Raw genomic sequence first — 57,554 nt, 5'->3', positions numbered from 1 at the left:
CCCCACCGTGCGACCTCTCTCTCCCCCACGCGTGCGGAATTGCCTGCTCAGGATACGGTCCGCCGCGGTCGGCACGGAGTGAACGATTGTTAGCAGCGTGCGCGGGGCAGACGTTTTCCAAGGCGCCGGACTGTGCGACCCTCGCTTCCCTCCGTGCGCCTCCTCTCCGCCTCCCCGTCGATCAGCGCCGCTCGGCACTCTGGAGGCGGCAAGCGCCGCCCATCGCTCGCCGGTCCCCGTCAGCCGACCCGCACTCGACGACCGGCGGGCGGCCGCCTGATTCGGGGGTTGACATGGTCACACGGAGGAACATCACGGGGAGGTTCGGCGCCGTCGCGGCCGGCATGCTGCTGGCCGCGCGGCAGCGGCGGCTGGACAGGACCCGGCTGCACGAACGTCAGCTGCGGCTGGAGGAACTGGCGCTCCGGCGCGAGGCACTGCGGCACCAGCAGCGCATGCACTGGGAGTTGCTGAACAGGGCGCTCGACGACCCTTCACTGGCGGAGGTCATCGACACCTACGACAAGAGCATCCCGGCGCAGAAACGACGTCAGTTCTTCTACGCCAACGCCTGGTACGTCAACCTCTACCACCTCCACCAAGCGGGGATCCTGGACCAGGAGGAGTTGTTCGGGCACCTGCGCGAACTCTTCCAGACCCCCCTGATGCGGGAGTACTGGGAGGCATCGAGGGATCAACGGGCGTCGTTCAAGGTCACGTCCGTCGAGTCACGTGTCGGCACCATGGTGGACGGACTCCTCAAGGACCTGGACGAAGCCGACACGGACGAGTGGTGGGTGGTGGGCACCCCGCCGTCCGACTGAGGCTCCCGGACAGCTCACGCTTCCCGGGAGTGTCTTCGCCCTGTGGGGCACACCGGGCCCGCGGATCCCAGTAACGTGCTCCCAGCACAATGGCCAATCCAGAAGGACCGGTACCCCCTTGAAAATCGTGCGCCGCATCGGTGTGCCTCCAAGCTCGCGCGGCAGTACCTCGGGAGCCAGCTGTCCGGACCTCTTCGAGCTGAGTGACGGCAACTTCGCCGTCATCGGCACCGAGGCCACCGAGACCCTGGAGCGCGAACTCCCCGCCGATGCTTCCCGCGCCGACTACGAACGCATCGTGGTCGTCAGCCGGGAGACCCTCATCCGGGCCAAGGCGGACATCCCCGACGCCTGACGTCAACCGTGTCTCCGGCCGTACCCACCGACGACGGCGCGCACGGACCCACCACCGGCGAGCAATCCGGCACCCCGTCCTTGCTCGACGCTCCCCCGACCAGGCCTGGCGCCCGAACGGCACCAGGCCGCTCGTGCTTCTCAGGCCACCGCCGGCACGCCCACCGGGGCCCCCGGCCCCACGTACCGGGCCGCCGGCCGGATGATCTTCGAGTCGCGCGCCTGTTCCAGGATGTTCGCGCTCCAGCCCACCACCCGCGCCGCCGCGAACGTGGGCGTGAACATCTCGCGGGGCAGGCCGCACAGTTCCATGACCACGCCCGCGTAGAACTCGACGTTGGTGTGCAGTTCGCGCCCCGGCTTCAGCTCCGCGAGGATCGCCTCGACCTGCCGCTCCACCTCGACCGCGAACTCCACGCGCGGGCCGCCGAACCGCTGCGCCACCTCGCGCAGCATCCGTGAGCGCGGGTCCTCCGTGCGGTAGACCGCGTGGCCGAAGCCCATGATGCGGTCACCGGCGAGCACCCGTTCGCGGATCCACGCGTCGATGCGGTCGGGGGTGCCGATCGCGTCCAGGGTGTCCAGCGCCCGGCTGGGCGCGCCGCCGTGCAGCGGGCCGGACAGCGCCGACACCGCACCGGTCAGGCAGGCCGCGACATCCGCACCCGTCGACGCGATGACCCGCGCGGTGAAGGTCGACGCGTTGAACCCGTGGTCGATGGTGGAGATCAGGTACTGCTCGATCGCCCGTGTACGGGCCCGGTCCGGCTCCTCGCCGGTCAACATGTAGAGGTAGTTCGCGGCGTACGACAGGTCCTCGCGGGGCTCCACCGGCTCCAGCCCCCGCCCCAGCCGGTGCAGCGCGGTCAGCAGCGTCGGTACGGCCGCGGCGGCCACCAGGGTGTCCTGACGGCGCCGGCCGTCCGAGAGGTCGTACACCGGCCCGAAGCCCAGGGCCGCGCCCAGCAGGGACAGGCCCGTGCGCATCCCCGCGAGCGGGCCGGAGCGTCCACCGGCCTCGGCGATGGCGGGCAGGGCGGCGCGCACCGCGTCGGGGAGTCGCCGCAGCGCCGCGGTCTCGGCGGCGAAGGCGGCCCCGCGCCGTGCGTCGGGGAGTTCCCCGTGGACCAGGAGATGCCAGACGTCCTCGAAGCCGCGATTCTGCGCGAGTTCGACGGCCGAGTACTGGCGGTAGTGGTAGAAGCCCTCCAGCCCTCGCACATCACCGACCTCGGTGTCGGCCACCACGACACCGGCGAGCCCGCGCGGCACCTCGACAAGCGTTGCGGCCGCTGCGGTTCTGTTGACAGACATGATTACCTCCTCGAACGTGACTCCACTGTCCATACTTGACTGTAAGTCTGTCAATATTGACTGAGTCAATACATAGCCGTCCGAGGACTCAACACGAACCGCCTCCGATCGATACGGTGACCTCATGCGCGATCAAGAGCCCGACCACACCGCCGGCAGCGAGCGGCGCCTGACCACCAGGGAGGCGGCCGACCTGCTCGGGGTGAAGCCCGAGACCGTCTACGCGTACGTCAGCCGCGGCCAGCTCGGCAGCCGCCGCGCGCCCGGCTCCCGGGGCAGCACCTTCGACGCCGACGAGGTGCGGGCCCTCGCCCGGCGCAACCGGCGCGACGGCGGCACGAGCGCGGCCTCGGCCGCCGGGCAGGAGCTGACGGTGCGCACCCGCCTCACGCTCATCGAGAGCGACCGGTTCTACTACCGGGGCGTCGACGCGGTCGAACTCGCCGCCCGCCACACCTACGAGGAGGTGGCCGAGTGGCTCTGGACCGGGCAACCGCGTCCCGGCGCCGCCTTTCCGGTCCCCGAGTCCTCCGTGGCCGTGGCCCGCCGTGCCGTCGACGCCCTGCCCGAGCACGCCGGCCCCGCCGACCGGCTCCGCGTCGCGGCGATCGCCGCGGCGGTCACGGACCCGCTCCGCTTCGACCTGACCGAGGACGCGGTCCTGGGCACGGCGCGCGCCCTCATCCCCACCCTCGTCGCCGCGCTGCCACCCGTACTGCGCGACGGAGACGACCAGGACCCGATCGCCCGTCGGCTGTGGACCCGGCTCAGCGGGCAGGACGCCGACGAACCGACCCTGCGCGCCCTCGACACGGCACTCTGCCTCCTCGTCGACCACGACCTGGCGGCCTCCACGCTCGCCGTGCGCGTCGCCGCGTCGGCACGGGCGCACGCCTACGCGGCCGTGTCCGCCGGACTCGGCGTGATCGAGGGACCGCTGCACGGCGCCGCCGGAGGACTCGCGCACCGGATGCTGCTGGAAGTACTCGATCTGGGCAGCGCGGCGCCGGTGGTCGCGGAGGAGTTGCGGGCCGGCCGGCGCATCCCGGGGCTCGGCCACCGGCTCTACCCCGGCGAGGACCCACGCGCGCGTGCCCTGTTCGCGCTCCTGGAGGACATCCCCCGGGCGGCGCCCGCACTCGCGGCGGCCCGTGACGTACAGGCCACCGCCGCCCGCCACACCCCGCTGCACGCCAACGTCGACCTGGCGCTCGCCGTGCTCACCGTGTCCTCCGGCATGGCCCCCACCGCCGCCGAGACGATCTTCGCGGTGGCCCGTACGGCGGGCTGGATCGCGCACGCGCTGGAGGAGTACGGGGAGCGCCCGCTGCGGATGCGACCGAGTGGGCTGTACTCAGGTCCGAAGCCGCCGCGACCACTGCCGGAGTAGTGCTCAGGCGCGGCTGGAAGTCGTCACGGAGCAAGTCAGGTTAGGCTCACCTCTGTGAGTACGTGCTCAGCCGTCTCCCGGGACCTCGACGAGCCCGTTTCGGGCACCGCACCCGTCGCGAGGACCTGGTTGCTGCTCGAACAGCCCGGCCCGTGGGGCGCCAAGGCGCTCACCTCGAGCCACCTGGACACCGCGCTGGGGCGCGCCCTCGACGCAGCGGTGAAGGGGACCGGCGTACGCGTCGCGCTCGTACGCCGCCCCGGCCGCCACGCGGACCGGGGCATGCCCACCGAACGCACGGTGTACGCGGCCCACACCGTGCCGGGGAACGTGTGGCTGCACGGCACCACGATCAAGGACCCCGGCCGGCTGCTCGGCCTCGACTTCGCGGCACTCGGCCGGGGCGACCACCACACCTTCGACTCGGTGCTGGACGGCCGCCCCCACGCGGGCGATCCGCTCGCCCTCGTCTGCACCAACGGAAAGCGCGACCGGTGCTGCGCCCTGCTCGGCAGGCCCCTCGCGGCCGAACTCGCCGCCTCCGGAGCCGACGGCGTCTGGGAGGTCACCCACCTGGGCGGTCACCGCTTCTCACCGACCGTGCTCGTCCTGCCCCACGGATACGTCTACGGCCGGGTCCAGGCCCACGCCGTCAAGGAGATCCTGCACAGCGCGCGCGAGGACCGGATCGTCGTCGAGGGCTGCCGCGGGAACTCCGCGTGGGAGCGGCCGGGCCAGGCGGCCGAACTGGCCCTGCGGTCGGCCGTCGGCGAGGACACGGCCCAGGCCCTGACCGTCGTACGCACGGACGGCGCCGCACCGCGCTGGGAGGTGACGCTGGCGCACCGCGACGGCCGGCACTGGCGGGTCACCGTCGTACAGGGTGCGTCGGCGCCACCGCGGCCGGAGAGCTGCGGGGCGTCGGTGCTGGGCTCGCCGGCGCGGATGGAGGTCACCGCGGTACGCGCCCTGCCGGTGACGGCGGCACTGGCGAGCTGACACCCCACGGGAGGTACGCGCACCCACGGGAGATACACGCCACACCCCACTACGGCCGGCCACCGGCCCCACGTACCGTCATGGCCATGAGCTCCACTCCCCCCATACGCCGACTGCGCCTGGGCCTGCCGCGGCGGGTGTTCTCACAGGTGCTGCTGATGCAGCTGGCGATCGCCGCGGGCGTCGCCGTGCTCGCGACCGGGCTGTTCCTGGCGCCGCTCGGCGACCAGCTGGACGACCAGGCGATGCGCCGGGCCCTGGCGATCGCGCAGACCACCGCGCAGCAGCCGCAGGTCGTACGGGATCTGCGGACCACCCGGCCGACGGCGAACGGCCCGGTGCAGCAGGAGGCGGAGCGGGTCCGCGAGGCCACCAAGGCGGAGTACGTCGTCGTGATGGACCGCGAGGGCGTGCGCTGGTCGCACACCGACCCGCGGCGGATCGGCCAGGTCGTCTCCACCGACCCCGGCCAGGCCCTGTCCGGCCGGGAGGTCATGGAGATCGACAACGGCACCCTGGGCCGCTCCGCCCGCGGGAAGGTGCCGCTGCGCGACGGCGACGGCGAGATCGTCGGGGCGGTCTCGGTGGGCATCGCGTACGACAGCGTCCGGGCGCGGCTGATCCACGCCATCCCCGGCCTGTTCGCGTACGCCGGTGGCGCGCTGGCCGTCGGCGCCCTGGCGTCCTGGATCATCTCGCGCCGGGTGCAGCGGCAGACCCGGGACCTCGCCTTCTCGGACATCGCGGGGCTGCTGGCGGAGCGCGAGGCCATGCTGCACGGCATCCGGGAGGGCGTCGTCGCGCTCGACCGCGGCGGCCGGGTGCGTCTGCTCAACGACGAGGCGCAGCGCCTGCTGGGCCTCGGCGGCGAGGCCGTCGGCCGCTTGCCCGACGAGGCCCTCGGGGCGGGGCGCACGGCCGACGTCCTGGCCGGCCGGGTGACCGGCACCGACCTGCTGACCGTGCGCGGCCAGCGGGTCCTGGTCGCCAACCGGATGCCCACCGACGACGGCGGTGCCGTCGCCACGCTGCGCGACCGCACCGAGCTGGAGCAGCTCGGCCGGGAGCTGGACTCCACACGCGGCCTGATCGACGCGCTGCGCGCGCAGGACCACGAGCACGCCAACCGCATGCACACCCTGCTGGGCCTGCTCGAACTGGAGATGTACGACGACGCCGTGGAGTTCGTCGGCGAGGTGGTCGGCGACCACCGGGTCACCGCGGAACAGATCACGGAGCGGATCCAGGACCCGCTTCTCGCCGCCCTGCTGGTCGGCAAGGCCACCGTCGCGGCCGAACGCGGAGTCGCCCTGTGGGTCTCGGACCGGACGCGGCTGCCGGACCTGCTGGTCGATCCCCGGGGGCTCGTGACGATCGTCGGCAACCTGGTCGACAACGCCCTCGACGCCGCCGCGGGGACACCGCACGCGCGCGTGGAGGTCGAACTCCGTGCCGAGGGGCGCGCCGCCACGCTCACGGTGCGCGACACGGGTCCCGGGATTCCGGCGGACCACCGGGAGCTGGTGTTCACCGCGGGCTGGTCCACCAAGGAGTCACCGGCACACCGCGGGCGCGGCATCGGACTGTCGCTGGTGCGTCGCCTGGCCGAACGGCAGGGTGGCAGCGCGACCGTCGGGGAGGCGTACGGCGGCGGCGCGGAGTTCGTCGTCGTCCTCCCGGAGGCGCTGACCGAACCGTCCCCGCAACCCGCCCTCACCGCTCCTGCGCCCACCGCCGCCGAGGAGGAGTCCCGATGATCGAGGTCCTGGTCGTGGACGACGACACGCGGGTCGCGCGCGTCAACGCCGCGTACGTCGAGAAGGTGCCGGGCTTCCACGTCGCCGGTGCGGCGCACAGCGCGCTGGAGGCGCTGGCCGCGGTGGAGCGGCTGCCCCGCCTCGACCTGATCCTGCTGGACCACTACCTGCCCGACCGGACCGGTCTGGAGGTCGTCCGGGAGATGCGGCGGCGGGGGCGCCAGACCGACGTGATCATGGTGACGGCCGCCCGGGACGTGTCGACCGTGCAGGCGGCGATGCGTCAGGGGGCGCTCCAGTACCTGGTGAAACCGTTCGCCTTCGCCGGTCTGCGCGCCAAGCTGGAGGCGTACGCCGAACTGCGCCGCACCCTCGACGGGGGCGGCGAGGCGGAACAGGCCGAGGTCGACCGGATCTTCGGCGCCCTGTCGGCACCCTCCGAACCCGGGCTGCCCAAGGGCCACTCCCCCACCACCGCCGAGCTGGTACGCCAGTGCCTGCTGAAGGCCGACGGGCCGCTCTCCGCCCTGGAGATCGCCGAACGGACCGGCGTGAGCCGCCAGACCGCGCAGCGCTATCTGAAGCTGCTGGAACGCACCGGGCGGGCCGTCCTGACCCTCAAGTACGGCGAGGCGGGCCGCCCCGAGCACCGTTACGCCTGGGCGACCCGCACCTGAGACGACCGCTGGACACCTGGGCCGCGGGGGCCGGTGTGGCCGATCGGCCGTTCCTACACGGCCCCCGCCCCGGTCAGCGACCGCACCTCGGTCTCGGCGTGCCTGGCCTCGTCGGGTTCCTCCGGCGAGGTGACCGTGCCCAGCCAGCCGGCGACGAAGCCCAGCGGGATCGAGACGAGCCCCGGGTTCTGCAGCGGGAAGTACTGGAAGTCGAGGCCCGGGAAGAGCGACTGCGGGTTGCCGGAGACCACCGGGGACAGCAGCACGAGCACCACCGACGGCACCAGACCGCCGTAGACCGCCCACACCGCGCCGCGCGTGGTGAAGCCGCGCCAGAACAGCGAGTAGAGCAGCACCGGCAGGTTGGCCGAGGCGGCCACGGCGAAGGCGAGGCCCACCAGGAAGGCGACGTTGAGGTCGCGGGCGAGCAGTCCGAGCCCGATCGCGACGGCGCCGACACCGACGGCGGCGACCCGCGCCACGGCGACCTCGCTGCGCGGCTCGGAGTGGCGGCGCCGCAAGGACGCGTACAGGTCGTGGGCCACGGACGCCGAGGACGCCAGGGTGATGCCGGCCACCACCGCGAGGATGGTGGCGAACGCCACGGCGGCGACCACCGCGAACAGGACCGTCCCGCCGGTGGACTGCGCGCCGCCGCCCAGGTCGAGGGCGAGCAGCGGCACCGCCGTGTTCCCGGCGGCGTTGGACGCGCGTACGGCGTCCGGCCCGACCAGGGCGGCGGCACCGAACCCGAGCACGATCGTCATCAGGTAGAAGCCGCCGATGAGACCGATCGACCAGACCACGGACCGCCTCGCCGCCCGGGCGGTGGGCACGGTGTAGAAGCGGGACAGGATGTGCGGCAGCCCGGCCGTGCCCAGCACCAGGGCGAGCCCCAGGCTGATGAAGTCGAGGCGGGAGACCCAGTCCCCGCCGTACGCCAGGCCGGGCGCGAGGAACGCCTCACCGTGGCCGCTGCGCTCGGCCGCCGTGCGCAGCAGCCGGTCGACGTCGCCGTGGAAGCGCACCAGGACGAGCGTGGTCAGCGCCACGGTGCCACCGAGCAGCAGTACCGCCTTCACGATCTGGATCCAGGTGGTGGCGCGCATCCCGCCCAGCGACACGTAGATCACCATGAGGGCACCGACGCCGATGACGGTCCACGTCCGCGCCGCCTCGCTCGTCCCGCCCAGCAGCAGCGCGACCAGGCTGCCCGCGCCCACCATCTGCGCCACCAGGTACAGGACGGAGACGGTGACCGAGGAGGTCCCCGCCGCGATCCTCACCGGCCGCTCCCTCATCCGGGCGGCGACGACGTCGGCGAGGGTGAACCGCCCGCAGTTGCGGACCAGTTCGGCGACGAGGAACAGGACCACGAGCCACGCCACCAGGAAGCCCACCGAGTAGAGCATGCCGTCGTAGCCGTAGAGCGCGATGAGTCCCGAGATGCCGAGGAAGGACGCGGCCGACATGTAGTCGCCGGAGATGGCAAAACCATTCTCCATCGGTGAGAAGAGGCGGCCTCCCGCGTAGAACTCCTCCGCGGACCCCTGCCGGTGGCGGCCCACCCAGGTGGTGATCCCGAGCGTGACGGCGACGAACGTGCTGAACAGCAGCAGGGCCAGCGTCTGGTGGTCACCCGTCACGACGCACCGCCCCGTGCCCCGCGGGTCAGCTCCTGGGTGTCCCAGCGCAGTTCGAGCGCGGCCCGGTCCCTGCGCAGCCGGGCGTGCCGGGCATAGGCCCAGGTGAGCAGGAACGTGGTGAGGAACTGCCCGAGCCCGGCGACCATCGCCACGTTCACCGCGCCGGCCACCGGCCGGGCCATCAGGGAGGGCGCCGACGTGGCGGTCACCACGTAGGCGACGTACCAGAGGAAGAAGCCGGCGACGGCCGGTACCACGAACCTCCGGTACCGGCTGCGGACCTCCTGGAAGGCCGCGCTGCGCTGGACCTCCAGGTACACGTCGGCCGCGGCCCGGGGCTGCTGCGCCGGGGCGTCCCGACGCATCGGCGGCACCGCCGGCTCGGGAGCTGAGGGGCCGGCCGACTCGCCCCAGCCGGAGGCGAGCGCGTCGTACCACGGGTCGTCGTACGGCGGGCCGTCGTACGGCGGGCCGTCGTACGGCGGGCCGGGGGCCGTCTCGACGTAGGCCCTGCCCGGCACCGCGCGGTGGTCGGCCGCGCTCTCGGGACCGCCCCCGGCACCGCGGGACCGATCGTTGCTTGACTGCATGCCCAAGGATGGACAGAACGGGAAGATCCCCGACTCTTCTTCCCCAGGCACTTCACCCCATCAGGTGATTCATCCCGCTGGTGGCCGCACCAGCCCCTTCCCATAGGCGTAACGCACCGCCTGAGCACGGTCCTTGATGCCCGCCTTGGCGAACAGGTTGTTGATATGGGTCTTCACCGTCGCCGTGGAGACCTGCAACCGGCTCGCGATCTGGTGGTTGTTGAGCCCTTCGGCGATGAGAACCAGCACCTCGGTCTCCCGGGCGGTGAGCCCGTCGGGTGGCTCGGGCGGTCCCGCGCGCCGCGGCTCGGACTCGGACAGGCGCTCCAGCAGCCGCCGCTGGATGCTCGGCGCCAGTCCCGCGTCTCCGGACAGCACGCCGTGCACCGCCCGGACGATCTCGTCCCCGCCCGCGTCCTTGGTGAGGTAGCCGCGAGCCCCCGCCCGCAACGCGGGGAACACCGACTCGTCGTCCGCGTACGTCGTGAGCACGACGACCTGCGTCCCGGGGTGTTCGGACCGGATCCGGCGGGTGGCCTCCACCCCGTCGCATCTGGGCATGCGCAGGTCCATCAGCACCACGTCCGGCGCGAGTTCGGCGACGAGCCGGACCGCCTCCTCGCCGTCACCGGCGGCCCCGACGACTTCGACGCCGGGCAGGAGCCCGAGCAGCATCACGATCCCCTCCCGCACAACGGTCTGATCGTCCGCGACCACCACCCGCGCGGGCGTCTCCCCGGCCTCCCGCGTCATACGGGCACCTTCAACGTCACCACGAACCCTTCCTCGCCCGGACCTGCCCGCAACGAGCCGCCCAGCAACTCGGCACGCTCCCGCATGCCCAGCAGACCGTACCCACCTCCGGCGCCGGTGACTTCGCCGGGCGGGCCTCCCGAGTCCCGCACGTCCAGCGTCACTTCGCGGGCACCGTAGTCAAGCCGCACCCGCACGCCGGCGCCGGGAGCGTGCCTGCGGGCGTTCGTCAGCGCCTCCTGAGCCACTCTGCGCACCGCCTGTGACGCCTCGGCCGGTAGCGGCCTGCGTTCCCCCGTAATGGTGACCTCCGCGGAGCCCTCAGCCATTTCGACGAGCTGAGCCAGGAAGTCCTCCAGCGGCGTCAGGTCGCCCCGCAGCGCGGACAGCGCCTGCCGCGTCTCGGCGAGTCCGTCGCGGGCCATCCCCCTCGCCGCCACCACCCGGTCCAGGATCTGCTGCCGGTCCGCGTCCCGCTCGATCAGCAACCGGGCCGCCTCCAGGTGCACCATCTGAGCCGAGAGGCTGTGCGCCAGCACGTCGTGGATCTCCCGGGCGATACGGGCCCGCTCCGCGAGTGCTGCGGACTCCGCCTCGGCCGCCCGGGCGGCCCGCTCCTGGGCCAGCAGCCGCTGCGCGCTCCCCCGCGCCTCGGCGTCGAGGCGCAGGACGTATCCGGCCAGAGCCAGTCCGCCCGCCGTCGCGACCGCGGTCAGCCATGCGTCGTCGCTGACGACGGCGTAGGAGGCCAGCGCGACCGAGGTCACGGGCAGCGCGGCGGCGATGGGCATCCGCTCCAGGGCCACCACGGCGCAGCCGCACCAGATGACCAGTGCGGGGACCCCGAAGCCGACGGACTGGGCGGCGACCGCGATGGCGAGCAGCACGGCGACGAGTGCCAGGGACGGCCACAACCGGTGCGCGAGTGTGGTCCGGAAGAAGGCCCACGCCGCGCACACGGCGCCCACCAGGCCGACAGCCGCCGCGAGCGAGCCCCACCCGTGCAGACGGCTGCTGGTGAACGCTCCCCACAGCAGCATCCCGAAGACCAGCAGCCGCACCGCCAGGGCGAGCAGCCGGCGGGGCCGCGAGACGCTCTCGGGCAGGAGAGCCTCTTTGGAAGGCCACCTCGTCCAGACGTTCTCCGTCACGCGGGCTCCTTCCAGGCAGGCCGGGTCACGGCGTCACGGTACGCGGCACCCGGGGCTCCGGAAGGACGGGCGGCCTGAACGCGCCAGGCCAGGATGCCGGACCGGACCAGCAGGGTCGCCGCGAGGGCGAGCAGCAGGGCGGAGCTGTCCTGTCGCACCCCCAGGGCCGCACCGACCCCGTAGAGGCCGACGCGCAGCGCGATGCCGACGCCCCACACCGCGACGCTCGCCCGGGTGCCCCGGCTCCACACACCGCCGTCGGCCTCGACCCATATCCGGGTGGTCCAGGCCCAGCCGACCCCGGTGACCAGGCCGACGATCATCTCGGCGGCGAGCAGGAGCACGGCGGCCGTCTGATGATGGGCGTCGATCATGCCCGGTTCACGCAGCGCGACGACGGCCAGCGCCAGGGGAAGCACCCACCGGCGTCGGCCGGTGTCGATCCGACTGGCGCGGAACTGCCGGGTGATCACCAGGCCGACCACCGCCGTGACGGCCAACGCGTCGAGGAGCCCGGACATCATGCCTCCGTGAGCGGAAGAAGGGTGATGCCGACGGGGGTCCCGCCGACGCCTTCGACGTTACGGAAAGTACGAGGTCACGGGATCGGAGCCCGGGTGGATCATGGGTGGAGCAGCACCCGGCCCGGCGCTCCACCCGGGGGTGGAGACGGCGATGCGCCGGGACGGCGGCGTAGGACGCGGGCCGCACATACGTCGGACCGGGCCCGGTTGTCGCTCCCGGGCCCGGTCCGACGACTGAGCGTGGTCACGCGTCGATGCGCGACCGGTCCAGCGTTGCCGCCGAGCTGGAGATGAATTCCTTGCGGGGTGCGACGTCGTTGCCCATCAGCAGGTCGAAGACCTGCTCGGCGGAGTCCAGGTCGGTCAGGTTGATCCGGCGCAGGGTACGGCGGCGCGGGTCCATGGTGGTCTCCGCGAGCTGGTCGGCGTCCATCTCGCCGAGGCCCTTGTAGCGCTGGATGGAGTCCTTGTACCGGATGTTCTTGCTCTGGAACTCCATGAGCTTGTCGCGCAGCTCCCGGTCCGAGTACGTGTAGACGTACTTGTCCTGGCCCTTCTTCGGCTGGACCAGCTCGATGCGGTGCAGCGGCGGCACCGCGGCGAACACCCGGCCGGCCTCGACCATGGGCCGCATGTAGCGGTGGAAGAGGGTCAGCAGCAGGGTGCGGATGTGGGAGCCGTCCACATCGGCGTCGGTCATCATGATGATCTTGCCGTAACGGGCCGCGTCGATGTCGAAGGTACGGCCCGAGCCCGCCCCTATGACCTGGATGATCGCCCCGCACTCGGCGTTCTTCAGCATGTCCGTGACGGACGACTTCTGGACGTTGAGGATCTTGCCCCGGATCGGCAGCAGCGCCTGGAACTCGGAGTTGCGGGCGAGCTTGGCGGTGCCCAGCGCGGAGTCGCCCTCGACGATGAACAGCTCGCTGCGGTCGACGTCGTCGCTGCGGCAGTCCGCGAGCTTCGCGGGCAGCGACGACGACTCCAGGGCCGTCTTGCGGCGCTGGGCGTCCTTGTGCTGGCGCGCGGCGATACGGGTACGGGCCGCGGCGACGGCCTTCTCCATGACCACGCGCGCCTGCTGGGCGGCGTCGCGCTTGGTCGAGGTCAGGAACGCCTTCAGTTCCTTGGTGATCACGTTGTTCACGATCCGGCGGGCCGCCGAGGTGCCGAGGACCTCCTTGGTCTGCCCCTCGAACTGCGGCTCGGCGAGGCGGACGGTGACGACCGCCGTCAGGCCCTCCAGGGCGTCGTCCTTGACGATGTCGTCCTCGGCGACGCGCAGCATCTTCTTGGTGCGCAGCACCTCGTTCATCGTCTTCGCCACCGCCTGCTCGAAGCCGGCGACGTGGGTGCCGCCCTTGGGCGTGGCGATGATGTTGACGAACGACCTGATCGTGGTGTCGTACCCGGTGCCCCAGCGCATCGCGACGTCGACACCCAGGTCACGCGTGACCTCCGTCGGGGTCATCTGCCCGTCGTCGTCCAGCACGGGGACCGTCTCCTTGAAGCTGCCCTGCCCGCTGAAGCGGAGGGTGTCGCAGACGGGCCGGTCACTGGCCAGGTACTCGCAGAACTCACTGATGCCGCCGTCGAAGCGGAACGACTCCTCACCCTTGCTGCCGCCGTCGCCGAGACCGAACTCGTCCCGCACGACGATGGTCAGCCCGGGCACCAGGAACGCGGTCTGGCGGGCCCGCTGGTGCAGGGTGTCCAGGGAGAGCTTCGCGTCCCTGAGGAAGATCTGCCGGTCCGCCCAGTACCGCACGCGCGTGCCTCGGCGGCTTTTGGGGATCTTCTTGGTCTTGCGCAGCCCGCTCCCGGCGTCGAACTTGGCGTCCGGGCCCGCTCCCGCGAAGGCGCCCGGGACGCCGCGGCGGAAACTGATGGCGTGGGTGTGCCCGCCGAGGTCGACCTCGATGTCCAGGCGGGCGGACAGGGCGTTCACCACGGAGGCGCCGACACCGTGCAGACCGCCGGAGGCGGCGTAGGCGCCACCGCCGAACTTGCCGCCGGCGTGCAGCTTGGTCATGACGACCTCGACGCCGGACAGGCCGGTCTTGGGCTCGACGTCGACCGGGATGCCCCGGCCGTTGTCCCGGACCTCCACCGAGGCGTCGTCGTGGAGGATCACCTCGATGTGGTCGCAGTAACCACCCAGGGCCTCGTCGACGGAGTTGTCGATGATCTCCCACAGGCAGTGCATCAGACCGCGGCTGTCGGTGGATCCGATGTACATGCCCGGACGCTTGCGCACGGCCTCGAGCCCCTCGAGGACGAGCAGGTGCCGCGCGGTGTAGTTGGACCCGTCCCGGTCTGCTCCTGCCAGCAGCGCAGTGGACGGCACGGATGTCTCGGCGGTCACGCGGTTCGCTCCTCGCTGAATTTCAGATGGGGCCCCGCTGGGTAAGGGCGTGGCTCGGTTCACCGGTCAGAGGGTACCGAGCCCTGGTAGAGCCGCTGTAACGCCACCCTCGTCACGCACTCACCCTAGTCCAGGGTCGCATGCCTGTTCGATCCCTCGATGGGGTGAAGTACACATCACGTTCCCTTCGAGGCATGAACCATTTAGGCTCCGGGCACGTCCTCATGAACAAACCGGCAACCCAGCCGGCGGGACCGACCCTGACCGACCGCGCGAACCCGTACGACACAGAGACACGCAATACGGCACATTCGCCGCCAATCGGCAACAGCCGGCCCCTCGGAAAGTTTTTTCGAGGAAAAGCCACGAGCGGGAACGTTTTGGGGCTGGTTGGATGTTGACCCTGGTACGACAGCTCGTCGAGCTAGAGAAGAGGCGACGTGACTACTGTTCTGACTTCCGCAAGCCCGCTGACGGCCGCCGATCGCTGCGACCGCTGCGGCGCCCAGGCATATCTGCGCGTCGTCCTGCTGAGCGGCGGAGAACTGCTCTTCTGCGCCCACCACGGTCGCAAGTTCGAGCCGGAACTCAAGAAGATCGCCGCTGAGATACAGGACGAGACGGAGCGGCTGACGGCCGTTCCGGCATCTTCCGCCGAGGAAGAGCGCTGACTCGACGCGCCCGACGACGAGCCGAATCGGCACAGGCCGATGAACGGGCGGCCGCCTCCGGATTCCGGAGGCGGCCGCCCGTGCTCGTACTCTGAAGGCTCTCAGCGGCCGTCAGACGCCCCCGCGCTGCCGCACGGCCGTGCCGTCCCAGCCCAGCGTCCGCAGTATCGAGGAGACCCGCGTGTACACCCCGGGACTGCCCGGGCGCCCGCAGCCGCTCCCCCAGGACACCAGGCCGATGAGCCTCCCCTGGCCGACCAGTGGTCCTCCGCTGTCCCCCTGACAGGCGTCGCGGCCACCGGCCTCCTCCCCGGCGCAGAGCATGGTGCTCGGGAGGTACCGCCCGTCGTCGCTCCCCGGATACGCCCGCTCGCAGGACGCGTCGGGGAGCACGCGCACCCGGGTCGCGTGCAGGCCGTTCGCGTAGTCGCCCGCGCCGGAGGTGTCCCCCCAGCCGTAGACGAGGGCACCCGTGTCCGGTGTGTAGGCGGGGTCGCCTTCCGCGGCCATCCCTATGACGGAGCCGGCGGGCAGCGCTTCGGAGAGGGTGAGCACCGCGAAGTCGCCGGCGTTGCTCCCGTCGTCGTGCTCCGGATTCACCCACACGGAGCGGACGCGGATCTCCTGTCCCTGGTCCGACAGCAGGTCGGTCCGGCCGGCGATGACCTTCAGGTCGTCCACCTGCTCCGGTGGCGACCCGAGCACCCCCTCCCCCAGGCAGTGGGCCGCCGTGAGCACGGTGGTCCGGCCGACGGCCACTCCCCCGCAGAACTGCCCCGCCCGCGTACCCCCGAACCGGTCACGGCTGGACAGGGCGACGGTCCACGGGCTGTCGGACACTTCGACCGGGAATCCTCCGACGACGATGCTGTCGGCGGCCGCGGGGGCGGCGGACCCCAGCGGTATCGCGGTCGCCGCGGCCGCCAGCACCAGCGGCCGGGCCAGTGTCCGGGCAAAGAGACGACGCATGCGGGCTCCTCACTCCTAGGTGGTCATGAGACACCCAGAGTGATCCAGTACGCCGTGTCGCGCACCCGCTGCCCAGCGCGAAGGCCCGGTCCGCACCAGGCGGGACCGGGCCTCCGTCACTCGTACCGGCTTGTCGTACCGTCCGCTCGTACTGCCTGCCGCGACCTAGTCGAGGTAGTCGCGCAGCACCTGGGAGCGCGACGGGTGCCGCAGCTTCGACATGGTCTTCGACTCGATCTGGCGGATGCGCTCACGCGTGACGCCGTACACCTTGCCGATCTCGTCGAGGGTCTTCGGCTGACCGTCGGTGAGACCGAAGCGCATGGAGACGACGCCCGCCTCGCGCTCGGACAGGGTGTCGAGCACGGAGTGCAGCTGCTCCTGCAGGAGGGTGAAGCTGACCGCGTCGGCCGGGACGACCGCCTCGGAGTCCTCGATCAGGTCACCGAACTCGCTGTCGCCGTCCTCGCCCAGCGGGGTGTGCAGCGAGATGGGCTCGCGGCCGTACTTCTGGACCTCGATGACCTTCTCCGGGGTCATGTCGAGCTCCTTGGCCAGCTCCTCCGGGGTGGGCTCGCGGCCCAGGTCCTGGAGCATCTGGCGCTGCACGCGCGCGAGCTTGTTGATGACCTCGACCATGTGCACCGGGATACGGATGGTGCGGGCCTGGTCGGCCATCGCGCGGGTGATCGCCTGGCGGATCCACCAGGTGGCGTACGTGGAGAACTTGTAGCCCTTGGTGTAGTCGAACTTCTCCACGGCGCGGATCAGACCGAGGTTGCCCTCCTGGATGAGGTCCAGGAAGAGCATGCCGCGGCCGGTGTAGCGCTTGGCCAGGGAGACCACCAGGCGGAGGTTGGCCTCCAGCAGGTGGTTCTTGGCGCGGCGGCCGTCCTCGGCGATGATCTCCAGTTCGCGCTTGAGCTTGGGCGCGAGCTTGTCGGAGTTCGCCAGCTTGTCCTCGGCGAACAGACCGGCCTCGATGCGCTTGGCGAGTTCGACCTCCTGCTCGGCGTTGAGCAGCGGGACCTTGCCGATCTGCTTGAGGTAGTCCTTGACCGGGTCGGCGGTGGCGCCGGCCGCGGCGACCTGCTGGGCCGGAGCGTCGTCCTCGTCCTCGTCGGACAGCACGAAGCCCGCGTTCTCGGTGCCCTCGGGCTCCTCCGTCGCGGCCTTCGGCTCCTCGGTCGCCTCGTCCTCGAGAAGCTCGCCGTCTTCCTTCTTGGCGGTCGTCTTCTTCGCCGCCGCCTTCTTGGCGGTCGTCTTCTTCGCCGTCGCCTTCTTGGCGGTCGTCTTCTTGGCCGCCGCCTTCTTGGCGGGCGCCTCTTCGTCGATGGCGGGCTCGGCGGCGGGCGCCGCCGGGGCGGCGGGAGCGGCCGCCTTCCTGCTGGTCACCGTCTTGGCCGCGACCGCCTTCGTGGCGGTGCGCTTGGCGGGACTCTTCGCTGCGACGCTCTTTCGGGTGCGCTTGGGCTCTGCGGCACTGACCATCAGCGTCACACCCTCTTCCTCGAGGATCTGGTTGAGGCTGCGCAGTACGTTCTTCCACTGAGTGGCCGGAATCTGGTCAGCTTCGAAGGCCCGACGCACGTCATCGCCGGCGATCTGCCCCTCAGCCTTTCCCCGCTCGATGAGCGCCATGACAGAGACGGACTCGGCGATCTCCGGCGGGAGCGTACGGGATGTGCTGGCCGACACGAACAACCTCTCGGAACGTTGAAAAACGGCTTCCAGCCCCGTCCACGGCGGACAGGGGCCGACCACCGGCTTGGGATGGGCCGACGGTGCGGGCGGGCCGGGGAGATGCACAGCGCCGTGAACGGCGTCCGTATTCCTCCGCGGCTGTCACCTCTTAGGTCATCGTGTTGTTCCCAAGAGCGTTACGCCCAATCCGCGTGGCCCGAGTCACACCCCATAAGCGATCAAAACCGGTCAGATGTGGATGAACAAGGTCATCGACTCATGCGTTCCGGCCACACCGGGAAGGCTCAGTCTTTCATCAGACCGTCGGACCCCGCGGAACCATCAGCGGTTCCGCGGGGTCCGACGGTGACGGCGGCGGCCGGCCACTGCCACAGGAGGGGTTTGGCGTGTCCGGACCGCGCCGTTCGGCGGAAGCGGTCAGTGCTCGCGAGGGGCGGGCACCACGCGTTCCACCTCGGGGTGGACGGTCAGAACCTGACGCATGGCCGCCTCGGCCGCCGCGCCGTCGCCGGTGGCGAGGGCGTCGACGATCCTGCCGTGCTGCGCGAGCGACACGTCGTTCGGCCGGTCACAGCCCGTGACCGGGCCGCCGGAGACATGGAGTGCCGCGGAGACGATCCCGGAGAGATGGTCCAGCATCCGGTTGCCCGCGACCTGGATCAGCAGGCTGTGGAACTCGGCGTCCGCGCGCGAGAAGGTGAGCGCGTCGCCCTGCCCCATGGCGTGGCCCATGATCCCGACCATGTCGGAGAGCCGCTGCTGGACGTCCTCACGCCCGTGCCCGGCGGCCAGGCGCGCGGCCAGCGGCTCGATCGTCCAGCGCAGCTCGCTCAGCTCGCGACGCTGGTCGTCGCGCTGCGGGCCGAAGGCACGCCATTCGATGATGTCCGGATCCAGGAGGTTCCAGTCACTGACGGGGCGCACCCGGGTGCCGACGTTGGGACGGGCGCTGACCAGCCCCTTCGCCTCCAGCACGCGAAGGGACTCCCGTACCACGGTGCGGGAGACCTCGAAACGCTGCCCGATCTCCTCGGGCACCAGCGGGCGGTCGGCGCCCAGGTCGCCCGAAACGATCATCTGGCCAAGCTGCTGGACGAGTTGCCCGTGCAGTCCGCGGCCACGGTTGCCCGCGGTGCGCCGGCCCACGCGGCCCAGCTCGGGCTCCACCCCTTCCCAGGAGGGCGCCCCGACGCGGTCGACGGAAGGCGTCTCCGCGTACGGGTAGCGGTCGAGTTCGCCCGGGTTCGCGAGGCCGGAGTCGGCGGAACGGGCGGCGGTCATCATGGTGTGCGCAAGGGTACTCACGCATCCTTTGTCGGCGCTGATCCCAACTCCCTTGAGGTCTTTGGTGAAAAGCACACGAAAGGGTGATCGCTCACCCCGTCGCAATTGACGCCTTATCGGAAAGAAATGGGCTTTCCCCGGGGAGTTGCGCACACGGTCGGAACGGAAGGGTGGGACAAGGGCGTCAAACCCTGCTGCGCAAGGTCGTGAGCAGATAGGCGCAGAGCAGAGCGGTCAGCGACAACGTCATTGCGCCGCTCACCGGTTGGGCGATCAGGCGCAGGATCTCGGCCACATACCGCTCCCCGCCGAACGGCCACTGGGTCAGCAGGACTTCGCGCACCCGCATCGGGAACCCGGCAGCCGTCCGCACGGACGGGCCCGTCCAGACCTTCTGTACGAGCGGTACGACGACGACCGGGACGGCGACCACTGCCGCCAGCCCGGCGGTGGTGGACCGGAAGACACCCGCGGCGAGCACTCCGGACCAGGCGCACCCGACGACGAGTCCGAGCCAACCGGCGCTCAGCGCGGGCCAGTCGGCGGGGACCTCCGCGAGCTCCGGGCCGTAGAAGAGACGGAGCAGCTCGGCGTCGCACCCCACCGTCAGGGCGGCCAGCAGCAGTGCGGTCGCGGCGGAGACGAGGAGTTTGGCGGTCAGCAGGCCCATGCGGCGGGGCACGGTGCCGCGGTCCGCCGCCAGGGCGGGATGGCGGAACTCGTCGCCGAAGGCGAGGGCGCCGAGCAGCCCCGCGCCGAGTGCGGCGGGCGGCAGCGGGAGCTCCCGCGGCCACGCGGCCAGGAGCCGCGGCTGCGGGGTGTGTCCGACACGGGCCAGGATCACGGCGGTGACGGCGGACACGAGGAGCACGACCGCACCGGTGACGAACCCGGTACGAACCCCCGCCGCACGACGGAGTTCGTAGCGCAGCGGACGGAGGGGGCTGGGGGCGGAGCGGACGGAGATGGGGGGCGGAAGCGTGGCGTCCGTATCCCGGGCCGTCGCGCTGCCGGGGATCAGGCTGCTGGAGTGGCGCGGGGCGCGGGGCGGGGCGGCGTCGGGTGCGGAGGGCCCGGGGGATCCCGGGGGTCCGGGGGGTCCGGAGGGTCCGGGGGGTCCGGGAGGTCCGGAGGGTCCGGGAGGTCCGGGGCGGTCGCCGGGGGCGAGGGCTTGGCGGGGGCCAGGGGCTCTGTGCAGGACGGTACCGGGTGCGGAGCCGTCAGGGTCTCCGGCCGTGTCCGCGGCTGCGTCTTCCTCCGTGGCGGGTGACGGGCGCGGCGTGCCGGACGTCTCGGCGTCCTGCGCACGATCGGCGTCCGCCGCCCGTCGCTCCTGCTGCCGGGCTGCCGGGATCCCACCGGCCCCGGGGCCCATGTCACCTACCTCGTCGGCCAGTTGGTGTACGAGGATCCCGTGCCGGAAAGCCGTCTCACCGATGTCGGCGCACGTACTGCCGTAGACCGCGAGCCGGTTGCCGCCCTCGCGGACCACCTCGACGGAACGGCGTGCCGTGCGGGCCTCCTTCGTCACCAGGGCGGCGAGGCGGGCGGCGTACGGGCTGCGTACGGCGACACGGGGTCGCAGCCGGGTACGGGAGAACTCCGCCGCCTCCTGGTCGGCGACGACCCTGCCCCGCTCCAGCGTGACGACGTGGTCGGCACTGCGCGCGGCCTCCTTGGGGTCCGCCGTGCTGAACAGGACCGTGCCGCCCTGGGCGGCGTGGGCACGCAGTGCGCCGTGCAACCGTCGGGCATCCTGGGCGGAGAGTGCGCCGGCGGGGTCGTCGAGGACCAGGGTGTGCGGGTCGGGGACCAGCGCGCAGGCCAGTCCGAGGCGTCGGTCCATGCCGCGGGAGAGGGTGCCGAGGCGTTCGTCGCGCAGGTTCTGGAGACCGGCCGACTCCAGGACCTCGTCCGCCCGGCTGACGGGCACGCCCGCCGCCGCGCACAGCATGCGGAGATGGCCGCGCACCGTACGGGCGGGGTGGCCCGGAACGTCCCCCAGCAGCACGCCCACCTCGCGCGAGGGGTGGGCGATGCGGTGCAGGGGGCGGCCTCTGAAGTAGGTGAGACCGCGGCCCTGTTGGAGCCCGAGCATGAGTCTGAGTGCCGTCGTCTTGCCGGCGCCCGATGCTCCGAGCAATGCGGTGACGCGGCCCGCCCGCGCCTCGAACGAGACGTCGTCGACGGCGGGCGGAAGCTCCTTGCGAGGGTTGCTGGTCAGTCCGAAGGCCTGGATCACCTGTAGCAGAATAGCGTGTGATATCCGGTTTTTCGGGCATCGTGCGGGCCCGGCGTCACACCTCGGGGCGGAGCATCGGGGGGTTGAGGAGGGTCGCGCCGCCCGCGCGGAAGAGCTGAGCGGGACGGCCGCCCTGGCGGGTGGTCGTACCGCCGGTGGGGACGAGGAAGCCCGGAGTGCCCGTCACCTTGCGGTGGAAGTTGCGCGGGTCGAGCGCCACGCTCCACACCGCCTCGTAGACACGGCGCAACTCGCCCACGGTGAACTCGGGCGGGCAGAAGGCGGTGGCCAGTGACGAGTACTCGATCTTGGAGCGGGCCCGCTCCACCCCGTCCGCCAGGATCCGGGCGTGGTCGAAGGCGAGCGGCGCCACCGCCTCGCCGGCCCGGCCGTAGCCGCTCTGTTCCAGCAGTTCCTCGACCGGTGCCCAGCGGGCGTTGCTGGCGTCGCCGCCCGCTCGCGGTGCGGGCAGGTCGGGGGCGAGTGCGAGGTGGGCGACGCTGACCACCCGCATGCGGGGATCGCGCTCGGGGTCACCGTAGGTCGCGAGCTGCTCCAGGTGGGCGCCGTGGTCCTGGTTGGGCGCGGCCGGGTCGTGGACGCACAGCCCGGTCTCCTCGGCCAGCTCCCGCGCCGCCGCCTGCGCCAGGTCCTCGTCCGCCCGTACGAACCCGCCGGGCAGGGCCCACCGGCCCTGGAACGGAGGCTCCCCCCGGCGCACCGCCAGCGCGCACAGGGAGTGACGACGCACGGTCAGCACGACCAGGTCCACAGTGACGGCGAAGGGCGGAAAGGCTGACGGGTCGTAGGGCATGCGGCGATCATAGTCGTCTGCCTGACGATAAACACTCCCTGCGCCAACCGCTTCGGGTACTGATCCACTTCCTTCCGGCCTGCGCCTCACCGCCCGTTCCCGCGCGCTGCGCGAGGACGCGTCGCACCAGCTCAGGACCACGACGCCGGCGAGCAGGGCGACCCGCGGCACCCGCGCAGGTCCCCGAGGCCGCGGCCACCCGTGTCAGGGGCACTCGCCGTTGTCTTGGCTTCCGCGCCCCGCCGTACCCGCCCCGTCCGGGCGAGCCGCCTTCCGGCCTGTGACCGGCGTTCCCGAGGCGGGCGGCGGCGGACGGCATGGGGCGGCGGGGAGAGGGAGCGGTTGCGACGCCGACCGCCGGGCGGTGAGGCCGCCGAGGACCGGACGGGCTCCCGCGCCCCGGACGGACCGCCGTGTGCGTCGTCGTCCGCGGTGGCGGCTCCCGCGCCCTCGCCGCCTTCCCTGCCCTCGCGCAGGCAGCGGCGGATCGACTCGGGGTCGAGACCCTCGTTGCACGCCTGGTGCAGGAGTCGGGCGAAGAGGTAGTCGGGATCCGCGCCGAGGGCCATGGCCAGCGCCTCCCGAGCCTCCAGTTCGTCACCGGTGGACCATGCGACCCAGCCCGCGAGGGTGAGGGGCGCGGCCGCGTGCTCGCCGTACGGCCCGACGCAGCGCCGGGCCAGGGCCCGCCAGAGGCGCATCGCGGGGGCCGCCTCGTCGCCCTCCATCCATGCGGCCGCGCGGTCGCGTGTCGTACGGTCCTGGAGTCCCAGGATCAACGCCGCCGCCTCGTCGTGCCCCAGCAGCTGGTCGTCACGCAGGTCCTCGGCCGGCACGCCGGACACGGGCGGGGCCTCGGTGAGGCGTCGCATGAGCCGCTCCGCCGCCTCCAGCGTCTCCTCGGCCACCTCCGCGCGGCCGTCGGCGTCGAGGATCCGGGAGACCAGCACCGCGGCGGCCGCGTCGAGGGCCGCCGTCTGCTCGACCGCCACCGCGTCCTCCCTGGGCAGCATCCTGGCCCGCAGCTCACTGAGCGAGCCGCGCACCTGGATACCGGCGTAGGTGGCCGCGGCGGCCAGCACGGACGTGCCCGGCAGTCCCATGGGGAGGCCCTCGGCCGGGCAGCAGGCCGCTTCGTCGCAGCAGTACGACCAGAAGCGTCCGTCCGAGATGCACAGTGCTTCGACGACGGGAATGTCCAGGGCGCCGCACTCGACGCGCAGCTTCTGGGCCAGCGGTCGCAGTCGCTCCATCACGTCCCTGCCGGTCTCGCCCCGGCCCGGTTCCTGGCAGAGGTAGGCGACCATCTGCTCGGGCCGCACCCCGCGCCGCTCGCTTCCGGTCACCAGACCGTGGACCAGTTGCCCGGCCGCGCCCGCCCAGTCGTCCGGGCTCGCCGGGATGCCGAGCCGTGCGCGGCCGCCGAACCGGCCCCGCCCGTCCCTGTCGCGCAGGGCGGCCAGGACGATGCTGTCCTCGGGGCGGTATCCGAGCAGGTAGGGCAGGGCGTCGGCGAGTTCGGCGGGGGTGCGCAGGGTGACCTGGCGTTCGTCTCCGGGGCCCTCGTGCGGGGCGCGGTGCGTCCGACCCGGCTGTGCGGCCTGCGAGATGTCACCGTTCTCGGAGGATCCAGTCGTTTCGCTGTGGTTCGTCATGACTCGACGATCTCGCGGATCGGGAGGCTCCGCTTTGGCCTGTGGATAACTGTCCGCAGGGACACGTCACCTTGTGCGGTCCCGGACCGGCTCCGAGGACCGGAACCCCTAACCGGCCAGGGCCAGGACGAGCGGGAGCACCTCGTCGGCACCGGCCTGGCGCAGGAGGCGTGCGCCCACGGCCAGGGTCCAGCCGGTGTCGCTGTAGTCGTCGACGAGCAGGACCGGGCCGGTAGTACCGGCCAGGGCGGTGGCGAGTTCGCCGGGCACGGTGAACGACTCGGCGAGGGCGCGCAGCCGCTGGGCCGAGTTGCTGCGGTGGGCGGCGTACTCGTCGGCGTGCGGGGTGTGGGCGAGGCTGCCCAGCAGCGGGAGCCTGCCGACCCGCGCCACTCCCTCGGCCAGTGAGGCGACCAGCTGGGGGCGGGTGCGGGAGGGCATGGCGACGACACCCACGGGCCGCGCCACCGCGTCGGGGGAGCCGGTGGCCCAGCCGCCCGGTGAGCGGGCCCAGTCGGCCAGCACCGTCACGACGGCGCGCAGCACGTCGTCCGGGACCGGGGCGTCCGCCGCCTGCGCCGACAGGAGCGGCCGCAGACGGTTGCCCCAGCCGATGTCCGACAGCCTCCCCAGCGCCCGCCCGGTGAGGGCCTGCTGACCCGCGGGAATGCGGCCCTTGAGGTCCATCCCCACCGCGGCGAGCCCGGTCGGCCACATCTTGCGCGGCTCGACCTCCACGCCCGGACGGTCCAGCTCGCCCGTCGCCGCCGCGAGGGCCGCGGAGGAGACGGCCGGGTCGAGCCAGGGTCCGGCGCAGGTGTCGCACCGACCGCAGGGGGCCGCCTTCTCGTCGTCGAGCTGCCGCTGCAGGAACTCCATCCGGCACCCCGTGGTCGCCACGTAGTCCCGCATGGCCTGCTGCTCCGCCTGCCGCTGTCGGGCCACCCACGCGTACCGCTCCGCGTCGTAGGCCCACGCCTGCCCCGTGGCGGTCCAGCCGCCCTTGACCCGCTTGACCGCGCCGTCCACGTCCAGGACCTTGAGCATCGTCTCCAGCCGCGAACGGCGGAGGTCCACCAGCGGCTCGAGCGCCGGGAGCGACATCGGCCGCCCGGCCTCCTCCAGCACCGCCAGCGTGCGCCGGACCTGCTCCTCCGGCGGGAAGCCCACCGAGGCGAAGTACGCCCAGATCGCCTCGTCCTCCCGCCCCGGCAGCAACAGGACGTCCGCGTGGTCCACCCCACGCCCCGCACGTCCCACCTGCTGGTAGTAGGCGATGGGGGACGAAGGCGACCCCAGGTGCACGACGAACCCCAGGTCGGGCTTGTCGAAGCCCATGCCCAGCGCCGAGGTCGCCACGAGCGCCTTCACCCGGTTCGCCAGCAGGTCCTCCTCCGCCTGCAACCGGTCGGCGTTCTCCGTCTTGCCCGTGTAGGAGGCCACCGGGTACCCCCGCTGGCGCAGGAACGCCGCGACCTCCTCCGCCGCCGCCACCGTCAGCGTGTAGATGATCCCGGACCCGGGCAGATCTCCCAGCCGCTCCCCCAGCCACGCCAGCCGGTGCGCCGCGTCCGGCAGCTCGAGCACGCCCAACCGGAGGCTCTCCCGGTCGAGCGGCCCCCGCAGCACCAAGGCGTCCCCGGCTCCCGTGCCCAACTGCTCCGCCACGTCGGCCGTGACCCGCGCGTTGGCGGTCGCGGTGGTGGCCAGCACGGGCACCCCGGCCGGCAGCTCGGCCAGCATCGTGCGCAGTCGGCGGTAGTCGGGGCGGAAGTCGTGGCCCCAGTCGGAGATGCAGTGCGCCTCGTCCACCACGAGCAGACCGGTGGTGGCGGCGAGCCTCGGCAGCACCTGATCGCGGAAGTCCACGGAATTGAGGCGCTCCGGGCTCACCAGGAGGACGTCGGTCTCACCCCGCTCGACCTCCCCGTGGATCGTGTCCCAGTCCTCCGGGTTGGCCGAGTTGATCGTGCGCGCCCGGATCCCGGCCCGCGCGGCCGCCTCGACCTGGTTGCGCATCAGCGCCAGCAGCGGGGAGATGATCACCGTGGGCCCCGCGCCACGCCGGCGCAGCAGGGCGGTGGCGACGAAGTACACGGCCGACTTGCCCCAGCCGGTGCGCTGCACCACCAGAGCGCGCCGGTGCTCCTCCACCAGGGCCGCCACCGCCTGCCACTGATCCTCCCGCAGCCGTGCCGAGCCCGCACGGTCACCGACGAGCTCGGCGAGGACGGTGTCGGCTTCGGTACGGAGTTCCACGTGGTCCATGCCCCCATGCAACCCGATGGCACTGACAATCGGCGAATCCGGAACGGACCGCGACGCGTGCCGTGCCCCATGCGTCGTCCGGAGACACTCCGGGTAGGGATATAGGACGCACATCAGCCGATATGGGTCCTCGGGCTCAATTGCTCGTTGCCGCATCCCAGTTCGACAGGAAGAATTGAAGTCCGCTCCCCGCACGGCCCCTCCGTGACCCGGCAGGGCTTCGCTGCGGTGCGCGCTCCCCGAATCCGACCCTGCCCGCAGTATGGGCGCGTAGCCGAAGGGAGGAACGTGACCTTCGGATTCGCTCCGTCCTCGGCGGCCTCGCTTTCGTCGTCCGCCGCTTCCGCCACTCGCATGCTCGAACCGGCGGAGTGGGCCGCCGCCGGGATCCCGCTGCTGCGCAATCCTCGCGAGGTCGTCTCCGGACTGCACGCGCGGCACCGCCCCGAACCGGCGACGGCGGTCGTGGCCGTACTCGACCCGGACGAACGACTGCGCGCCAGCGCCTCGTTCACCAGCCGCCGCTCCCCCGCCGACGGCTGGATGTTCCGCAACGCACTGCTCTCCCAGCTGCGCCGGGTCATTCCGCACGACCTGCGGCGCCGCACTCCCGTGCGCACCGCCGTGCTGCTCTACTGCCGTGAGGGCGACGCGCGTTGGACGCAGGAGGACGGCGCGTGGATGTGGGGGCTGCGGGACGCCTGCACACTGCACGGGCTGCGCTGCGGCGCGTACATCACGCTGACCCGGGACGGCTGGCAGGTCCTCGGCGAGGGCCGCGGCGGGCGTCGGCCCAACGCGGCGTCGGCGCCGGAGCCCTTCGCCACGGCGGAAGCCCCGCCCCCGCCACCACGCACCGGCGGCGTCGCCTCGGACGTGCTGCGCCGCGCCGCGGCCCGCTGAGCACCCCGGAAGTCCGGGCTCGGGGGCCACAGCGGACCTGCCCGAGGGGCGACCCGACTCGCCCGTGACCCGACCGATCCGCTACGGCGCCGGATGTCGTCGGGTACCCGGGCACGCCGGAACCGCCTCCGTACGGGGGGGTTCCGGACAGCGCCCCGGGGTCACACCGGCGTCCGCCGCACTCGGCGGAACGGAGTCAGACGCCCGCGCCCAGCACCGAGTTGATCCGCTGCGGATCGCCGCAGACGATCAGCAGGGCGCCGGCCCGCGAGTGGGCCACGGTCAGGGCGGTGACGGCGGCGGCCTCTGGGCCGCCGTTGAGCGCGACCACGACCACGGCCCGCGACGCGGCACGGTCCGCGACGGCGGCGTCGGCGTAGAAGACGTCGTCGCCCGCGTCGTGCTGCGCCCAGTAGGCGGCATCGCCGAAGGACAGTTCGTGGGCCGCCCACGGGTGGACTTCGCCGGTGGTGATCACCAGCACGTCGCCGGGGGTACGGCCCGAGTCCAGCAGCAGGTCCACGGCCTCTTCGGCGGCGTCGAGCGCGCCGTCCGGCGTGGCCGGGATCAACTGGATCTGCGGGGCGGCTGGGGCGGCCGGGGCGGCCGCCGGGGTGGCCGGACCCGAGGGTCCGGGTTGGGCCGCGACCGTGTCGCGCGACACGCGTTGCGCCGGCGGTGCCGGCCGCACCGGGCCGGGACGGCCGGGGCGCGGCGGAGCCGCGGGACGGGGGCCGGGTACGGGGCGGGGGGTCGGCGCGGTGCGGCCACTGGCCGGAGTGGCGCGGGGACCCTGGGCCTTCTCGTGAATCTGAGGCTCCTCGGGAATGAGAGGCATGAGCTGATATCTATCAAACGTTGGTGCGGCTCGCGTCGGCGGGTGGCACATGCCTGCGAGCGGAACCGTCAGAAATCGAATCCGAGCTGACCCTCGATTTCCGGAACGCTTCCGTCCACCCAACTGCGGACCTTCTTGAGGTGCCGCCACTGGGGCAGCGCATCAAGATACGCCCACGACAACCGGTGGTGCGGGGTGGGGCCCCGCTCCGCCAGTGCGGCCTTGTGCACGGGCGACGGATACCCGGCGTTGTCCGCAAAACCGAAGTCTGCATGGTCGACACCCAGTTCGGCCATCATTTTGTCGCGCTGGACCTTGGCGAGCACCGAGGCCGCCGCGACGGCGACGCAGGACTGATCGCCCTTGATCACCGTACGAACCCGCCACGGGGCGCCGAGGTAGTCGTGCTTGCCGTCGAGGATGACGGCGTCGGGACGGACCGGCAGGGTCTCCAGGGCACGCCCCGCCGCCAGGCGCAGCGCGGCGGTCATGCCCAGCGCGTCGATCTCCTCCGGTGAGGCGTGCCCCAGGGCGTAGGACGTGACCCAGGTCCGCAACTCCACGGCGAGTTCGGTGCGTCGCTTGATGGTGAGCAGCTTGGAGTCGGTCAGGCCGACCGGGGGTCGGCGCAGTCCGGTGATCGCCGCACAGACGGTGACCGGGCCGGCCCACGCGCCGCGCCCCACCTCGTCGACACCGGCAATGATCTTCGCTCCGGTCGTGGCGCGAAGAGAGCGCTCGACGGTGTGAGTAGGTGGTTCGTACGGCATGGCGCACCTAGCGTACGCCGCTGCGATCCCCCGGCGACACCCCGGTTGCCCGAACGGGGCCGGTCTCCTCGTCGGCCGGGGTCAGGGGCCGTCGGGCCGCAATAGCGGGACCATCAGCTGGTCGATCATTTCCTCCAGCTCGCGGTCCGTCCATTCACTTGCACAAATCTTCGATCGATACATCATCATCGCCGGGATGGCGTCGAAGACGTATCCGTTGGCCGCGTCGTGCCGGACCTCTCCCCGCTCCATTCCGCGGTTGATGACCTCACACAGCACCTTGAGGGTCGGCTCGACCACCCCCTTGATGATCACGGCATGGAAGCGCTCCGCCTGCCTGGTGTCGCATTCGTGAATGACGGAACGCAGAGCGAATCCGGGGCGGCTGTACATCGCGTCGCGCGCCCTGCGGCAGAGCTCCAGCAGATCCTCGCGCACGCTTCCGAGGTCGGGAACGGTGTCGAAGTCCGGCAGCCCGGACCGCAGCGCATCCGCGACGAGGTCTTCCTTGGACGGCCAGCGCCGGTAGACGGCCGCCTTGCCGGTCTGTGCGCCCGCGGCCACTCCCTCCATCGTCAGGCCGTTCCAGCCGACGGTGCCGAGTTGGTCCAGCGCGGCCTCGAGGATCGCGCGTTCCAGGACCGCGCCACGCCGGCGGGAGGGCGTCTGGGCGGAGGCGGCCGCCCAGTGCGAAGGAACCATGTCGGGGGTCTCCAGAAAGCGGTGAAAACGGGTATTCGGGGATGAAGCACGCCTCGCGCGGCCACGACGGGGGACCGGACGCGCGACGACACGACAAGTGAACGGTTGCGTTCACTGTCTCCGGGTCACTAACGTTGAAGCAACAGTGAACGCGAGCGTTCACTAAGTCATCGTGGGGGACACATAGTGACAACCTCTTCTCTGATCAAAGACCAGAAGCCGGGAGCGGCCCGCCGGGAGGGGCATCCCGGCATCGCACTCGCCGTCATAGCGGCCTGCCAACTCATGGTCGTACTCGACGCGACGATTGTGAACATCGCGCTCCCGCACATTCAGAACGCGCTCGACTTCAGCACCACCGACCTCACCTGGGTCGTCAGCGCCTACACGCTCACCTTCGGCGGCCTGCTCCTGCTCGGCGGCCGAGCCGGTGACATCCTCGGCAGGCGCCGCGTCTTCATGACCGGCATCCTGCTCTTCACCTTCGCCTCGCTGCTCGGCGGCTTCGCCCAGGAACCCTGGCAGCTCCTCGCGGCGCGCGTCCTGCAGGGCATGGGAGGCGCGATCGCGTCGCCCACGTCGCTGGCCCTTATCACCACCACCTTCCCAGAGGGGCCGGAACGCAACCGGGCCTTCGGCGTCTTCGCCGCCGTGTCCGCAGGTGGCGGCGCCATCGGCCTGCTGGCGGGCGGCATGCTCACCGAGTGGCTCGACTGGCGCTGGGTGCTCTTCGTCAACGTGCCGATCGGTGTGCTGATCGCCGTGCTGGCGCCGCTCTACATCAGCGAGTCCGAACGGCACTCCGGCCGCTTCGACATCGCCGGGGCGGTGACCTCGACGGCGGGTATGGCGTCTCTCGTCTACGGCTTCATCCGGGCCGCCGACGAGGGCTGGCGGGACAACCTGACCATCGGCTCCTTCGCGGCCGCCGCGGTCCTGCTGCTCGCCTTCGTCCTCATCGAGCAGCGGGCCAAGGAACCGATCACGCCGCTGAAGATGTTCGCCGACCGCAACCGCTCCGGCACGTACCTGATCATGCTGAGCCTGGCCGCGGCGATGTTCGGCATGTTCTTCTACATCGTGCTGTTCGTGCAGAACGTGCTCGGCTACACCCCCATCGAGGCCGGTCTGGCCTTCCTGCCGGTCACGGTCGTGATCGCGCTCGGCGCGGGTCTGTCGCAGCGCTTCCTGCCCGTCTTCGGCCCCAAGCCGTTCATGATCGCGGGTTCGGCACTCGCCGCGCTCGGGCTCGGCTGGCAGGCCCTCATCAGCTCCGACAGCTCGTATGTCGGCGGGATCCTGGGACCGATGCTGATCTTCGGCTTCGGCATGGGGCTGAACTTCGTGACGCTGACGCTGACCGCGGTCTCCGGGGTGGCCCAGCACGAGGCGGGTGCGGCGTCGGGTCTGCTCAACGCGATGCAGCAGGTGGGCGGATCGATCGGTCTCGCCATCCTGACGACGGTCTTCGGCACGGCCAGTCGGGACGAGGCGAAGCAACAGGTGCCGGACTTCCTCACCAACGGTTCGCCGGAGCAGAAGGCGGAGTTCGCCCAGACCCACCAGCTGCCCGCGCCCTGGTCGCACGACGTGCTGGCACAGGGCATCTCGGCCGCCTTCATCCCGGCCGCCGCCATGGCCGTGCTCGCGCTGGCCACGGCCTGGCTGGTGATCCGGGTGCGCAAGAGCGACCTGGAGGCCCTCTCCGGCACGGCCGGGCCGGGTATGGGCTGACCCCGCGGGGCCCCGGGCCGGGCGGGGTCCCCCGGTGGGCGTACCGCACGCCCACCGGGGCCCGCCCGGCCGGCTCGCGGTCGCCCGAGCGCGTCTCGGCGGGGCGGCGGACAGCACGAAGAACAGCGCGGCGAACAGCGCGGCGAACACCGACAGTGCCTCCACGGCCCACACCCCCATGACCTTCCGGACCCGCCCGTGGCCACACCCCGGGCAGCGGTTGTCATGACAACGCGCCGATGGTCACACAGAGTTCCCCTCGCGCACGGAGAGTTTCCGGGGAAGGTCGGTCAGGCGGTGGTCGCCAGCCAGGCGGGCAGCGCCTCGACCCGCCCCGCCCACTCGGCCGGGGGCGCCCCGGCCTTCCCGGCCGCGATCACTCCGCCCACGATGGCGCAGGTCGTGTCCACGTCCCCGCCGACCTGGGCGGTCGTCCAGAACCCGGTCTCGTACTCACCGAGGGCGCGGGCCGCGGACCAGAGGGCGAAGGGGACCGTGTCGTGAGCGGTCGTACGCCGGCCACAGCCCAGGACCGCAGCCACAGTGGTCGCGTCGCCGTAGTCGAGCATGTCCCGGGCGCGCCGCAGTCCGGCGCCCACCGCGCTCTTCGGCACCAGCGCGATCACACCGTCGAGGAGCGCGTGCGCGGAGGGCGGGCCGGCCGGATCGGCGGCCAGCGCCGCGGCCGCCGCGACGGCCATGGCGCCGACCACCGCCTCACGGTGCTGGTGCGTCGGGTAGGCCGAGATCTCCGCCTGGTGGGTCGCCTGTTCCGGGTCGTCCGCGTACCAGGCACCGAGCGGCGCGATGCGCATGGCGGCGCCGTTGCCCCAGGAGCCCTGCCCGTTGAACAGCGCCGCGGCGAGCTCGCGCCAGTCGCCGCCTTCCCGGACCAGCCGGAGCAGGCGGTTGACCGCGGGACCGTACCCCCGGTCGAAGTCGTGATGCCGGGCGAAGGAGAGGGCCAGCGCGTCCTGGTCGATGCGGTGGTGGGCGGCCAGGACGCAGACCACGGAACACGCCATCTCCGTGTCGTCCGTCCACTGCCAGGTACCGGGCGGCAGCTCGCGGCGCCCCAGCAGCGGATAGTTCGCGGGAACGAAGAACTGTGAGCCCAGCGCGTCCCCCACCGACAGTCCGCGCAGGCTGGACAGGGCCCGGTCCAGGCGCCCGTCAGGAGAAGAATGAGCGGTCATCGCCCTGCCACTCTATCCGGTGATCCCGTACGGTTCCGGATCTCGCCAGCGTTCGAAGGGCCGGTCAAGGCTGTACTTGCCGTCCTCACCGAGAACGAGCATCCGCATCTCGGCGTTCCCGGGGTTGGCCAGCGACTCGAACTCCGCGACCGTCCAGTGGAACCACCTCATGCAGAACAGCCGCATGGCGAGCCCGTGCGTCACCAGCAGCACGTTCGGCGGGTGGTCGGGGTCCTCGAAGCTGCGGAACAGGCTCTCCAGGAAGCCGCCGACCCGGTCGTACACGTCGGCACCGGACTCGCCCTGGGCGAAGCGGTAGAAGAAGTGCCCGTAGGCGTCGCGGTAGGCCTTCTGCAGGCGCACGTCGTCGCGGTCCTGCCAGTTGCCCCAGTCCTGCTCGCGCAGCCGGGGCTCCTCACGTATCCGTATGAGATCCGGATCGAGGTGGAAGGCGCGGAGGGTCTCGTGGGTGCGGCGGTACGGGGAGACGTACACGCTGATCCGCTCGCGGCCGAACACCTCGCGCAGCCCCTTGCCGGTCTCCTCGGCCTGCGCCCGGCCCCGGTCGGTGAGGGCGAGCGCGTGGTCCGGCTCGCGCTCGTACACGGTGTCATCGACGTTGCCGGTCGACTCGCCGTGCCGGACAAGAACGATGCGCCGTGGTCGTGCCATGCCAGAACCCTAGATCGAGACGGGCGGAACCAAGCACTCGTACGGGCCCCGTACGGCGTACGTCACACAGTTTCCACACCTGGTCGAGTCGGCGTGGGTCCGGATCTCAAACGGTCCAGGAGGGTTCCAGTTGCACGATGTCGCCCGTCAGCGCCGCGATGTCGGCCTCCGTCTGGGCGCGCAGGGCGAGCCGCTCCACTCGCTCGGTGCGGTACTTTCCGTGTTCGGCGGCCGACAGCCACATGGACAGCACGAGGTACTCGTTGTACCCGTCCCCCGGGGCCTCGCCGAACAGGCCGCGGATCATGCCGGGCGAGCCGGCCATCGCCGGGTTCCAGACCTTCTCCTGCATGAGGACGTAGTGCTCGGCCCGTTCCTCGTGGACCCGGCACAGCGCCACCCGCAGCAGGTCGGCGTCGGTGAAGCGCGGTTCGAACCCGGTCTTCACGTCGAACCGGTAGTCGAAGAGCCTGACCTGGGCGTCCTTGAAGGTGCCCACCTGCGCGGAGGCCAGCCTGTCGTGGGAACGGGCCATGAAGGAGTCGTAGAAGGCACGGCTCTCCCAGAAGGCGAAGACGTGCGCCACGTCCGGCCGCCCCCGGCTCCAGCCACCCCCCTGCCCCCGAAAACCCGGCTCCCCCGGAAGCCCCGCCCACTTCCGCTGCCCCCGCTCGAAACCGCGGCGGTCCACCACGGTGCAGCGAATCCACTTGACCAGCACCGCGCCATGGTAAGGCCAGGAACACGGCACCGGTCGCTCTGAGGAGGAGCGCTTGCCCGCGCGTTCGTCCCGGTGCGTGGCAGGATGGACAACCGGCCGTCATCGTCCGGCAGTTCAGGGGGCCGGGCAGGGCGGGGGACCTGGGAAGGGGAAGTCTGTGAACGGCCTCAGCAAGGGCTTGGGCAAGGTCGAGGTCGCACTGCGGTGGGACCCCAGTCCGGCGGGAGAGCCGGCCACCGACCTGGATCTCGTCGCCGGGACCTATCCGGTGGACGATCCGTACGGCGCCCCTGCCTACGTGGTGTACTTCGACAGTCGCTCACCGGACGGCACGATCTATCTCAACCGGGACAGCAAGGACGGCAAGGGCTTCGGTTTCGACGAGGTCATGACGCTGGAGCTGGAGCGGCTGGACGCCCGGTACGCGCGCGTGGTGGTGGGCGTCGCCATACAGCAGCACACCGAGGACCGGACCTTCGGCCACGTGACCAACCCGGGCCTGCGCATCCGTGAGGGCTACACGGATCTGGCCGCGGAGGACTTCGCCGCCGTCCCGGGCGCCACCGCGGCGACGGTCGCCGAGTTCGTCCGGGACGGGACGGGGGCCTGGGAGTTCCGGGCCGGCGTGCACGGCTTCGAGGGGGACCCCGCGACGTTCACCCGGGTGATGGGCGCGACACGGCGGCCCTGACGGCGGCCCGGAGCCGAGTAAGGGGCAATCGCCTTGGCAAGCGCCCCTTACACATGCGCTCACGCGTCCCCTCGTCCGCTCGGATTCCGTCCCGGCGCGGCCGGCCCGGTCCCGCGTCCGAGCGCAAGCATCGCCTCGGCGACCTCGCCGACCGCCGCGTCCGGGATGGCGGTGGCGGCCTCCTCGAGGACGAGCAGCCGCGCCCCGGGAATCTCGCGCGCGATGGCCTCGCCGTTGCCGACGGGGAAGAACGGGTCGCGGCGACCGTGGACGACGAGCGTGGGGATCTCGATCTCCGGCAGGCGCTCACGCCAACGGGGTGCGCAGTCGAGTCTGGAGAACACCATGCCCATCTGGTTGGCCAGCTGGACCGGGACAGCGGTGCCGGGCGTGCGGTCCCAGATGCGCGCGGCGGTCGCGCGCGCGGCGACGGGGTCGTCGCCGAGGACCTCCGCGCCGGTGGCGCCGAAGTCGGCCACCGCCTCGCGGTGGGTCCAGTCGGGCATCGGCGTCGCGAACAGCCGGTTCATCGTCGCCCGGTCGTGGTCGGGGAGGTCGTCGTCGGGTGGGCCGGGCGCGACCGCGCGGGTGCCGACCAGGGTGAGTGCCGAGAACGCGCCCGGGTGGTCGAGCGCGGCCACCTGGGCGACCATCCCCCCGACGCCGATCCCGGCGAGGAGCGCGGGCCCGGCGCCGAGCGCGCCGGGAAGGGCCGCCGCGTCGGCGGCGAGGTCGCGCAGGGTGTAGGCGGGCGCCTCCGGGTCCGCCGTGGTCGACTCTCCGCTGTCGCGCAGGTCGTAGCGCACGACCCGGCGCCCGCCGGCGGCGAGGCGCTCGCAGAGCGCGTCGGGCCACGAGAGCATCGTCGTCCCGCCGACGAGCAGGACGAGTGGCGCGTCGTCGGCACCGAACGACTCGACGCCCAAGGTGATCCCATTGACGCTGACGGTTGTCATCGCAGCCCCGGAAGATGTCGTAGGTCGGGTGTGTCGCAGGGGCAGACCCGATCCGGCGCCCGAAGTCATCGCTCACGCGTGGAGCGTGTGCCAGAGGTGAGCGTGGGCAGATCACCTCCGGCACAGGCCGAAGGGGACCGGCCGATGGCCGGTCCCCTTCTGAACCCGCGCTTCACACGCGGGTCAACCCACAGGTACTGGCGGAGACCCTTATTCCTGGCGTGCGCTATTCCTCGGCATCTGGCTCTCGATCGGGGAACGCACGCAGCCTCAGCTGTGGCGCCCGGTGGTCGGCGAGCCACCGCATCCGGTTGTCATCCGCGGCGATCCCGGCACGTGCGGCCTGGGTCCACTCCTCGCGATCGAGCACCTCGAGGTAGGTCGCCCGGAGCGCTTCCTGTTGTGCCGCGGTGCACCCCGCAGCCTCGGAAGGCTCCGTAGTCAGGTGCTGAGTGAGAACCGCGATCGTGAAGTAGCGCTCCGTGGTCGGGCTGAGCAAACCCACACGGCGGGCATGAGCTTCCAGGACCACTCTCGAATGGGGGTAGTGAGCGAGGGTGAGTCCCATCCCCCCGCAGTCGCTCATGAGATGGAGTAGCCGACCGATGTGGTCGACCATCTCGCTGTCAGTGTCGAGCTCTGCAAGCGCCTCATGGAGTCTGGTGACTGTGGCGACCTTGCCGGCGAAGTATCCGTTGAGGAAGTCGCCATCACAGGCCCTGCGCAGCAGCCATGGTCGGGCAGCCGGGTCGTCGAGTCTGCAGAGAGCTTCGACGACGTAGACACGTCCCCAGCCGGTGACTCGCTCGGCGAGCCAGAGCAGGGCTTCGACTCCTCCTGTCTGCCGCTCGAAGGCGTGCGCCGCCAACGGCCCGAAGCGGTCGGAGAGCAGCCCGATCGTCTGAATCAGCGGGATGTCGTCGGCTGTTCCCACAACGGCGAGCAGGGCAAGCCCGACGGTGACTGAGCAGCGATCGGTGCCATAGCGGACCAGCCAGCGGCCCGTTTGACGAGCGCGTTCTATGTCCACCCGCGCAGCCGCGGCGGCGATGTGCTCGTTGTGGTGAATCGGGACATAGACGTCGTGGAAGACATCGGCCAGTTCGCTGGGCAGGGCGGAGGCCCGCGCGAAATGCATGTCCAGAATGAGCGCAATATCCTTGCCGGCCAAGTGCCGGTCTTTGGGTGCCTTCGGGCCTCGGCGACGGTGCAACGCGTCATCGGGAAAGGGGTACCCGTCGCGCGGAAGCGGCTCATCCGGAACCAGTTGATGTAGCCGCAGCGCGTGGTCGAACAGCGTTGTCGGTGATCCGGGCAGTCCTGTCCCGGTCGTCCCGCTCATCGGCGGACGGAGGACTCGATTCTCTTGATCATGGCCCGGAGCATGCCACGAGAGCAATCGCCGCGACAAGCCCTCGACACGGCGGCGCGTTGCACCACACACACAACAGCCAGACGTCACGCTCATCGAGGGCGGTGGAGCCGCGAGACCGGCTCCACCGCCCTGACCAGCTACTTCACGCCCTGAAGATGTCGAGGTCGTCATCCCCTCCCCGCGCAGCCAGGTAGGCGGCCCAGTCCCGTTTCACATGACCAACCCACTCGACGGCTGTGTTGATGTGGATGCCCAACATCTCGCTCAGGATCGGTGCGGGCAGGTCTGAGGCCAACGCCATCAGCGCGGTGTTGCGAGAAGCGCGAACGTCGATCCCGTGCCGCAGCAGCCGTCCCGAGAGCTTGGGGCCGTCGATGGGACGGCCAGCGAGAGCTCCTGGGAAGATCCAGCTAGCGGCTCTGGGGGTTGCGCGCCCCACGAGGGACCGCGATGTCGCCTTTTCCATCTGCTCATTGAGCAGTCGGGCCAGTGCGGGCGGCAGCAGCAGTGGGTGCCTGCCTATCTGAATATAGGCGTTGCCCTCGCGGACCTGGATGTCCTCATGCACCAGTTGAGCGATGCGAGTTACGGGCATGCCATAGAGCAGCGTCAGGGCCCCCGCTGACCGAACGTCCAGCGGCAGGCCAGAGTCATGAACGCATCGGTGGAGCAAGGCCAGATGCTCGTCCTCGTCCAAAAAATTGGAGGGCTCCCCGTCGGGCCGCCAGGGGACTTGGAGGTCGGCGATGAGACGGCATCGCCGAGCCCATCGCAGGAAGTCACGCAGGTTGCACCGTGTGCTCGCGCCGGCAGCAAGCCACTGGTCCAAGTGCGGCTGCCGAACTTCCGCCAAGGAGAGCCCCTGTCCTTCGATCCACGCCAGAAATGTGTGAGCCACGGAGACTTGCGTGCGGGCGTACTTGATGGTGGATGTCGTGTTACCTCTGGTGCTCGCCTGATGTCGAACTCGCCGTAGTACAACCCATTGCGCGTAGGGCTGAAGGATGCTCCGGCGCTGGGCTGCGACGGTGGTCAAGTAGTTCTGCAGCCAGCGTTCCATTCCTGCCACGTGTTCGTCCCGCTCCGGGAGGACAGCAACATGGACGAGCAACTGCCTTAAGTGAACTGCCGCCTGACGACCCGGGAACGTGTCGAGCAGTTCGTGTGTTACCGAGTATCCCGAGATGAGAAGATCCCGTAGCATGGTTGCTCCGCTATTTTCCCTCCGCATCCAGAGCAAGACCGAGCGCGGTGTTTCTACTGCGGCGAGAGCGCTGATGAGAGGTCGGAGCGGCGTACCTTCAGTGGGGCCAAATTGCTCATGCAGCTGATCCCTGAGAACGCATCGCGCACACTCACCATTCCGATAAATATCGCCTGCGTTGCCGCATGTGGAGCAGGGATAGGTCAGATCAACACCTACACAGGGGCCACAGACTTGGCGCTGCTGTTCGTCGATACCGATCAGCGGACGTCGCTCGCCGCACGTGACACACTCAGCTGGGTTCACACAGATGTAGCGGTAGCAGCCGTCACAGACTGGCCCTATGGGCCACCATGCTGTCGTCGGCCTCTGGCGACCACACCGAGCGCACGTCCGCTGCGGCCGGTCCCGGCAGCTCCGACAGACCGGGGTATCAGTCGTGGCACGGAGACAAGGACGCTCACGCCGGCAGGCGGAGCAAGTCATAACCGGGCCTGGGTCGCAATTGCTGCAAAGGTCTGGCTGCCCGTCTCGCGCACGGGTCTTGATACGTCGGATACAGCCGCAGGAACCACATAGGCGCCTCGGGTGAACATAGCAACGGGAACATGTCGGGCCAGCCGTAGTATTTGCTTTGACGGACCGCATGTCACCACACTGGACGCATTTCCGTTTAGGTCGGGAATAGCAGTTCGCACAAAAGGGCTTCCCATCCGGGCCGCGGTTCGCCACTCGGCGCGCGCGCCCACAGATCGTGCACGCCTCGTGCCGCGCGGGGTCGCTGCCGTAGCAGATCCGGCAGATGACACCGCCGGTGTCTCGGGCGTTGACGGGTGCGGTCTTCCCGCAGCGACTGCACGGAAGTGCGGTTGCACGTGCTTTGCACATCTGACAGATGCGTGCGCCTTCGCCGTCGGTGAAGCGAAGCACGCGCCGCTTTTCGCAGCTGGCGCATAGCGGGACGACCACTTCTGTGCACCCTGCGGACTCCAGTTCCGTCAGCAGCCGGAACATGGCCATAGGTAGCCTCACGCTGCCACTGGTCAAGGCGTCAGAGTGCTCGACAACGTGTTCCTGTAGCCAGGCCAGAGCCTTCTCTGGTGCGACTCGGTCTACGACTACCCGCAGCTCGGACAGTGACAGTGAAGGCAAGTGCGGGGCAAGGAGGGCAACAACCTGGTCCAGGCGCTGATGGCGTTTCACGAGAAGTCCGGGCGCCGAATCGAGGCTCGCCGTGGTTGAGGAGGTGCACTTGGACCGGCCGATGGCCCGGTGCCGGTCTTGCGGACGGACTGCTCGGCGGTGGTCACCTCGATCAGTTCCTGAACACCGCAATCGAGGATGTCACACAACGCGGCGAGGGTATCCATGGACAAACGCTGCGGCGGCTGAGTAACCAGACGGTAGACCTGCTCGCGGGACAGGTGCACACCCCGCTCGGCAAGCAACGGCACAAGGTCACTGGTCTGGAACATTCCTCGCTTTGCCATGATCTGACGCAGGTGCCAGTTATACCCCATCTTCTTAATCATTTCTGCGACTCCCAGAGGGAGGCATGACGCTGCTGCAACGACTGCTGCACCAAGCGATTACGGAACTCGTCGGAGACTCCGGTGTAGATGGCGGTGGTAGAGGCGTAAGAATGCCCGACTTGGTCTTGAACAAATTTCTCAGGATAGCCAAACTCGACCAAGTGCGTCACATACGAGTGCCGAAGGCAATGCAAATCCAGCGCCTCGGGAAGCCCAGCATCGTTCCGAGCTTGTTCGAATGCTTCGTTGATACCTCGCGAGGACAAGCGGCCTCGACGTTCAGTCACCCAAAACGCGGGGTGACTCCCCGGAGAAAATAGTGGACGAGCTTCTGATACCCATTGCTGGAGCACGGGAACAATCCAGTCCATTTCAGGAACGGTTAGCACAGTCCGGCGCTTGGGTTGCCCTCCACGTGACGACTTGCCATAGCGAACGAACAATGCGCCGTAGGTCCCGTAATCGGTAGCCTTCGGATTTCGGCGCAGGTCAACAACATCCAACCCCCACGCTTCCCTTCGACGGAGGCCATAGGCGTACACGGTCTTGAGTAGCGTGGCGTCTCGCATGGCCGCCAGCGCCCCTTTCCGACGGCGCCCTCGAATCTCCTCAACCCTGGCATCCGCAGCATCCAGCAGCGATTGCACTTCGTCGTACGTCAACGGCCGCCGACCCGGGCGCCCCTCGTACTCCGAGGTGTGCGCCACCGTGTTCCACTCGTGCAGGATTTGGATGGGCACGGCGTCGAATCGCTCTTGGCAGACCGCAGGCCAGGAGTACCGGGCGTCTGTGACGTACTCCATGAAGAGTCGGAGTCCATTCTGGTACCCCCGAGCCGTCGACACCATCACCGGCTGCGTACCAGACCGCAGATGACTGATGAACTCTTCAGCCTCCTGGGCCTGCCATTGCCAGGGGTATTGCCCCGTGAAGTGGGCGAAACGTCGTACGAGATCGATCCTCGCCTTGATCGTGTCCGCCTTGAGGAAGCGGGCCCGCTGCTGTGTCGCCCACCCATCCAGCATCGCCGCGAACATCGCCGGCGCGGGGTCAAGGTGCACCACGCCATCACCGAGTAGCAGACGTGCTGATCCAGCCAATTCAGCCGCTTTGGTCACGTTGCATTCAACGCAACATCGTTGAATCGGTTACGGCGACACGCCTGGCCAGCAGAAACGGGGCTGGCCGCCCCAGGTGTAGGCCCGGGGCGGCCAGGTATCACTTCTTCTTGGTCTTGCCGGTCTTCGTCTGCGACAGCGCGCTGGCCGCCACGGACTTCTGCGCCGGGGTTGCCTTCGGGCTGTTCAGCTGCTTGCTGGCCTTCGAGGCGACCTTCTTGCTGGTCTGACGCTTGTTCGCCATGTTCATCACTCCCTTCCTGGTTGCTTTTGCATCGCAGACCAGGACGTGATGTCATGCAGGTTCCTACACCGCGCAGGACACAACGTTCCTGACTGCAACGACCGCCCGGCCCCCTACAAGGCTGGGCGTTCGTCATTCCAGGGGGCTTGCACCCCCGGAACGATCTCTTGTCGCGCCTTCGGCGCGACACGCGCTCCCCGCACGCAGTCGTGGTGTACCGACCGCAAAAGGGAGGGGCGCCAGCCCAGGGCCGACGCCCCTCCCTCACAGAGATCACGCTTCGGGTTCAGCTACGTCGTATGTTGCATCCGACGCAATTCCGCCCAGTTTCAGCTGCAACCGCTGGTCGAGCCGCAGCCCTCGCAGATGTAGCAGGATCCGGCGCGCTGCATCTTCGTGCCGCAGGAGAAGCACAGCGGGGCGTCGGCCTGGATGCCCAGCTGCATCTCCACCAGTTCGGCGCTGGTGTGCGCCTGCTGCGGAGCGGGCTTGGCGGCCTCGACCTCGGCCTTCGGCGTGGCGACGGCCTTCAGTTCCTGGGCGCGCGGCGCCGACTGGGCCAGGCCCTCGACGTCCATCTCGTCGTCGGACGGCTCGTAGGAACCGGTCTCCAGGTGGCGCTGGCGCTCCTCGGCGGAGTGGATGCCGAGCGCGGAGCGCGTCTCGAAGGGCAGGAAGTCCAGCGCCAGGCGGCGGAAGATGTAGTCGACGATCGACTGCGCCATCCGCACGTCCGGGTCGTCCGTCATGCCGGCCGGCTCGAAGCGCATGTTGGTGAACTTCGAGACGTACGTCTCCAGCGGCACGCCGTACTGCAGGCCGACGGAGACCGCGATGGAGAAGGCGTCCATCATGCCCGCGAGGGTCGAACCCTGCTTGGACATCTTGAGGAAGACCTCGCCGAGACCGTCGTCCGGGTAGGAGTTGGCGGTCATGTAGCCCTCGGCGCCACCGACGGTGAACGACGTGGTGATGCCGGGACGTCCCTTCGGGAGGCGCTTGCGGACCGGGCGGTACTCGACGACCTTCTCGACCGTCTCGCGGATGGCCGCCTCGGTCTTCTCGGTGATCTCCGCCTTCTCCGTGTCCTTGACCGACTTGGTCTTGGCGGAGAGGGGCTGGCCCACCTTGCAGTTGTCGCGGTAGATGGCGAGCGCCTTGACGCCCATCTTCCAGGCCTCGAAGTAGACCTCCTCGACGTCCTCGACGGTCGCCGACTCCGGCAGGTTGACCGTCTTGGAGAGGGCGCCGGAGATCCAGGGCTGGATGGCGGCCATCATGCGGACGTGGCCCATCGCGGAGATGGAGCGCTCGCCCATCGCGCAGTCGAACACCTCGTAGTGCTCGTGCGCGAGACCGGGCGCGTCGATCACGTTGCCGTTCTCGGCGATGTGGGCGACGATCGCCTCGATCTGCTCCTCCTGGTAGCCCAGGCGGCGCAGGGCCTGCGGGACGGTGCCGTTGACGATCTGCATCGAGCCGCCGCCGACCAGCTTCTTGAACTTGACCAGCGCGAGGTCGGGCTCGAGGCCGGTGGTGTCGCAGGACATCGCGAGACCGATGGTGCCGGTCGGGGCGATGACGGAGGCCTGGGAGTTGCGGAAGCCGTTCTTCTCGCCGAGGCGCAGCACGTCCTGCCAGGCCTCGGTGGCGGCGGCCCAGATCGGCGTGTCGAGGTCGTCCATGCGGACGGCCTTGGCGTTCTCGTCGGAGTGCTGCTTCATGACCCTGAGGTGCGGCTTCGCGTTGCGGGCGTAGCCGTCGTACGGGCCGACGATCGCGGCCAGCTCGGCGGAGCGCCGGTACGACGTGCCGGTCATCAGGGAGGTGATGGCGCCGGCCAGGGCCCGGCCGCCGTCGGAGTCGTAGGCGTGGCCGGTCGCCATCAGCAGGGCGCCGAGGTTGGCGTAGCCGATGCCGAGCTGGCGGAAGGCGCGGGTGTTCTCGCCGATCTTCTGGGTCGGGAAGTCCGCGAAGCAGATGGAGATGTCCATCGCCGTGATGACGAGCTCGACGACCTTGGAGAAGCGCTCGGCGTCGAAGGACTGGTTGCCCTTGCCGTCGTCCTTGAGGAACTTCATCAGGTTCAGCGAGGCGAGGTTGCAGGACGTGTTGTCCAGGTGCATGTACTCGCTGCACGGGTTCGAGCCGTTGATGCGGCCGGACTCCGGGCAGGTGTGCCAGGCGTTGATGGTGTCGTCGTACTGGATGCCGGGGTCGGCGCAGGCCCAGGCGGCCTCGGCCATCTTGCGGAAGAGCGCCTTGGCGTCGACCTCCTCGATGACCTCGCCGGTCATGCGGGACGTCAGGCCGAACTTGCCGCCGTCCTGCACGGCCTTCATGAACGTGTCGTTCACCCGGACCGAGTTGTTGGCGTTCTGGTACTGGACGGACGTGATGTCGTCGCCGCCCAGGTCCATGTCGAAGCCCGCGTCGCGCAGGGCGCGGATCTTCTCCTCTTCCTTCACCTTGGTCTGGATGAAGTCCTCGATGTCGGGGTGGTCGACGTCGAGGATGACCATCTTGGCCGCGCGGCGGGTGGCGCCGCCGGACTTGATGGTGCCGGCGGAGGCGTCGGCACCACGCATGAAGGAGACCGGTCCCGAGGCGTTGCCGCCGGAGGAGAGCAGTTCCTTGGAGGAGCGGATCCGGGAGAGGTTCAGGCCGGCGCCGGAGCCGCCCTTGAAGATCATGCCCTCTTCCTTGTACCAGTCGAGGATCGACTCCATGGAGTCGTCGACGGACAGGATGAAGCAGGCGGAGACCTGCTGCGGCTGGGGCGTGCCGACGTTGAACCACACCGGGCTGTTGAAGCTGAAGATCTGGTGCAGGAGGGCGTAGGCCAGCTCGTGCTCGAAGATCTCGGCGTCGGCGGGCGAGGCGAAGTACTTGTTGTCCTCACCGGCCTTCCGGTACGTCTTCACGATGCGGTCGATGAGCTGCTTCAGGCTCACCTCGCGCTGCGGGGTGCCGACGGCGCCCCGGAAGTACTTGCTGGTGACGATGTTGACCGCGTTCACCGACCAGAACTCGGGGAACTCGACGCCACGCTGCTCGAAGTTGACCGAGCCGTCGCGCCAGTTGGTCATGACGACGTCACGACGCTCCCAGGCCACCTCGTCGTAGGGGTGGACGCCGGGAGTGGTGTGGACGCGCTCGACGCGGAGTCCCTTGCCCGCCTTGGTGCCCTTGGCGCGGGAACTCCGTGCCGGACCGCTCGCAGTCTCTGTCATGCCGCCTCCCTGTACGGGCGAAAACGCCCTGAAGTGCCCCGATTGTTCCCGTGGGCACGGTGTTCTGTCTGGTGTTGCGGGCATCGCTGGCTCCGCCCGCAACAGGTCTTGTTCACTCGCCGCCGTCCGGCCGGGCCCGGGCGCCGAAGTCCGGGTCCGGCCCGCCGATCAGTCGGCGGCGCCTGCGGGCTCGGGGACCTGTCCTGCCCCCGTGGGCCCGCGGTCGTTCTCCTGGCTCCCCGCGCCGGTGTCGTCTTCCTCGCCGGGGTGCCCCGTCGTCTCCCTCAGTTCCGCGATCGCGGCCTCGAAGTCCTCGAGCGAGTCGAACGCCCGATAGACGGAGGCGAATCGCAGATAGGCGACGAGGTCGAGCTCCTGCAACGGTCCGAGGATGGCCAGCCCCACGTCGTGGGTGGTCAGCTCGGCGCTTCCGGTGGCCCGCACCGCCTCCTCGACCCGCTGGCCGAGCTGGGCGAGCGCGTCCTCGGTGACGGGCCGGCCCTGACAGGCCTTGCGCACACCGTTGATCACCTTGGTGCGGCTGAACGGTTCGGTGACCCCGGACCGCTTCACCACCATGAGCGAGCACGTCTCCACGGTCGTGAACCGACGGGAGCAGTCAGGGCACTGGCGGCGCCTGCGGATCGACGTGCCGTCGTCGGTCGTACGGCTGTCGACGACACGGCTGTCGGGGTGCCTGCAGAAGGGGCAGTGCATGGACTCCGAACCCTCCTCACAGCAGACTCAACGGCCTCGAAAGGCCCTTCAGGCCCCTCGAAGCAGCCCCCAGCATAGGCGATCGCGGCGGGCTCGAAGACCCGGGGGACCACAACTTGTGGGCTGCTCGCGCTATCCAACCACTAGATGTGGGGATTGGCCCATACATACACGCCCTGCACGCGTGTCGCACCTGTGCGTGCACGGCCACCCGGGCCGCACCACGCCTCGCACGGCCGTGTCGCGGCCGTATCGCCCGAAGGCATGCGGAGATACCGTGGGCGCCGCGGGGAGGGGACGTGGGGCTACCGCAAGAGATGGGAGACCCGCCCCGTCGAACGGGATGCCGGATGGCAGACTGGAGCGACCTCCCGGAGGTTGTCACCACGGCGGTGAAGAGTACAGCAATGAGCCCTTTTGTCCGCCAGGCGCCACGGTAGCCATACACCCAGACTTGCAACACGGGCGAACGATTCGCGTTTTTTCACTCGAACGTGTGTTTGGCGCAACCTTTCGAAAGCTACTACCGTTGTGCAGCAGGGAGACCATCGAGAGGGGCCGACGTGACCACCACCGCCGACAGTGCCACCATCACTGCCCAGGACCGCCCCCAGGGCCGACCTGAGCCGGTGCACGCGACGAGCGACGCCGCGAATCCCGAGGGGCACAAGCGCTCCCTGCCGGGGCGACCTCCCGGCATCCGGGCGGACAGCTCGGGACTCACCGACCGCCAGCGCCGGGTGATCGAGGTCATCCGCGACTCCGTGCAGCGACGCGGGTACCCGCCGTCGATGCGGGAGATCGGCCAGGCCGTCGGCCTTTCCAGCACCTCGTCGGTGGCGCACCAGCTGATGGCACTGGAGCGCAAGGGCTTCCTGCGCCGGGACCCGCACCGTCCGCGCGCCTACGAGGTGCGCGGCTCCGACCAGGCCGCCTCGGTGCAGCCCACGGACACCGCCGGTAAGCCGGCCGCCTCGTACGTCCCGCTGGTGGGCCGTATCGCCGCCGGTGGTCCGATCCTGGCCGAGGAGTCCGTCGAGGACGTCTTCCCGCTCCCCCGGCAGCTGGTCGGCGACGGTGAGCTGTTCGTCCTGAAGGTCGTGGGCGACTCGATGATCGAGGCCGCGATCTGCGACGGCGACTGGGTCACGGTCCGCCGCCAGCCGGTCGCCGAGAACGGCGACATCGTGGCGGCCATGCTGGACGGCGAGGCCACCGTGAAGCGCTTCAAGCGCGAGGACGGCCACGTCTGGCTCCTCCCGCACAACTCGGCGTACGAGCCGATCCCCGGTGACGACGCGACCATCCTCGGCAAGGTGGTGGCCGTACTGCGTCGCGTCTGAGCGCCACGGCGGGCGGGTACGCGCGACAGCGCCCCGCCGACCCGACCGGGCCCCGGGACCTCTGCGCCGGTTCCGGGGCCCAGCTCTGTCCGGGGACGGGCGGTGCCGGGGAGACCGCGGCCCGGTGCGCGGGCCGCGGTCAGTCGCCCTCGACCTGGTCGGCGCCCTCGGTCTGCTCGACGCCCTCGCTCTGCCTGGCCTTCGCGTCGATCGCGGCGAGCGACTTGCGGACCTGGTTGCGGTCCGTGGTGAACCAGAAGTCGGGCAGGGACGCCTTCAGATAGCTGCCGTACCGGGCCGTCGCCAGCCGCTGGTCCAGTACGGCGACCACCCCGCGGTCGCCCGTCGCGCGGACCAGCCGACCCGCGCCCTGGGCCATCAGCAGCGCGGCGTGGGTGGCGGCGACCGCCATGAAGCCGTTGCCCCCGGCCTCCTCCACCGCCTTCTGGCGGGCGCTCATCAGGGGGTCGTCCGGACGCGGGAACGGGATCTTGTCCATGACGACCAGCTGGCAGCTCGGACCGGGCACGTCGACGCCCTGCCACAGTGACAGCGTGCCGAAAAGGCAGGTCCGCGGGTCGGCGGCGAAGTTCTTGATCAGCTCGCCGAGGGTCTCCTCGCCCTGGAGGAGGATCGGGTACTCGGGAATCCGCGAGCGCAGTTCCTCGGCGGCCAGCTGGGCCGCGCGCATCGAGGAGAACAGGCCCAGGGTGCGGCCGCCCGCCGCCTGGATCAGCTCGGTCAGCTCGTCGAGCATGTCGCCGCGGTCGCCGTCCCGGGCGGGGCGGGCCAGGTGTTTGGCGACGTAGAGGATGCCCTGCTTGCGGTAGTCGAAGGGCGAGCCCACGTCGACGCCCTTCCACTGGGGCACGTCGTCACCCTCGGTGCCCTCGGGGGCGAGGCCCAGGGACGCCCCGACGCCATTGAAATCGCCGCCCAGCTTCAGGGTCGCGGAGGTCAGGACGACCGAGCGGTCGGTGAAGAGCTTCTCCCGCAGCAGTCCGGACACGGACATCGGAGCAACCCGCAGCGAGGCCCCGAACCGGTCGTGGCGCTCGTACCAGACGACGTCCCACTCGGAGCCGTTGGTGATCCGCTCCGCGACGTCGTGCACGGACTCCACGGAGGCCAGCGCCTGCTTGCGGACCGCGTCCTCGTCCTGCACGGACTTGTCGCGGGTGGTCCCGATGGCCGAGATGACCGTACGGCAGGCGTCGCGCAGCGCCATGAGGGCGTAGCCCAGGTCCTCCGGGATCTCCTCGAGGCGGCCCGGCAGTGCCAGCTCCATCAGCCGCTCGAAGCCCTCGGCGGCGGTCTGGAGCTGGTCGGCGGCCTTCTCGTTGACCAGCTTCGCGGCACGGCGCACCGCACGGTTGACCTGGCCGGGGGTCAGCTCGCCGGTGGCGACGCCGGTGACCCGGGAGACCAGCTCGTGCGCCTCGTCGACGATCAGCACCTCGTGCTGCGGCAGGACGGGCGCACCCTCGATGGCGTCGATCGCGAGCAGCGCGTGGTTGGTGACGACGACGTCGGAGAGCTTGGCGCGCTCACGGGCCGTCTCGGCGAAGCACTCGGCGCCGTAGGCGCACTTCGAGGCGCCCAGGCACTCCCGGGAGGACACCGACACCTGCGCCCAGGCGCGGTCGGAGACGCCGGGCGTCAGGTCGTCGCGGTCGCCGGTCTCGGTCTCGTCCGCCCAGTCGCGCATCCGCAGCAGGTCCTGGCCCAGCTTGCTGGTGGGGGCGGCGGCCTCGAACTGGTCGAAGAGGCCGTCCTCCTCGTCCTGCGGGACGCCCTCGTGCAGCCGGTGCAGGCACAGGTAGTTCGACCGGCCCTTGAGCATCGCGAACTCCGGGCGGCGGCGCAGCTGCGGGTGGAGCGCGTCGACCGTGCGGGGCAGGTCCCGCTCGACCAGCTGGCGCTGCAGGGCCAGGGTCGCCGTGGCCACGACCACCCTCTCCCCGTGCGCCAGGGCGGGCACCAGGTAGCCCAGCGACTTTCCGGTGCCGGTGCCGGCCTGGACCAGCAGATGGGAGCCGCCGTCGATGGCTTCCTCGACGGCTTCGGCCATGGCCACCTGGCCGGGACGCTCCGTGCCGCCGACGGCGGTGACGGCGGCGTGCAGGAGTTCGGGGAGTGAGGGCTTCGTCATAGCGCGACCACCCTACGGCCCGGGACTGACAAACGGGTCGGCAAGGCGGGTGCGAGGGGCGTGAGTGACCGCGAGGACAGGCGGGGCAAGGGTGGCTCCTGGGCGGCTGACCGGCGAGAGGGGGCGGGAGGGGCGCCGACGGGACGGCCGAGGCGGCGGGCCGACGGAGGCGCCGGGCCGACGGACGCTGCGGAGGCGGCGGAGGGGGCGGAGGGACGGACGGGGTAGGACGGCGGAGGCAGCGGGCGCGGCGCGTCACGGAGTCTCCCGCTCCGCCCGTTCCCGGATCATCAGGGCGGCGCGCTTGGCGGGCAGGTCCACCTCGGCCGCCAGCCGGAACCCGGCGCCGAGGAACGCCGCCACGGACGACCGGTTGCGGACGTCGGGTTCGGCGAGCACCCGCGTACAGGCCGGGCGCCCCGCGAGGACGAGGTCGGCTACGGTCCTGATCAGCTCGGTCCCGAGCCCCCGCCCGCGGTCGGCGTCCTCGCCGATCAGCAGGTGGACGCCGGTGTCGTGCGGCCGGACCGGGCAGTACCGGGCCAGCGGATCGAGGTCGGCCCGGTAGATCTCCCAGTAGCTCATCGGCACCCCGTCCAGTGTCCCGAGGCACGGGACGCTGCGTCCGTCCCCGGCCAGCAGGGTCCGCAGGTGGTCGGCGGTCACGCTCTGCGGGCCGGTCAGCTCCCAGTACGCGGCGACGGCGGGGTCGTTCATCCAGCGGGCGACGAGCGCGACGTCCCGTTCGACGTCGACGGGCACCAGGTGGAAGACGCCCGCGGAGGTGTCGCGCGGACCCCAGTCGGCGAGGCCGTCGAGGAGGTCCTCACGCGCGCGTGCCGTCGCCGCCTCCGCGAACTCGTCCCCCGTGGCGTCGTCCCCCGCGGTCCGGAACAGGGCGACGAACTCCTCGGGCAGGTGCAGGTCCAGGGTGTCGTCGGCGCTCGCGTCGGTGGGATTCACAGTGTCGCTCCTTCGGGACGGCGGCCGGTTCAGGCATGCAGGGGGTTGGCGATGGTGACGTAGACGGACTGGGTGTCCACCGGGCCGACGAGTTCGTCGAGGCCGTGCAGCCGGGTCAGCAGGTTCGCCTTGCAGCGCAGTACCGGCGAGTCGAGGAGGTGTGCGGGGAGCGGGCCGCCCGGAGCGGAGGAGTCCGAGGCCAGCTCGCCGAGGAAGCGGCGGAAGGCGGCCAGCAGTGCTCCCTCCCCGGCGAGACACTCGGAACCGAAGGCGCCGATCAGACCGAACACGTTGTTGACGGCGAGGTAGTAGGCGAAGCGCTCGTCGGTGACGGCGTCGGCCACGAACGTGTCGCTGTGTGCACCGATCCCGGGCAGCCGGGCGTCGAGTTCCGCGCGCCGGGACTCGCGGAAGTAGTAGCCCTGGTTGTCGCGGTAGCGGCCGCCCGCGGGCCAGCCGTCGGCGTCCAGCAGGACGAGAGTGTTCTGCTGATGGGCCTCCAGGGCGATGCCCGCGCGGGCGTCCAGCCACAGGACGGGACGTACGACGTGGTGGAGGTAGCGCAGGAACCACTCGACGGCGACGGCTGCGCGCGGGCGGCCGGTCCGTCCGGCGAGCCGGGTGACGACCTCGGCCAGCCGGGTGCGCGTGGCGGTACCGGACACGCCGTTGCCGGAACCGCGGTGCCCCGGGGACTCGTCCTCCGCGCGGGTGTGCGGCCGCGGCGCGACGAGGGAGGCCACGCAGCAGACGTCGTCCGAGGGCTGGAAGGGGTTGTGCCGGACGACGACGTCGAGGCCCCGCACGGGCGTGCCGTCCGGTCCGTCGACGGCGAGCCAGGCCGGGTCGCGGACGATGTCGAAGTCCGGGTGGGCCGCGCGCCACTCGCGCGACAGACCGCGGCGCAGCAGCCGGTGGACCTCGACGCCGCGGTGCAGCTCCTTGCGGAGGTTCTCCCGCCGGGAGTTGGTGATGTGCAGGGCCAGCGAGAGCTTGAGCATGGCAGCGGCACCGCTGCGGTGGACGGTGCGCACGGAGGACGTGGGGTGCCATGCCCGGCCCTGGGCACCGAGGTCCCTGACCAGTCCGGTGTCCATGAGTGTGGCGATGTCCGGCCGGTGCAGCACCGCGCGGAACTGCCAGGGGTGCAGCGGCAGGAGGGCGAAGCCGTTCGGTGGCGCCGGACTGTCCGCCGGTGTCGGACCGTCCGCGGCGAGGCGTGCGGTGAGGGCGGGAGCGGTGACCGGTCGGCCGCGCTCGGTCCAGGCCGAGTCGGTGGCGAGCACGGAGGGGGCGACGGCCAGCCAGTGCAGGGGGAAGGAACCGCGCAGTTCCGGTGAGTACCGGCGGGCCTCGGCCTCGGTGAGGCCCTCACGGCTCTTCGGGGTGGGATGCAGCGGGTGCCCGAGGAGGAGCGCCTGCTCGGCGGCGAGGAAGAGGTCGGGGTCACCGCGGCCCGGGGATCCGTCGCTGCGCTCTCCCGGGCCGTCGCGGCGGCCGCCGGGAACGTCGACGGGCCGTTCCGCGCGGTGCCGGAGGAATACGGCGGTGCGGCGGACGGAGTCGGCGACGCGCGCGACGAGGTCGGGACCGTCGGCCCCCGGGGCGCCGGCCGTCTCGCGCACGAGCAGCGCGGCGAGCGTGACCGCGTCCACGGGCGGCGCCGAGTCGGGGGCGCCGGTCAGCCGCGGAGGCCCGAAGCGGTGCCGACCGGTGGGGGACCAGTAGTGCACGGGAACGACGAGGGCCGTGCCGGAGGCCGGGAGCGGCACGTGGAGGACGCCGTCGTCGGGGGCGGGCACGTCGGCCTCACGGGCCCAGCAGCGGATCAGGTTCTCCGTGCCCGCGGCCTGGGCGGCGGTGTGGGGATCGAGGTGGTCCAGGGGGTCGGTCGCGGCGTGTCGGGCGAGCGGCGCGGACCGCGGCCCGGGGAGGGCACCAGGCCCAGGAACGACCGGCCCCGAAGCGGCCGGGGCCCCGGATGCGGAGGCGGACGCGGGGGGCGGTTCGGGGGCGGAGTCGGTGGGCAACGCGGGTCCTCCTGGCGGGCCGTGTCCTGGGGCGGGTCTCATCTCGGGGCACGCTCCCCGGGTAACGGGGCAGCGCCGCCGGGACGGTCGCGGTCCACCGCCCGTACGGCGTCGGCGAGCCGGTCCAGGACGGCCGACATCTGCTCCTCGGTGACGATGAGCGGCGGCAACAGCCGTACGACGTTCGCGTGCGGCCCCGTGACGTCCACGATCAGCCCGCGGCGCAGGCACTCCCGGCGGACGGCGACGGCGAGTTCGGCGGCCGCACCGAAGCGGGCGCCACCAGAGCGGGCGGTTCCAGAGCCCTCGGTTCCAGAACGGGCGGTTCCAGAACGGGCGGCACCGGGGCGAGGGCCGTGCGCGGGGCTGTCGGACGCGCCGTCAGGCGCCACCAGTTCGAGTCCGGCCATCAGGCCCCGCCCGCGCACGTCGCCCACGCACGCGAACTCCTCGGCCAGGTCGCGCAGTCCGGTCAGCATCCGGCCGCCCAGCGCGGCGGCGTGCTCGGCGAGCCGGTGTTCGCGGACGTGGGCGAGGGTGGCGGCGCCCGCGGCCAGGGCGAGCTGGTTGCCGCGGAAGGCGCCGGCCGCGGGCTCACCGGGCGGGTTCGGGTCGTCCAGGTCGTCGCGGTGGACCAGCACGGCCAGCGGCAGGCTGCCGCCGATCGCCTTGGCGAGAATCAGCACGTCGGGCGTGACTCCGCTGTGCTCGAACGCCCAGTAGGCACCGGTCCGGCCGACGCCCGTCTCGGTCTCGTCGACGATGAGCGGGACGGCCCGTTCGGCCGCGCGGGCGCGCAGGCGCCGTACCAGGGCGTCCGGCGCCGGAAGCACCCCGGCGTCGCTCCGGACCGGTTCCAGGAGGAGCCCGGCGGGCGGCGCCTGTCCCGGCTCGCCGTCGTCGAAACCCGGCTCGTGGGCGTCGGCGAGGGTGGTCACCCGGGTCCGTCCGGTGGCGGCGCGGACCAGCGCGACGGCGGCGGCGACCGGGTCCGCGCCGGCCGGGCCGCAGAACCGCACCCGCGCGCGGTCGGCGAGTCCCGGCGGCAGGGTGCGTAGCAGCTCGCTGACGAAGGCGTCCTCGACCGGAGTGGTGAGGTCCATGACGTGCAAGGGGGCGCCCGAGTCGAGGACCGTGCGGATCGCCTCCAGGACGACGGGGTGGTTGTGGCCGAGGGCCAGGGTGCCCGCACCGGAGACGCAGTCCAGGTAACGGCGGCCGTCGGCGGCCTCGATGGTGAGTCCCCGGGCCCGGACGGGTACGACCGGGAGGGCGCGCGCGTAGGTACGCGCGGCCGGTTCACGCGCCGATTGACGCCTCGAAGCGCCGCCCCGCTCGGCGCGCTCCCGCGCAGTCCCCTCGTGCCCGGCGTGCGCCCGCGCGGGCGTCCCGCCCGCGGGCTTCCACGTCACGACCGGCCCGGCGTTCCCGCCTCCGGACGCGCAACTCCCGTACGCGGATCCCGCCACGGCTTGTCGACCTCCCGCCGTCCGGACGCGCGGCGATGTGCCGGGCGCTCCCGGCATGGGGGACCCCGTCCGGACAGCAGGCCCCCGCCGCTACAACCGAGGACCGTGCACGGGGTTACGGTCTGCCCGAAGATCGTTGCGGGGGCGGGGATTTCACGGTCCGCTCCGGCTCCATGGCCCGGCCCTCCGCGCCGGCGGGCGGCGCGTGCCTGGTCAGGCGGCTGTATCCGAACCGTTGCCGTTCCGTCGGAACTCCCCCACAGCCACCGCATAGTGTGTGGTGCCGTTCCCGGTCGCCGCCGCTCGGCGGTTCGGCCGCGGCACCACGTTCGTTCACAGCAGGGGGAGTCAACACCATGCGATCCATACGGCCGTCGTTCAGCACGCGCGGGAACAGGCGCGGGCGGCGCGGAGCCTCCTCCACGGCCGCCGCCGTGGCGCTCGTCTCGGCGCTCGCGCTCACCGCCACGGCGTGCGAGGACGGCGACCCCGAGGCGGCCGGCGACGCCTCGGCCTCCGCGTCCGCCGCGGACGACGGCAACGGCGGGATCCGGATCCCGCAGCACGTCAAGGACAAGCTCAAAGAACACGGGATCGACGTCGACGACTGGAAGAACGGCGCCTGGAAGAACTGGAACAAGGACGACTGGCTGCGCGAGGCGCAGGACTTCGTCAACCCGATCATCGAGGGCCTGTGGGACCCGGACCGGATGCGGGACGCCGAGGAGCCGGACCAGGAGGTCGACGAGAACGACATCTCCGGTGACCAGGGCGTCACCGACCCGGAGCCCGCGCCCGTCGAGGCGGAGGCCATACCGGCCAAGTACCACGACAACGCCGCCACGGCCGGCAAGCTCCTCTTCGACTCCCCCAAGGGTTCGATGGTGTGCTCGGCGACGGTCGTGAAGGACCCGGCCCACCCCGGCAAGTCCAACATGGTGTGGACGGCCGGTCACTGCGTGCACGCCGGCAAGAGCGGCGGCTGGTACCGCAACATCGCCTTCGTCCCGTCGTACAACGACGCGGACATGTCGACCGAGGAACTGCAGACCGCCACCAAGAAGGAGATCGCTCCCTACGGTGTCTGGTGGGGCGACTGGGCGCAGACCTCGGACCAGTGGATCGAGCAGGGCGGTGCGACCGGCGGTGACGGCGCCTCGTACGACTTCGCCGTGATCCATGTGACGCCGGAGAAGGGCAGCGGCGGCAAGTCGCTGGAGGAGACGGTCGGCGCCGCGCTGCCGGTGGACTTCGACGCGCCCGCCGTGCCGGAGGTCGAGAGCATGAAGGCGATCGGCTACCCGGCCGCGCCGCCGTACGACGGCCAGAAGCTGTACCAGTGCCAGGACAAGCCCGGACGGCTGTCGATCAACGCCTCCGACCCGACGATGTACCGCATCGGCTGCACCATGACCGGCGGCTCGTCCGGCGGCGGCTGGGTCGCGGCCGGTTCCGACGGCAAGCCCGCGCTGGTCTCCAACACCTCGATCGGCCCGGTGACGGCCGGCTGGCTGGCCGGTCCGCGCCTGGGCAAGGAGGCCAAGGGCGTGTTCGACGCGGTGAGCGGGAAGTTCACCGGCCAGTGACCGGGCGCCGGGCACCACGCTGAGCCCGGCAGCAGGCATCCAGGCATCCAGCCGTTCCTGCGCTTCATCTGACATTCATACGTTGCAACGGGGGTTGTCCCACCATGCGTTCCACACCTGGGTCCGCCGCGCCACGGCGCGGACGGCGCACCGCACTCGCCGCAGCCGGTCTGGTCGCCGCGCTCACGCTCACCGCTACCGCCTGCGGTTCGGAGCAGGACGAGGCCGACGCCAAGCCCGGCGGCGGCACCTCCCGGGCCGCCGACACGGGTGACACCGGTGGCGGCGAGGGCGGTCTGCCCGCCGGCCTCGCGGACCAGCTCAAGAAGCACGGCATCGACGTCGACCAGTGGAAGGACGGCGGCTGGAAGAACTGGGACAGGGACAAGTGGCTCAGTGAGGCCAAGGACTTCGTCAATCCGGTGATCGAGGGCCTGTGGAAGCCGGACCGGATGAAGTCCGCGAAGGAGGCCGACAAGACCGTCACCAAGGACGCGGCCGCCGACCAGGGCGCCACCGACCCGGAGCCGGCGCCCGTCGAGGCCGTGGCCGAGAAGAAGCCGTACCACGAGAACGCGGCCCCGGTCGGCAAGGTCTTCTTCGACTCCCCCGAGGGCTCGATGGTGTGCTCCGGCACGGTCGTCAAGGACGTGAACCACCCGGGCAAGTCCAACCTGGTGTGGACGGCGGGCCACTGCGTGCACGCCGGCGGCAACGGCGGCTGGTACCGCAACATCGCCTTCGTCCCGTCGTACAACGACTACGGCAAGTCCGAGGCGGAGCTGGCGAACGCGACGACCACCGAGATGGCGCCGTACGGCACCTGGTGGGCCGACTGGGCGTCGACCTCGGACCAGTGGATCAAGGGCGGCTCGGAGAGCGGCGGCGACGGGGCCGCGTACGACTACTCGGTGCTGCATGTGAAGCCGGAGCAGGGCGCCAAGTCTCTGGAGGAGACCGTCGGCGCCGCGCTGGAGGTGGACTTCTCGGCCCCGTCGGCGACGGAGGTGCCCAGCATGGGTGCCTGGGGCTACCCGGCGGCGCCGCCGTACAACGGCCTGGAGATGTTCAGGTGCGTCGACCGGCCCGGCCGCCTTTCGCTGAGCCCGTCACTGCCGACCATGTACCGCATCGGCTGCACCATGACCGGCGGTTCGTCGGGCGGCGGCTGGTTCCGGGTGGTGGACGGGGAGACCAAGCTGGTCTCGAACACCTCGATCGGCCCGCTGGAGAACACCTGGCTGGCGGGTCCGCAGCTGGGCCGGTCGGCCGAGGCGATGTACCAGAACATGAGCAAGACGTACGGTGGTCGGTGAGCCGCACGTGACGAGGGCCCGTCCCCTGCCGAGGCAGGGGACGGGCCCTCGGTCGTCGGCCTGTCGTACGGCCGCGCGGTTCTCAGGCGAGCGGCGCCGGAACGTACGGCGCGAACTCCGCCGCCAGTTCCTCGTGCACCCGCACCTTGAGCAGGGTGCCCTCCGGGGTGTGCTCCTCGGAGATCACCTCGCCCTCGTCGTGCGCGCGGGCCACCAGCTTGCCGTGGGTGTACGGCACGAGCGCCTCGATCTCGACCGAGGGACGCGGCAGCTCGTTGTCGATCAGCGCGAGCAGCTGGTCGATGTTCTGGCCGGTGCGCGCCGAGACCGCGATGGACCGCTTCTCGACCCTCAGCAGTCGCTGGAGCACCAGCGGATCGGCCATGTCGGCCTTGTTGATCACGACGATCTCGGGCACGTCGGTGGCGCCGACGTCCCTGATCACCTCGCGCACGGCGGCCAGCTGCTCCTCCGGGACGGGGTGCGAACCGTCGACCACGTGCAGGATCAGGTCGGAGTCGCCGACCTCCTCCATCGTGGAGCGGAACGCCTCGACCAGGTGGTGCGGCAGGTGCCGGACGAAGCCGACGGTGTCGGCCAGGGTGTACAGACGGCCGCTGGGCGTCTCCGCGCGGCGCACCGTCGGGTCGAGGGTGGCGAACAGCGCGTTCTCCACCAGCACACCCGCACCGGTGAGGCGGTTGAGCAGCGAGGACTTGCCGGCGTTGGTGTAGCCCGCGATGGCGACGGAGGGCACCTTGTGGCGCTTGCGCTCCTGGCGCTTGATCTCGCGGCCGGTCTTCATCTCCGCGATCTCCCGGCGCATCTTCGCCATCTTCTCGCGGATCCGGCGCCGGTCCGTCTCGATCTTGGTCTCACCGGGACCACGGGTGGCGAGGCCGCCGCCCTTGCCGCCGCCCATCTGCCGGGACAGCGACTGGCCCCAGCCGCGCAGCCTCGGCAGCATGTACTGCATCTGCGCGAGCGCGACCTGTGCCTTGCCCTCTCGGGACTTGGCGTGCTGGGCGAAGATGTCCAGGATCAGGGCCGTGCGGTCGATGACCTTGACCTTGACGACGTCTTCAAGGTGGATCAGCTGCCCCGGGCTCAGCTCACCGTCGCAGATGACGGTGTCCGCGCCGGTGTCGAGGACGACGTCCCGCAGCTCCTCGGCCTTGCCGGAGCCGATGTAGGTGGCGGCGTCGGGCTTGTCGCGGCGCTGGACGACGCCGTCGAGCACAAGCGCGCCCGCCGTCTCCGCGAGGGCGGCCAGTTCGGCCAGCGAGTTCTCGGCGTCCCGCACGGTGCCCGACGTCCAGACGCCGACGAGGACGACCCGCTCCAGACGGAGCTGGCGGTACTCGACCTCGGTGACGTCCTCTAGCTCGGTGGAGAGGCCCGCCACGCGGCGCAGGGCCGCGCGGTCGGAGCGGTCGAACTGCTCGCCGTCCCACTGCGAGTCGCTCTTGTGGCTCCAGGCGACGTCCTCTTCCATCAGGGCATCGGCCCGGAGGCCCTCGGGATAGGTCTGCTCGAGACGCTTGGTGTCCTGGGAGGGGGAAGAAGAGGAGGTCATTGGATCCTTAGGTAGCTGCGGAACGGTGGGCGCGGCACACGCGCCGCGACACCGTGTACAACGTGCGAGCCGCCGGGGAGATTCCCGGGGCCGGTACCGCGCCGTCCCGAAGATGGTCGCACGGCACGGGCCGTCTCGTCACCGGCTTATTCCCCGTGTGCCTTCCCGGAAGCCTTGGCGGGCGCCTTCCCGGCCGGAGTCTGCTTCCAGTCCGGGTGGCCGGGCATCGGCGGGGCTTCTCGCCGTACAGCCAGGCCTGGAAGAAGCCGCCCAGGTCGCGTCCGGAGCTCTCGGAGGCGAGCCGGACGAAGTCGGCGGTCGTCGCCGTGCCGTCCTGGTTGCGGGCGATCCAGGCGCGCTCCAGCCCTTCGAAGGCGGTACGGCCGATCTCCTGGCGCAGGGCGTAGAGCACGAGCGCGGCGCCGTCGTACACGTTGGAGCGGAAGATCCCGGTCTTGCTGCCGTTCTTCGGCGGCTTGGGGGCGGCGGGGGGCCCGCCCGCGGTGCGCCAGCGGTCGGAGGCCCCGTAGGCGGCCTTCATGCGCGCCGCCATGGGCTT

Annotated in this window: 47 protein-coding genes and 1 pseudogene (2 of these 48 cut by a window edge); 13 read left to right on the top strand and 35 right to left on the bottom strand. The window is 71.0% G+C overall.

Going from position 1 to position 57,554, the window contains the following annotated elements; translation table 11 throughout:
- Positions 1–6: the start of a CobW family GTP-binding protein gene (locus BZZ08_RS06130; protein WP_104631101.1), read on the bottom strand. It extends 1,146 nt beyond the left edge of the window; 6 of the gene's 1,152 nt are visible here — the first part of the coding sequence; the start codon lies at positions 4–6; its stop codon lies beyond the left edge, outside the window.
- 287 nt (positions 7–293) lie between these two features.
- Between BZZ08_RS06130 and BZZ08_RS06125 the strand changes: the two genes are divergently transcribed.
- Both BZZ08_RS06125 and BZZ08_RS06120 read left to right on the top strand, forming a co-directional pair.
- On the top strand, positions 294–824 hold the full coding sequence (locus tag BZZ08_RS06125; RefSeq protein WP_198601313.1) for a DUF6082 family protein: 531 nt from the start codon (positions 294–296) through the stop codon (positions 822–824).
- Positions 825–942: 118 nt separating this feature from the next.
- Positions 943–1,179: a hypothetical protein gene (locus tag BZZ08_RS06120; protein ID WP_076976678.1), complete on the top strand. Its 237-nt coding sequence runs from the start codon at positions 943–945 to the stop codon at positions 1,177–1,179.
- 140 nt (positions 1,180–1,319) lie between these two features.
- Here the strand turns inward: BZZ08_RS06120 and BZZ08_RS06115 are convergent, their stop codons facing one another.
- The gene (locus BZZ08_RS06115; RefSeq protein ID WP_104631100.1) at positions 1,320–2,492 is read right to left on the bottom strand and encodes a citrate synthase/methylcitrate synthase; all 1,173 of its coding nucleotides are present in this window, start codon (positions 2,490–2,492) and stop codon (positions 1,320–1,322) included.
- Positions 2,493–2,616: 124 nt separating this feature from the next.
- Here BZZ08_RS06115 and BZZ08_RS06110 point away from each other — a divergent pair, with 124 nt between their 5' ends.
- From BZZ08_RS06110 to BZZ08_RS06095, 4 genes are all read left to right on the top strand, one after another.
- The gene (locus tag BZZ08_RS06110; RefSeq protein ID WP_104631099.1) at positions 2,617–3,882 is read left to right on the top strand and encodes a citrate synthase; all 1,266 of its coding nucleotides are present in this window, start codon (positions 2,617–2,619) and stop codon (positions 3,880–3,882) included.
- 54 nt (positions 3,883–3,936) lie between these two features.
- Complete coding sequence (locus tag BZZ08_RS06105) at positions 3,937–4,881, top strand: sucrase ferredoxin (RefSeq protein ID WP_104631098.1); 945 nt, start codon at positions 3,937–3,939, stop codon at positions 4,879–4,881.
- A gap of 86 nt (positions 4,882–4,967) precedes the next feature.
- Positions 4,968–6,638: an ATP-binding protein gene (locus tag BZZ08_RS06100; RefSeq protein WP_104631158.1), complete on the top strand. Its 1,671-nt coding sequence runs from the start codon at positions 4,968–4,970 to the stop codon at positions 6,636–6,638.
- Positions 6,635–7,315 (top strand): response regulator, encoded by a 681-nt coding sequence (locus BZZ08_RS06095; RefSeq protein WP_104631097.1) that lies wholly within the window; start codon positions 6,635–6,637, stop codon positions 7,313–7,315. The genes BZZ08_RS06100 and BZZ08_RS06095 overlap by 4 nt, the downstream gene beginning before the upstream one ends.
- A 53-nt stretch (positions 7,316–7,368) precedes the next feature.
- On the opposite strand, the gene BZZ08_RS06090 is transcribed toward BZZ08_RS06095, so the two are convergent.
- The 6 genes from BZZ08_RS06090 to BZZ08_RS06065 all read right to left on the bottom strand — a co-directional run bounded on the left by BZZ08_RS06090 (position 7,369) and on the right by BZZ08_RS06065 (position 14,347).
- The gene (locus BZZ08_RS06090) at positions 7,369–8,961 is read right to left on the bottom strand and encodes a solute symporter family protein (RefSeq protein ID WP_104631096.1); all 1,593 of its coding nucleotides are present in this window, start codon (positions 8,959–8,961) and stop codon (positions 7,369–7,371) included.
- Positions 8,958–9,551, bottom strand: coding sequence for a DUF485 domain-containing protein (locus tag BZZ08_RS06085; RefSeq protein ID WP_104631095.1), 594 nt, complete (start codon positions 9,549–9,551; stop codon positions 8,958–8,960). The genes BZZ08_RS06090 and BZZ08_RS06085 overlap by 4 nt, the downstream gene beginning before the upstream one ends.
- A gap of 69 nt (positions 9,552–9,620) precedes the next feature.
- Positions 9,621–10,304: a response regulator transcription factor gene (locus BZZ08_RS06080; protein WP_104631094.1), complete on the bottom strand. Its 684-nt coding sequence runs from the start codon at positions 10,302–10,304 to the stop codon at positions 9,621–9,623.
- Positions 10,301–11,455 carry a sensor histidine kinase gene (locus BZZ08_RS06075; RefSeq protein WP_104631093.1) on the bottom strand — a complete coding sequence of 385 codons (1,155 nt, stop codon included), beginning with the start codon at positions 11,453–11,455 and terminating at the stop codon, positions 10,301–10,303. The genes BZZ08_RS06080 and BZZ08_RS06075 overlap by 4 nt, the downstream gene beginning before the upstream one ends.
- On the bottom strand, positions 11,452–11,976 hold the full coding sequence (locus tag BZZ08_RS06070; RefSeq protein WP_104631157.1) for a DUF1453 family protein: 525 nt from the start codon (positions 11,974–11,976) through the stop codon (positions 11,452–11,454). Before BZZ08_RS06070 ends, BZZ08_RS06075 begins: the two co-directional genes overlap by 4 nt.
- Positions 11,977–12,223: 247 nt before the next feature.
- Positions 12,224–14,347: a DNA gyrase/topoisomerase IV subunit B gene (locus tag BZZ08_RS06065; protein ID WP_104631092.1), complete on the bottom strand. Its 2,124-nt coding sequence runs from the start codon at positions 14,345–14,347 to the stop codon at positions 12,224–12,226.
- A gap of 440 nt (positions 14,348–14,787) precedes the next feature.
- Between BZZ08_RS06065 and BZZ08_RS06060 the strand changes: the two genes are divergently transcribed.
- Entirely contained in the window at positions 14,788–15,018 is a 231-nt protein-coding gene (locus BZZ08_RS06060) for a DUF7455 domain-containing protein (RefSeq protein ID WP_007445070.1), read from the top strand.
- Between the two features lie 111 nt (positions 15,019–15,129).
- Here BZZ08_RS06060 and BZZ08_RS06055 read toward each other — a convergent pair whose 3' ends face one another.
- The 7 genes from BZZ08_RS06055 to BZZ08_RS06025 form a co-directional block, all read right to left on the bottom strand.
- Entirely contained in the window at positions 15,130–15,987 is an 858-nt protein-coding gene (locus BZZ08_RS06055; RefSeq protein ID WP_104631091.1) for a S1 family peptidase, read from the bottom strand.
- A gap of 165 nt (positions 15,988–16,152) precedes the next feature.
- Positions 16,153–17,685 carry an RNA polymerase sigma factor gene (locus BZZ08_RS06050; RefSeq protein WP_104631156.1) on the bottom strand — a complete coding sequence of 511 codons (1,533 nt, stop codon included), beginning with the start codon at positions 17,683–17,685 and terminating at the stop codon, positions 16,153–16,155.
- A 423-nt stretch (positions 17,686–18,108) separates the two neighbouring features.
- Positions 18,109–18,996, bottom strand: a complete 888-nt coding sequence (gene whiH, locus BZZ08_RS06045) for a sporulation transcriptional regulator WhiH (RefSeq protein WP_104631090.1) — start codon at positions 18,994–18,996, stop codon at positions 18,109–18,111.
- A 163-nt stretch (positions 18,997–19,159) separates the two neighbouring features.
- The gene (locus tag BZZ08_RS06040; protein ID WP_104631089.1) at positions 19,160–21,217 is read right to left on the bottom strand and encodes an ABC transporter ATP-binding protein; all 2,058 of its coding nucleotides are present in this window, start codon (positions 21,215–21,217) and stop codon (positions 19,160–19,162) included.
- A gap of 55 nt (positions 21,218–21,272) precedes the next feature.
- Positions 21,273–22,031 (bottom strand): NUDIX hydrolase, encoded by a 759-nt coding sequence (locus tag BZZ08_RS06035; protein WP_104631088.1) that lies wholly within the window; start codon positions 22,029–22,031, stop codon positions 21,273–21,275.
- Between the two features lie 131 nt (positions 22,032–22,162).
- Positions 22,163–23,686: a DUF4192 domain-containing protein gene (locus BZZ08_RS06030; RefSeq protein ID WP_104631087.1), complete on the bottom strand. Its 1,524-nt coding sequence runs from the start codon at positions 23,684–23,686 to the stop codon at positions 22,163–22,165.
- A 108-nt stretch (positions 23,687–23,794) separates the two neighbouring features.
- Positions 23,795–25,954, bottom strand: a complete 2,160-nt coding sequence (locus tag BZZ08_RS06025) for a RecQ family ATP-dependent DNA helicase (protein WP_104631086.1) — start codon at positions 25,952–25,954, stop codon at positions 23,795–23,797.
- Between the two features lie 288 nt (positions 25,955–26,242).
- On the opposite strand from BZZ08_RS06025, the gene BZZ08_RS06020 reads away from it, so the two are divergent.
- Positions 26,243–26,857, top strand: a complete 615-nt coding sequence (locus BZZ08_RS06020) for a hypothetical protein (protein WP_104631085.1) — start codon at positions 26,243–26,245, stop codon at positions 26,855–26,857.
- 196 nt (positions 26,858–27,053) lie between these two features.
- Here BZZ08_RS06020 and BZZ08_RS06015 read toward each other — a convergent pair whose 3' ends face one another.
- The 3 genes from BZZ08_RS06015 to BZZ08_RS06005 all read right to left on the bottom strand — a co-directional run bounded on the left by BZZ08_RS06015 (position 27,054) and on the right by BZZ08_RS06005 (position 29,167).
- Positions 27,054–27,695: a hypothetical protein gene (locus BZZ08_RS06015; RefSeq protein ID WP_104631084.1), complete on the bottom strand. Its 642-nt coding sequence runs from the start codon at positions 27,693–27,695 to the stop codon at positions 27,054–27,056.
- A gap of 68 nt (positions 27,696–27,763) precedes the next feature.
- Positions 27,764–28,465 (bottom strand): ribonuclease HII, encoded by a 702-nt coding sequence (locus BZZ08_RS06010; protein WP_104631083.1) that lies wholly within the window; start codon positions 28,463–28,465, stop codon positions 27,764–27,766.
- An 81-nt stretch (positions 28,466–28,546) separates the two neighbouring features.
- On the bottom strand, positions 28,547–29,167 hold the full coding sequence (locus tag BZZ08_RS06005) for a TetR/AcrR family transcriptional regulator (RefSeq protein ID WP_104631082.1): 621 nt from the start codon (positions 29,165–29,167) through the stop codon (positions 28,547–28,549).
- 186 nt (positions 29,168–29,353) lie between these two features.
- Here BZZ08_RS06005 and BZZ08_RS06000 point away from each other — a divergent pair, with 186 nt between their 5' ends.
- A complete protein-coding gene (locus BZZ08_RS06000; RefSeq protein ID WP_104631081.1) occupies positions 29,354–30,901 on the top strand; it encodes an MFS transporter in 1,548 nt (515 codons plus the stop codon).
- A 290-nt stretch (positions 30,902–31,191) separates the two neighbouring features.
- On the opposite strand, the gene BZZ08_RS05995 is transcribed toward BZZ08_RS06000, so the two are convergent.
- From BZZ08_RS05995 to BZZ08_RS05985, 3 genes are all read right to left on the bottom strand, one after another.
- Entirely contained in the window at positions 31,192–32,097 is a 906-nt protein-coding gene (locus BZZ08_RS05995; RefSeq protein ID WP_104631080.1) for an ADP-ribosylglycohydrolase family protein, read from the bottom strand.
- Positions 32,098–32,109: 12 nt separating this feature from the next.
- A complete protein-coding gene (locus tag BZZ08_RS05990) occupies positions 32,110–32,769 on the bottom strand; it encodes a histidine phosphatase family protein (protein WP_104631079.1) in 660 nt (219 codons plus the stop codon).
- A 106-nt stretch (positions 32,770–32,875) separates the two neighbouring features.
- Positions 32,876–33,490, bottom strand: a complete 615-nt coding sequence (locus BZZ08_RS05985) for a YdbC family protein (protein ID WP_104631078.1) — start codon at positions 33,488–33,490, stop codon at positions 32,876–32,878.
- A 157-nt stretch (positions 33,491–33,647) separates the two neighbouring features.
- Here BZZ08_RS05985 and BZZ08_RS05980 point away from each other — a divergent pair, with 157 nt between their 5' ends.
- Positions 33,648–34,181 (top strand): TerD family protein, encoded by a 534-nt coding sequence (locus BZZ08_RS05980; protein WP_104631077.1) that lies wholly within the window; start codon positions 33,648–33,650, stop codon positions 34,179–34,181.
- Between the two features lie 59 nt (positions 34,182–34,240).
- Here BZZ08_RS05980 and BZZ08_RS05975 read toward each other — a convergent pair whose 3' ends face one another.
- The 8 genes from BZZ08_RS05975 to nrdR all read right to left on the bottom strand — a co-directional run bounded on the left by BZZ08_RS05975 (position 34,241) and on the right by nrdR (position 44,560).
- On the bottom strand, positions 34,241–35,137 hold the full coding sequence (locus BZZ08_RS05975) for an alpha/beta fold hydrolase (protein WP_104631076.1): 897 nt from the start codon (positions 35,135–35,137) through the stop codon (positions 34,241–34,243).
- A 226-nt stretch (positions 35,138–35,363) separates the two neighbouring features.
- Positions 35,364–36,479 carry a hypothetical protein gene (locus tag BZZ08_RS05970; protein WP_198601312.1) on the bottom strand — a complete coding sequence of 372 codons (1,116 nt, stop codon included), beginning with the start codon at positions 36,477–36,479 and terminating at the stop codon, positions 35,364–35,366.
- 175 nt (positions 36,480–36,654) lie between these two features.
- Positions 36,655–37,209 (bottom strand): hypothetical protein, encoded by a 555-nt coding sequence (locus BZZ08_RS38560; protein ID WP_133169150.1) that lies wholly within the window; start codon positions 37,207–37,209, stop codon positions 36,655–36,657.
- 1,706 nt (positions 37,210–38,915) lie between these two features.
- On the bottom strand, positions 38,916–39,248 hold the full coding sequence (locus BZZ08_RS05960) for a helix-turn-helix domain-containing protein (protein WP_104631074.1): 333 nt from the start codon (positions 39,246–39,248) through the stop codon (positions 38,916–38,918).
- The gene (locus BZZ08_RS05955) at positions 39,245–40,366 is read right to left on the bottom strand and encodes a tyrosine-type recombinase/integrase (RefSeq protein WP_104631073.1); all 1,122 of its coding nucleotides are present in this window, start codon (positions 40,364–40,366) and stop codon (positions 39,245–39,247) included. The genes BZZ08_RS05960 and BZZ08_RS05955 overlap by 4 nt, the downstream gene beginning before the upstream one ends.
- Before the next feature lie 100 nt (positions 40,367–40,466).
- On the bottom strand, positions 40,467–40,610 hold the full coding sequence (locus BZZ08_RS38940) for a hypothetical protein (protein WP_198601319.1): 144 nt from the start codon (positions 40,608–40,610) through the stop codon (positions 40,467–40,469).
- A 329-nt stretch (positions 40,611–40,939) separates the two neighbouring features.
- Entirely contained in the window at positions 40,940–43,843 is a 2,904-nt protein-coding gene (locus tag BZZ08_RS05950; RefSeq protein WP_104631072.1) for a vitamin B12-dependent ribonucleotide reductase, read from the bottom strand.
- 168 nt (positions 43,844–44,011) lie between these two features.
- On the bottom strand, positions 44,012–44,560 hold the full coding sequence (gene nrdR, locus BZZ08_RS05945) for a transcriptional regulator NrdR (RefSeq protein ID WP_003973218.1): 549 nt from the start codon (positions 44,558–44,560) through the stop codon (positions 44,012–44,014).
- Positions 44,561–45,123: 563 nt separating this feature from the next.
- On the opposite strand from nrdR, the gene lexA reads away from it, so the two are divergent.
- Positions 45,124–45,903 carry a transcriptional repressor LexA gene (lexA, locus tag BZZ08_RS05940; protein ID WP_104631071.1) on the top strand — a complete coding sequence of 260 codons (780 nt, stop codon included), beginning with the start codon at positions 45,124–45,126 and terminating at the stop codon, positions 45,901–45,903.
- 139 nt (positions 45,904–46,042) lie between these two features.
- On the opposite strand, the gene BZZ08_RS05935 is transcribed toward lexA, so the two are convergent.
- From BZZ08_RS05935 to BZZ08_RS05920, 4 genes are all read right to left on the bottom strand, one after another.
- The gene (locus tag BZZ08_RS05935) at positions 46,043–48,055 is read right to left on the bottom strand and encodes an ATP-dependent DNA helicase (protein WP_104631070.1); all 2,013 of its coding nucleotides are present in this window, start codon (positions 48,053–48,055) and stop codon (positions 46,043–46,045) included.
- 255 nt (positions 48,056–48,310) lie between these two features.
- A complete protein-coding gene (locus BZZ08_RS05930) occupies positions 48,311–49,018 on the bottom strand; it encodes a GNAT family N-acetyltransferase (protein WP_104631069.1) in 708 nt (235 codons plus the stop codon).
- 29 nt (positions 49,019–49,047) lie between these two features.
- A complete protein-coding gene (locus BZZ08_RS05925) occupies positions 49,048–51,090 on the bottom strand; it encodes an IucA/IucC family protein (protein ID WP_104631068.1) in 2,043 nt (680 codons plus the stop codon).
- Positions 51,087–52,574, bottom strand: a complete 1,488-nt coding sequence (locus BZZ08_RS05920; protein WP_104631067.1) for an aminotransferase class III-fold pyridoxal phosphate-dependent enzyme — start codon at positions 52,572–52,574, stop codon at positions 51,087–51,089. Before BZZ08_RS05920 ends, BZZ08_RS05925 begins: the two co-directional genes overlap by 4 nt.
- Positions 52,575–52,873: 299 nt before the next feature.
- Here BZZ08_RS05920 and BZZ08_RS05915 point away from each other — a divergent pair, with 299 nt between their 5' ends.
- A complete protein-coding gene (locus tag BZZ08_RS05915) occupies positions 52,874–54,103 on the top strand; it encodes a trypsin-like serine peptidase (RefSeq protein ID WP_104631066.1) in 1,230 nt (409 codons plus the stop codon).
- A 104-nt stretch (positions 54,104–54,207) separates the two neighbouring features.
- The gene (locus BZZ08_RS05910) at positions 54,208–55,419 is read left to right on the top strand and encodes a trypsin-like serine peptidase (protein WP_104631065.1); all 1,212 of its coding nucleotides are present in this window, start codon (positions 54,208–54,210) and stop codon (positions 55,417–55,419) included.
- 82 nt (positions 55,420–55,501) lie between these two features.
- Here BZZ08_RS05910 and hflX read toward each other — a convergent pair whose 3' ends face one another.
- Positions 55,502–56,995, bottom strand: coding sequence for a GTPase HflX (gene hflX, locus BZZ08_RS05905; RefSeq protein WP_104631064.1), 1,494 nt, complete (start codon positions 56,993–56,995; stop codon positions 55,502–55,504).
- A gap of 146 nt (positions 56,996–57,141) precedes the next feature.
- Positions 57,142–57,554: pseudogene (locus BZZ08_RS05900) on the bottom strand (M1 family metallopeptidase) (it continues 1,113 nt past the right edge of the window).

Source organism: Streptomyces sp. MH60 (genome assembly GCF_002939385.1).
Taxonomy (GTDB): Bacteria; Actinomycetota; Actinomycetes; order Streptomycetales; family Streptomycetaceae; genus Streptomyces.
This window is presented reverse-complemented; position numbering and strand designations above follow the sequence as displayed.

What these genes read in the sequence shown, in the direction of transcription:
- BZZ08_RS06125 (WP_198601313.1), top strand. Translation starts at nt 294, where the DNA reads ATGGTCACACGGAGGAACATCACGGGGAGGTTCGGCGCCGTCGCGGCC.
- BZZ08_RS06115 (WP_104631100.1), bottom strand. Translation starts at nt 2,492, where the DNA reads ATGTCTGTCAACAGAACCGCAGCGGCCGCAACGCTTGTCGAGGTGCCG.
- BZZ08_RS06110 (WP_104631099.1), top strand. Translation starts at nt 2,617, where the DNA reads ATGCGCGATCAAGAGCCCGACCACACCGCCGGCAGCGAGCGGCGCCTG.
- BZZ08_RS06100 (WP_104631158.1), top strand. Translation starts at nt 4,968, where the DNA reads ATGAGCTCCACTCCCCCCATACGCCGACTGCGCCTGGGCCTGCCGCGG.
- BZZ08_RS06095 (WP_104631097.1), top strand. Translation starts at nt 6,635, where the DNA reads ATGATCGAGGTCCTGGTCGTGGACGACGACACGCGGGTCGCGCGCGTC.
- BZZ08_RS06085 (WP_104631095.1), bottom strand. Translation starts at nt 9,551, where the DNA reads ATGCAGTCAAGCAACGATCGGTCCCGCGGTGCCGGGGGCGGTCCCGAG.
- BZZ08_RS06080 (WP_104631094.1), bottom strand. Translation starts at nt 10,304, where the DNA reads ATGACGCGGGAGGCCGGGGAGACGCCCGCGCGGGTGGTGGTCGCGGAC.
- BZZ08_RS06070 (WP_104631157.1), bottom strand. Translation starts at nt 11,976, where the DNA reads ATGTCCGGGCTCCTCGACGCGTTGGCCGTCACGGCGGTGGTCGGCCTG.
- BZZ08_RS06055 (WP_104631091.1), bottom strand. Translation starts at nt 15,987, where the DNA reads ATGCGTCGTCTCTTTGCCCGGACACTGGCCCGGCCGCTGGTGCTGGCG.
- BZZ08_RS06035 (WP_104631088.1), bottom strand. Translation starts at nt 22,031, where the DNA reads ATGCCCTACGACCCGTCAGCCTTTCCGCCCTTCGCCGTCACTGTGGAC.
- BZZ08_RS06030 (WP_104631087.1), bottom strand. Translation starts at nt 23,686, where the DNA reads ATGACGAACCACAGCGAAACGACTGGATCCTCCGAGAACGGTGACATC.
- BZZ08_RS06025 (WP_104631086.1), bottom strand. Translation starts at nt 25,954, where the DNA reads ATGGACCACGTGGAACTCCGTACCGAAGCCGACACCGTCCTCGCCGAG.
- BZZ08_RS06015 (WP_104631084.1), bottom strand. Translation starts at nt 27,695, where the DNA reads ATGCCTCTCATTCCCGAGGAGCCTCAGATTCACGAGAAGGCCCAGGGT.
- BZZ08_RS06010 (WP_104631083.1), bottom strand. Translation starts at nt 28,465, where the DNA reads ATGCCGTACGAACCACCTACTCACACCGTCGAGCGCTCTCTTCGCGCC.
- BZZ08_RS06005 (WP_104631082.1), bottom strand. Translation starts at nt 29,167, where the DNA reads ATGGTTCCTTCGCACTGGGCGGCCGCCTCCGCCCAGACGCCCTCCCGC.
- BZZ08_RS05995 (WP_104631080.1), bottom strand. Translation starts at nt 32,097, where the DNA reads ATGACCGCTCATTCTTCTCCTGACGGGCGCCTGGACCGGGCCCTGTCC.
- BZZ08_RS05990 (WP_104631079.1), bottom strand. Translation starts at nt 32,769, where the DNA reads ATGGCACGACCACGGCGCATCGTTCTTGTCCGGCACGGCGAGTCGACC.
- BZZ08_RS05975 (WP_104631076.1), bottom strand. Translation starts at nt 35,137, where the DNA reads ATGACAACCGTCAGCGTCAATGGGATCACCTTGGGCGTCGAGTCGTTC.
- BZZ08_RS05970 (WP_198601312.1), bottom strand. Translation starts at nt 36,479, where the DNA reads ATGAGCGGGACGACCGGGACAGGACTGCCCGGATCACCGACAACGCTG.
- BZZ08_RS05960 (WP_104631074.1), bottom strand. Translation starts at nt 39,248, where the DNA reads ATGATTAAGAAGATGGGGTATAACTGGCACCTGCGTCAGATCATGGCA.
- BZZ08_RS38940 (WP_198601319.1), bottom strand. Translation starts at nt 40,610, where the DNA reads ATGGCGAACAAGCGTCAGACCAGCAAGAAGGTCGCCTCGAAGGCCAGC.
- BZZ08_RS05950 (WP_104631072.1), bottom strand. Translation starts at nt 43,843, where the DNA reads ATGACAGAGACTGCGAGCGGTCCGGCACGGAGTTCCCGCGCCAAGGGC.
- nrdR (WP_003973218.1), bottom strand. Translation starts at nt 44,560, where the DNA reads ATGCACTGCCCCTTCTGCAGGCACCCCGACAGCCGTGTCGTCGACAGC.
- BZZ08_RS05935 (WP_104631070.1), bottom strand. Translation starts at nt 48,055, where the DNA reads ATGACGAAGCCCTCACTCCCCGAACTCCTGCACGCCGCCGTCACCGCC.
- BZZ08_RS05925 (WP_104631068.1), bottom strand. Translation starts at nt 51,090, where the DNA reads ATGAGACCCGCCCCAGGACACGGCCCGCCAGGAGGACCCGCGTTGCCC.
- BZZ08_RS05920 (WP_104631067.1), bottom strand. Translation starts at nt 52,574, where the DNA reads ATGCCGGGAGCGCCCGGCACATCGCCGCGCGTCCGGACGGCGGGAGGT.
- BZZ08_RS05915 (WP_104631066.1), top strand. Translation starts at nt 52,874, where the DNA reads ATGCGATCCATACGGCCGTCGTTCAGCACGCGCGGGAACAGGCGCGGG.
- BZZ08_RS05910 (WP_104631065.1), top strand. Translation starts at nt 54,208, where the DNA reads ATGCGTTCCACACCTGGGTCCGCCGCGCCACGGCGCGGACGGCGCACC.
- hflX (WP_104631064.1), bottom strand. Translation starts at nt 56,995, where the DNA reads ATGACCTCCTCTTCTTCCCCCTCCCAGGACACCAAGCGTCTCGAGCAG.